Consider the following 53061-nt stretch of genomic DNA (forward strand, 5'->3'; position numbering starts at 1 on the left):
ACCGGCGCGTCTGTCCATCGGGATAAGTTATCGTCAGTTCACCACGACGAAAAAGATGCCGCAGCATCCCGTCCAAGGCCTTGATCCACATGTTTCACCCCCTATTTCCCGCGCCCACACGGCGCACTCAATTTGGCGATGCGAAACCTGCCGATTGTCACGCCGGATACCCCGGCGACTGCTCGTGACGTGTATTTTTGCCGAAAAACCTCATTTCTGTAAATGTTTTTGGTCAATGATGCTGACTTGCGCGGTGCCCCGCCCTTGACTTTACCGCCCTGCCAAGGTGTATCGGCGCGGACCACAAGACATACCCGTAACGGGCCCTGAGAGGACACCATGCACGCATATCGCAGCCACACCTGCGCCGATCTGACGAAATCCAACGTGGGTGACACAGTCCGCCTGTCCGGCTGGGTCCACCGTATCCGCGACCACGGCGGGGTTCTGTTCATCGACCTGCGCGATACATACGGCATGACACAGGTGCTTTGTGATCCCGACAGCCCGGTGTTCGCCGAGGTCGAGGGCGTCCGCTCGGAATGGTGCATTCGCATCGACGGCGAGGTGAAAGCCCGCGACGAAAGCCTCGTGAACCCGAAAATCCCCACCGGCGAGATCGAGGTGTTCATCCGCGACATGGAGGTTCTGGGCAGCTCCGAGGAACTGCCCCTCATCGTCTTCGGCGATCAGGAATACCCCGAGGAAACCCGCCTCAAGTATCGCTACCTCGACCTGCGCCGCGAGGTGATGCAAAACAACATGGCCCTGCGCTCGGACGTGGTGGCCTCGATGCGCCGCCGCATGTGGGATAAGGGCTTCCGCGAATACCAAACGCCGATCATTACGGCCTCAAGCCCCGAAGGCGCGCGCGACTTCCTCGTGCCGTCCCGCCTGCATCCGGGCAAGTTCTATGCCCTGCCGCAGGCCCCGCAGCTGTTCAAGCAGCTGATCATGGTCTCGGGCTTCGACAAGTATTTCCAGATCGCGCCCTGCTTCCGCGATGAAGACCCGCGCGCCGACCGCTCGCCCACCGATTTCTACCAGCTCGACATGGAAATGAGCTTTGTCGAGCAACAGGATGTTTTCGACACGATTTCTCCCGTTATCGCCGGTGTGTTCGAGGAGTTTGGCGGCGGCCGCAAGGTGGACGCGCCACAAGACTGGCCGCAAATCCCCTATAAAGAGGCCGCGCTGAAATACGGCACCGACAAGCCCGACCTGCGCAACCCGATTGAGATGCAGGACGTGTCCGAGCATTTCCGCGGCTCGGGCTTTGCCATCTTCGCCAAACTGCTGGAGCAAGACGGCACCGAGATTCGCGCCATCCCCGCCCCCACCGGCGGCAGCCGCAAATTCTGCGACCGGATGAACAAATTCGCCCAACAAGATGGCCTGCCCGGCATGGGCTATATCTTCTGGCGTGAGGGCGAAAACGGCACCGAGGCCGCAGGCCCCCTTGCCAAGAACATCGGCCCCGAACGCACCGAGGCGATCCGCCAACAACTGGGCCTTGACAAAGGCGACGCCGCCTTCTTCCTTGGCGGCAAGCCCTCGGCCTTCGAACGCGTCGCCGGCAAAGCCCGTGACGTCATCGGCGAGGAGTTGAGCCTCACCGACACCGACCGTTTCGCCTTTGCCTGGATCGTCGATTTCCCGATCTTCGAGAAAGACGACGAAACCGGCGAGATCGACTTTGAACACAACCCCTTCTCCATGCCGCAAGGCGGGATGGAGGCGCTTGAATCCGACCCGCTCAGCGTCAAAGGCTTCCAATACGACCTTGCCTGCAACGGTTACGAACTGGTCTCGGGCGCAATCCGGAACCACAAGCCTGACATGATGCTCAAAGCGTTTGAGATCGCAGGCTACGGCGAGGACGAGGTGAAAAACCGCTTCGGTGCGCTGTTCCAAGCCTTCCACTACGGCGCTCCGCCCCACGGCGGCTGTGCGGCAGGCATCGACCGGATCGTGATGCTGCTGGCGGATGAACAGAACATCCGCGAGGTCATCATGTTCCCGATGAACCAACGCGCCGAAGACCTGATGATGAACGCGCCCTCCGACCCCACCAGCGACCAGTTGATGGAACTCGGCCTGCGCGTCATCCCGCAGGACGACTAAGGCCCATGGACCAAAGCCGCCCCGTTGGCCCCCCGGTGCCCGATTGGACACCACCGCCCGTGCCAACGGGCGAGGGGCTGTCGGGGCGCTACGCGCGGCTTGAGCTGCTCGATGCCGACCGTCACGCGGCGCTGCTGTTCAAAGCCTTCGACGGGCATGACGAGGTCTGGACCTATATGCCCGACGGCCCCTTCGCCTCCGCCGCGCAGTTTCACCGCTGGATGCGCGAGGCCACGGCCCGCGACGATATCCTGTTCTATGCCATCTGCGATGAAACCACCGGGGAGTATGGCGGTTTCGCCTCCTACCTTCGGATGAAACCCGCCGCAGGCTCCATCGAGGTGGGCTTCATCGCCATGGCGCCGCAGCTACAGCGCACCCGCGCCGCCACCGAGGCGATCTACCTGATGATGAAATGGGCCTTCGAGGCGGGGTATCGCCGTTTTGAGTGGAAATGCGACGCGCTCAACGCCGCCTCGCGCCGGGCCGCGCAACGCCTTGGCCTGAGTTACGAGGGAATTTTCCGGCAGGCCACCGTCTATAAAGGACGCAACCGCGATACCGCGTGGTTTGCCGCCATCGACAAGGAATGGCCCGCCCTGAACGAGGCATTCCAGTTCTGGCTGTCCCCGGCCAATTTCGACGAAACCGGCACGCAACGCGAACGCCTGAGCGACCTCACCAGTCTCGTCCGGGCCGCCAGCGATCCGGCCCAGGCCCGCCAGCGCCCATAATCAACTCATCCGCGCCTGCGGTTGATGCAGCCGTTCCTGCACAAGCCCCGCGATCCGCGCCGCCACCTCGCGTGTCCCGCGCCCGGCCTCGCGCAATTGCGCCAGATCGTTCGCGGCACTGGCAAGGGGCCCATCCTCGGCCGATCGCGCGACACCGCCCAGAAACTGCGCCACATAGTCCATCATCGGCCCGTCGCCGTGATCTTCCAGAAGGGTCGCGGCATGGGCCATATCGTCAAGATAGGCCACGGGGTCGGGTTCGATCACCTCGTCGCACAATGCACGCGGCCCGCTAGGCTGGAACTCGTTCGGCATATGATCCAGAAGCGCCTGTTGGAACGTGGCAAGGCTGGCCATGGGTTTGTCGAAAAACCCATCCGCCCCGGCCGCCGCAGCCGCACTCGCCCCGGTGCCATCACCGCTCATTCCCATGATGATACCGACGCGTGGCACCGCCGCATTCAACTCCGCGATCAGTTCAAGCCCCGACCCATCGGGCAACCCGTGGTCAATGATCACCGCCGAAGGGCGGTAGACCTGCAAATGCCGCCGCGCCGAGGCAAGGCAATCGGCCCGCCGGATGCGCGCCCCGCTGCGCAAACACATCAGCCGCAGCGCCTCACAGGCATAAAGGCTGTCTTCTACAACGAGGATCGTCATCCCCAGCAGGGGGCGCCGTGCCGTCGGTGTGCGTTGCGGGCTGAATGCGTCCTCAAGATCTTCCATCGATCCGATCCTCTTTGTTGCGGTCCATGTCCAGAGGCTATCCAAAGAATGGCTAACGACGGGTTAATCATGCGGATGCGGCCCCCTGTCGCTTGTCAGACGCGGGTCGCACCCCCATAACGTGGCGCAAACCATACGAAAGGATTCACCATGATCGGACGTCTCAATCACGTCGCCATCGCCGTGCCCGACCTCGAAGCCGCCGCCGCCCAGTACCGCAGCGCGCTGGGCGCCAATGTGGGAGAGCCGCAGGACGAACCCGATCATGGCGTCACGGTGATCTTCATCGAACTGCCCAACACCAAGATCGAATTGCTGTATCCCTTGGGGGATGACAGCCCGATCAATGGCTTCCTCGAAAAGAACCCGTCAGGCGGTATACATCACGTCTGCTACGAAGTTGACGACATCCTTGCCGCCCGGGACCAGCTCAAGGAAAGCGGCGCCCGCGTGCTGGGCAACGGTGAGCCCAAGATCGGCGCCCATGGCAAGCCGGTGCTGTTCCTGCATCCCAAGGATTTCCAAGGGACCCTCGTGGAGCTGGAGCAAGTCTGATGAGCATCGCATCTGCCATCGTTCTGTTCCTGGTGATCTGGTTCATGACCTTCCTGATCGCCCTGCCGATTCGAATCCAGACGCAGGGTGAGGCGGGTACGACCGTGGAGGGCACGCACGCGGGCTCCCCCGAACAGCATCACCTGCGCAAGAAAATGATCATCACCACCCTGGTCAGCATCGTGCTCTGGATCATCATCGGCGGTACGATCCTGTCGGGTGTGATCTCGGTGCGCGACATCGACATGTTCGACCGGATGGGGCTGCCCTCAAGCGCGACGGAATAACCGGATTGAGCGCGCCTGTGGCGCGCCCTCTATGTCTCGGCCTTTGCCTTCGGCAAAATCCTCGGAGGCCTCCGGCGGGGGTATTTCGGCCAAGAAAAAACCATGCAGGAGAAATGGCTTTTTCTTGGTTCAAAATACCCCGGGGAGTTTGAGGGGCAGCGCCCCTCATTCCGGGAAAGACTGTGCGGCGTCAGCCGCGCCTTTTGAAACGCCGTGCGGTTGACGAACTCAATGTTCCCCGCCGCAAAAGCCATGGTCGGCCAATGAGGCCAGAACGTAGCAGTCGCTGGAGGGCCCATCGCCATCGCAGCCCCCGACAATCCGCTCAAGTTCGCTCTCCAGCTTGCGAAGTCGGCTGATTTTGCCGCGTACGGCCTCCAACTGTGCCTGCGCCATGGCGTTCGCCTCGCCGCACGATCGGTCGGGATGTCCCTGCAACTCGATCAAGGCGCGAATCGCCTCGATGGAAAAGCCCAGGTCGCGGGCGTGCTTGATGAAACCAAGCTGCTCCAACTCCCCCTCGCCATAGCGCCGCTGGTTGCCCTCCGTCCGTCCGGGGGCCGCAATTAGGCCCATCTGCTCGTAATATCGGATGGTGGGCACCTTGACCCCGGTTCGTTTCGACAATTGACCGATTGAAAACATCGCAAAATCCTCTTGAACCTCTAGTTGCTATAGAGATTACATTGCGCCTGAGACAAACGAAAGGGGGGCCATATGGCCGGATGTTGCGGACATGACGCCAAGTTCGAAGGGGTGTCGCAAGATTACAAGCGCAGGCTCTGGATGGTGATCGCCATAAACGCGCTGATGTTCGCCGTGGAAATGGGCGCGGGCCAGATGGCCGGGTCACAGGCCCTCAAGGCCGACGCGCTCGACTTTCTGGGTGATGCGCTGACCTATGGTATCTCGCTGGCCGTGATCGGGGCCTCGATTCGGGTACGCACAACCGCGGCCCTTGCCAAGGGCCTCAGCCTTTTCGCGATGGGCGCCTGGGTGTTCGGCTCCACGCTTTACCGGGTGTTCTACATCGGGGTGCCCGAGGCCCAGATCATGGGTGTGATCGGGGTTATGGCGTTGGCTGCCAATCTGGCCAGTGTCCTGCTGTTGCTGCCTTACAAGGATGGCGATGCCAATGTGCGGTCGGTCTGGTTGTGTTCGCGCAATGATGCCATCGGCAACATCGCCGTGATGATTGCGGCCCTTGGCGTCTGGGGCACCGCCACCGGCTGGCCCGACCTTATCGTTGCCGGGATCATGGCCGGGCTTTTCCTGTCGTCATCTGTCCAGATCATCCGCCAGGCACTCGAAGAACGCAGGCATGAAGAATCCGGGGAAACCTGCGCCTAACCGTGCTTTGCCTTCAGGCGATGGTATAGGTGGGTAAAGGTCGCCGCCCCGATGATCGGCACGATCAGGTTCAGGATCGGCACGATCAGGGGCAGGGCCATCAAAACCCCTGCCGCCCAGATTACCGCGCCATGTTTCCGGCGCATCGCCTTGGCCCCGGTGCGCCCTTCGCGGCGCATGGCCGCCAAGGTGAAATATTCGCGCCCCAGAAGGAATCCGTTGAGCGCGAAAAACACCGGAAGGCCCGCGATGGGCAAAATCATAGTCAGGACAAGCGCCACGATATTGGCCACGATCAACACCCCGAAGGCCGCCAATCCGTCGCGAATCTCGTCGCTCAGAGGCGGGCCCTTGACCTTGGGCAGGGTCGGGTAATGCCGGTCTTCCACCGCATCGGCCACCTCGTCGAGGAACATCGACACGAAGGCCGATGCCACGGGCACCATCAGGAACACCGACAGCCCGATCATCAGCGCGACAAAGGCCCAGCTCAGAACGTTATCCACCCACTGCACTTCGCCCAGCAAGGGAAGCGTCACCGCATCCCCCACCATCCAGCCGACCCCCCAGACCAGCACCGCGGTAATCGCGGCCAGCAACCCAAGGGTCAGCCCAATGCCCCGCCAGAATACCTTGCGGAACCGACGATCGCCGATTTGCCCGAGGGCTTTCAAAAAACTCGTGAAAATCATTCCGATACCCATGTCGTGATCGTGTCCATGTCGGGGCGGGGGCGATCGGGCGGGGTGGTGGTTTCGGTTCCGATATGGATGAACCCGGCCGCCCGCTCATGCGTTTCAAGGCCAAGCCCGGTTTCCAGGAATCCGCGGTCATGGCTCGGCCACCCGCTCAGCCAATTTGCGCCCCAACCGCTGGCTAGGGCGGCATTGAGAAGCGCCAAGCAGACGCCTCCAACGGCATAAGTCTGTTCGATGGGCGGGATTTTCTCGGAGGGTTTTTGTACCTCGATCACCGCAACGGCCAGATGGGCAGAATCGAACTGAACCCGGGCCTTTGAAATATCCGCCTCATCCCGGCCAAGGGATTTGCCGCGCGCCTCTACCACCTCGGCCAGCCGTTTCAGGGCAGCGCGCTCCAGCACGATGAACCGCCAGGGTTCCAGCTTGCCGTGATCGGGGCTGCGCGCCGCGGCGGTCAGCATCGGTTTCAATGCGTCGCGACCCGGTACCGGGGTGGTCAGCGTCTTGGCGGGCCGCGACCGGCGCGACAAAAGAAAATCCATAACTGGCTGGTTCGGTGCAGGCATATGACCCCCTAAAGATTGCTCTGGATATGTCGGGGCAGGGGCCCGCCGGGTCAACCCCCAACCTCTGGCACATCGGGCCATGCCGGGGTATGACCCCCCATGGCCGACACTCCGCTTGCCCATCTTGCCCAATCGGGCACACAGATTGCCGTGCGCGTCACCCCACGCGCCTCGCGCAACCGTATCACGCAGGACGAGGGGCAAATCCGCGTCTACGTCACCACCGTTCCCGAAGACGGCAAGGCCAATGCCGCCGTGCAAAAACTGCTGGCCAAGGCGCTGGGCGTGCCGAAATCGCGCCTCACGCTGATCCGTGGCCAAACCGCCCGCGACAAGACCTTCGTGATCGACTGACGCTATTTGGCCTTGGGCGGCAGGGTATACACCCCCTCGGGCAGGTTCAGAGCCGCCGCAAGGTCCCGCAACTGCGCCATCGACAGGGTGACTTTCTGCATGCTGTCCGTGCGCGCGTCGTATTGTTCGACCGTCACACATTCCTCGAAGGCATTGACGATCACATCCTCCTGCAAGGGCGCCTCGCCATCATCGACCAGCGTCACCACCGTCGCGTCGAATTCATGTTCAATTGAAAACATGAGCTCAGCCTACCGCCTCGGCGGGCCTTTGCAAGCCCCTCTTGGTTTTGCGCAAGGGGCTGGCATGACCCGGAAAGCCTGTTAAATAAGACGGGATATTAAACCAGAGGATGACCATGCGCTGGATCGCTCTTATCGGCCTCGCGGCCCTTGCCGGTTGCGTTTCGACCGTCGAACCACAACAACCCGCCGAACAGCCCCGCAAGGTGCAGGACCAGAAAAAGCCCCAGCCGCCCACCCGCGCCGAGGTGCAGCGGTTTTCGAACGTGGTGAAAACCGTTGAACCCGTGGCCGAGCGCGAATGCCGCGCCCGGACCGGGGCCGGCACCAATTGCGACTTCCGCATCGTGGTGGACGACCGCCCGAACCAGCCGGTCAATGCCTACCAGACGATCGATAAATCCGGCCGCCCGATCATCGCCTTTACCCTCGCGATGATCTCCGAGGTGCGCAATACCGATGAACTGGCCTTCGTCATGAGCCACGAGGCCGCCCACCACATCAAAGGCCACATTCCCCGCCAGCAACAAAATGCCATGGCGGGGGCCGTGCTTCTGGGGGGGCTGGCCGCCCTGACCGGGGCCGGAAGCGATGGCGTGCGCGTGGCGACCGACCTTGGCGCCTCCGTCGGCGCACGCAGCTATTCCAAGGATTTCGAACTTGAGGCCGATAGCCTTGGCACCGTGATCACCCGCAAGGCGGGCTACAATCCGATACGCGGCGCGGAATTCTTTACCCAGATTCCCGATCCCGGCGACCGTTTCCTTGGCACCCACCCGCCCAACGCCAAGCGGATCGAAACCGTCCGCCGCGTGGACGCGCAACTCTGATCCATGCGCCAGCTTACCGGAGTCATCAGCGACCGGGGCTCGAAATACGCGGTCTCGGGTGGCCCCGCGCGGGATCGCGCGGGGGTGGATGCCTTTCTCAAGGATCTGAAGAAAGACAAGAAATTCGCCAAGGCCACCCATAATACATGGGCCATGCTTATGGCCGATGGCACGCCCCTGAAAGGCGACGATGGCGAATCCGGGGCGGGTATGGTGATCGTCCGGATGCTGGAACGCGCAGGGCTCACCGATCACGTGATCGTCGTGACACGCTGGTACGGGGGCAAGCATCTGGGCGGGGATCGCTTCCGCCATGTGCAAGACTGCGTGACGGCCTATCTCGACGACCTCAAGGCTTGATGCACATCAAGGTTGAATGGCCCTCCATCCTATAGCGTCCCTGCGTGCCCGACCGACGGGCAACAGCAGGAAGGCTTTGCCATGACCAGCACTCCGAATTTCAAGAAACACGCCGCCCTTGTGGACCGGATGGCCAGTACCCTTGGTATCGACCTCGAACAAAAGGCCATGGAGGGCCAGATCGATTTCGAACAGATCAGCGACGCCGTGATGGCCTGTACCGGCTGCTCCAACCCCGAGGAATGCACCCATTGGCTCGATGCGCAGGAGGGGAAGGCCGGGACGACACCGGACATCTGCCGCAACGCCAAAATCTTTGCCCGCTTGAAGGCCGGAAAACATGCCTGACGTCACACCCTTGGGCCACCCACGTCATCACTATTGGCTGGTGCAGGGGATGGCTCGCGCTACTGGCCTCGACCTGCCCGGCGCAGTACGTGAGGGGCGGCTGGGCCTGCACGATTGGGCCGATATCGTGCATCATTGCCGGTCCTGCGCCGGGGCTGGATGGTGCGATCAATGGCTTGCGGGCGATCCGCATGTCACCTCGCCGCCGCGCACCTGCCGCAACCGGGCCGCCCTTGCCGCGCTGAAAATCGAACAGGAGCTCGCAAAGGCATGACCGTTCAAATTTCCTATCTCGGCGATCCGAACCTGCATTTCTGGCTGACCCGCTCGGTGGCCCGCACCGTACGCGTCAATCTGTCCGATGCGCTGGCCGTGGGGAGGCTGACGCCGCGGGATTATGCCGACATGGTCACCAATTGCCGCCGTTGCCCACACGTCGAAACATGCACGGCATGGCTTGCCGAAAATGCCGCCGGTGCACAGGAAGTCCCGGCTCATTGCGCCAATGCCGACCTTCTGAATGCCTTGGTCGAAGAACTGGGGGCGACAAGCCTGCACTGAGGGCGAGACACTTTACGTTATATACCGCACGGTAAGCGCACCGCCCCTCCGGCACGTTGCGGAGGGGCGGTACATCGTCGGCGCGTCGAAGCGCGCATTACTTCGCGGTGATCACTTTCATCACAAGGTCACCATCCACGCGGATCGGGCCATCCTCCTTGGCGCCCAAGGTATATTCGAAAATGCCGGTGGCATTGCCACCATCTTCGGCATGCACCATCAGCATCAGCATATCACCGGCGGCCACATCCTCGGTCAGAATGGCGGCGACATCGGTGGTTTCACCCTTTCGAATGGGCGCATGACCCACAACCGGACCGGGGGCCATGTCGGCATCCGTGCGGTGCACGACCAGCCAGCCATTCTTGTCGGCGACGATCTTTTCGGCGCTGACAACGCCGCTCTCAACAGATTGATCCGAGGCCATCACCATCGGCATGGCGTGGTCATCGGCAAAAGCGGTCGTTGCCGCCAGTGCGAAAAGTGCTGTCATGCATGTACGTTTCATATCAAAATCCTTTCTGCATTGCGTGTCTCAATAGACACGCGGGGACCGTTGAAAAGTTTCAAAATATCTGAATTTTTCGGGTGGGCGCGCCGATCAACCCGCGCCGCGCGCGTCCCGCCGTTTGTGCCACGCATAAAGAACCGGCGCGAGGGCGTCGTCATAGATCACGCCCGTCACCTGCCGCACCACCGGCAGCCCCACGACCCACGCCAGCCAGCGATAACGCGGCATCTCGCGCCACAGCACAAGGAAGGCCGGAATGCCCGCGTAAATCTTGCCACCCTGCATCACATGCAACCGCTTGGCGGCCTCGTCGCGGCTGACGCCCCACCGCGCCAGATCGCAATCGCTCAGGTCATCATAAACCAAGGGAAGGGCGCGCGCTTGGCTGTACTTGGCATAGTGATCGATCTCCACGCTGCACACCGGGCAATCGCCATTGTATAAAATGCGGGTGTCATCCTTGGGCATGAAGCACTCCTTTTCTTTCCAGAAACCTAGGGTCAGCCACCTCGCGGACAAAGCCCGCGACGCGCCGTAGGGGGCACATTCACTGCGCACCGCCGCGCCGGGCGAAACCGTACGAAACTCGCGTACGAAACGTACGAAACGCACCGCGCGCTTTGTTAATTTCCGGTGCTACAGACAAAAATACCGACGTGATCCCGACGTTTTGCCGATGCGTTACAGCCTGCGGTTTGGCCTGTTAACCAAGGGGTTTCGGGCGATTCGGCGGAAAGGTTAATCTCCGCCGGTCTCCTCCCGCAGCCAGGCTTCGGCATCCGCCGTGCTGGCCACCTCTTCCCAAGTGATCACCGGCAGGTCATAGGGGTGCTTTTTCGTCAGCATCTCGATGACCTCCGCCCGGTGCGCCTCCCGCGTCTTGAGGGTCAGGGAAACCTCTTCCTCCTCATCGACATGCCCTTGCCAGTGAAAGACGCTCCGCACCCCCGGTATGATATTCCCACAGGCCGCAAGCCGCGCCTTCACAACCGCGCTGGCCAAGGTCCGGGCCGTCTCCAGATCGGGGCATGTGGTGGTGACATGGATCATGAGGGGCCTCCGGTCTTTGTTCAAAACCAGATCAACACGCCTTGGCCCTCTCTGGCAAGCCTTAGCCGGGCAAACGCCCCCAAAGGTCGTACTCGCCCGCTTCGTCCACCTCGACGCTCACGATATCGCCCACGCTAAGGCTTTGAGTTCCCTCATCAATAAACAGGCACCCGTCAATCTCGGGCGCGTCGGCCTTGGTGCGGCAGGTGGCGATGCCATCCTCGTCGATGTCATCGACGATCACTTCTTGCACCGTTCCAACCTTGGCCGCCAGCTTCTCCTCGGAAATCGCCTGCGCCTTTTCCATAAAGCGCTCCCAGCGGTCCTGCTTGACCTCCTCGGGCACATGATCGGGCAGGGCATTCGACCGCGCCCCATCGACGTTCTCGTATTTGAAACAGCCCACCCGATCCAACCGCGCCTCGTCCAGCCAATCCAGCAGGGTCTGGAATTCTTCTTCCGTTTCACCGGGATAGCCCACGATGAACGTGGATCGCAGGGCAATATCCGGGCAGTCCCGCCGCCACGCGGCAATCTCGTCCAGCGTCTTGGCTGCCGCCGCAGGTCGTGCCATCCGCCGCAACGTATCGGGATGCGCGTGCTGAAACGGAATATCCAAGTAAGGCAGGACCAAGCCTTCCGCCATCAGCGGGATCAACTGCCGCACATGCGGGTAGGGATAGACATAATGCAACCGCACCCAAGCCCCCAAACTGCCCAAATCCCGTGCCAAATCAGTGATATGCGCACGATGTCCGCGCTCCTCGGCATGCTTGATATCCACACCATAGGCACTGGTATCCTGGCTGATGACCAGCAGTTCCCGCACGCCGCTTTCAACCAGTTTCTCGGCCTCACGCACCACCGCATGGGCCGGGCGGCTGGCCAGACGCCCCCGCATATCGGGGATGATGCAGAACTTGCACTTGTGGTTACAGCCTTCGGAAATCTTCAGGTAACTGAAGTGCCTCGGCGTCAGCTTCACACCGCTACCGGGTAGCAAATCCACGAAGGGATCCGGCGCAGGCGGCACCGCACCATGCACCGCGTCCAGAACCTGCTCGTATTGATGCGGGCCAGTGACGGCCAGAACCTTGGGATGCGCCCCGGTGATATACTCGGGCTCGGCCCCAAGGCACCCGGTGACGATCACCTTGCCATTGGCATCGATCGCTTCGCCTATCGCCTCCAGCGACTCCGCCTTGGCGCTGTCCAGGAACCCGCAGGTGTTCACGATCACCGCATCGGCGCCTGAATAATCCGGGCTGATGCCATAGCCTTCGGCGCGCAGCCGGGTCAAAATCCGCTCACTGTCGACCAAAGCTTTGGGACAGCCAAGGCTGACCATGCCGATGGTGGGTTGGCCCTTGCGCGGGGCCTCGGTCACGCGGGCGCGGGCCAGATCGGGCCGCAGATCGGGGGGATTGGTGCTCATGCAGGCGCATATAGACATTTGGCCGCCCCTCGGGAAGGGAAAACAGGTTGTTGCATGGCCCGCGCCCGCCTACATCTAAACAAAGCCAAGAAGGGGGTTGCCATGCGGTTGTTGTTGCGTCTTGTGGGTTTGGTCGTCGTGCTGGCCCTCGTTCTCGTAGTCTCGTTGGTGATGCTGCCGGGCGACCGGATCGCGCGCATCGCCGCCGATCAGATTTCATCGCTCACGGGCCGCAAGGTCACCATGGAAGGCGATACCAAGGTCAGCTTCTACCCCGTCCTCGGTATCTCGACCGGGCAGGTCACCGTCGCCAATGCCCCTTGGTCCGAGGCCGGGCCGATGTTCACCGCCCAAAGCCTCAAGATCGGGGTGGAACCGCAGGCGCTTTTCGGCGGCGACATCCGTATTACGGGGCTTGAGGCCGTGGGCCCCAAGATCCTGCTGGAGCGCGCCGCGAATGACGCGGTGAACTGGCAAATAGGGGTCGAAGGTGTGGCCCCCTCCGGTCAGGGCGAAGGCGAGGCCGCCCCCGCCACCTCCAACCCGCTGGCCCTGACACTGGACCGCGCCCTGATCACCGATGCCGACCTGACCTATGTCGATCACGGTACGGGCGAACGGATCGCCATGCCCGGCATGGATTTCGACCTGCGCTGGCCCGAATACGAGGGCACCGCGACATTCGACGCCACCCTGCGCCCCGCCGGAGAGGCCCTGCAAATCTCGGGTCACCTCGACAAGGTCGGCAATTTCATTGCCGGGGGTGTCTCGGCATTGGAGGCGACCGTGACCGCCCCGGGCGGGCGCGTGACATTCTCGGGCCGTGCAGGCGTACAGCCGCAGGTCGCGGGTAAGGTCAGCGCCGATCTGGATAGCACCGCGCGCTTCATGTCTTCGCTGGGACTGGCTGCGCCGGACATTCCCAAGGGGCTCGGTCGCACCTTGGGGGCTGAAACCGATATGACTTTCACCCCGGACATGCGCCTGTCGCTGCGCAAAACCGCGCTGACACTCGATAACAACCGCCTTACGGGGGCGGCCGATGTCATGCTGGGTGGCGCCAAACCCCGCTTCAATGCACAACTCAACGCGGGCGCGCTCGATCTGCGCGGGCTGTCCGCCGACGACGGGGCGGCAGGCACCTCAGGCGGTGGAGGTGGCGGCGGGGCCTCCTCCGGCTGGCCCAAGACGCCCATCGACGCCGGTGCATTGGCCATGGCCGACGGTGAAATCGCGCTTGTTGCAGACAGTGTCGATCTGGGCGATTTCAAGCTGGGCAAGACACGCACACTCATGACGCTCGACCGCGCCCGCATGGTGTTCGAGTTGCGCGAGTTGCAGGCCTACGACGGCACCATCACCGGCCAGTTCGTGATGAATAACCGCTCGGGCCTCTCGGTGGGCGGCGACATGGCCGCACGCGGCATCAACCTCGAAACCTTCCTGTCCGACGCCATCGACGTCTCGCGCTTTGCCGCCAAGGCCGATGGCGATCTGAACTTCCTCGGCGTCGGCAATTCGCTGCACGCCATCATGAACAGCCTCTCGGGCGATGGGGCCATCAAAACCGGGCGCGGCGTGATCTCGGGCATCGACCTTGACCGCCTGATGCGCTCGGGCGATGGCACCGGCGGGACCACGGTTTTCGACAGCCTCGGGGCGACCTTCACCATGAAAAACGGCAACCTGCGCAATGATGACCTGCTGATGACCCTGCCTCTGGCCAAGGCCGAGGGTGAAGGCCGCATCGGCCTTGGCGCGCAGGACATCGATTACCTGATTACGCCGGTGCTTCTGGAAGGCGAAAACCGCCGCGGCCTTGCCATCCCCGTCCGCATTCGCGGCCCATGGGCCAACCCGCGCATCACGCCCGACTTGGAAAAGGCCATCGATCTCAACCTCAAGGAAGAGAAAGAAAAGCTGGAACAGCGCGTGCGCGAAGAACGCAAGGAATTGGAGGCCAAGGCCGAAGAGGAAGTGAACCGCACGCTGGAAAAGGAACTGGGCGTGACCCGCGAAGAGGGCCAGTCCGTTGAAGACGCGGTTAAGGACCGGGCCGAGGAAAAGCTCAAGAAAGAGCTCTTCAAACTCTTCGACTGAGGCCACGAAAAAAGGGGCCGTCCGGCCCCTTTCCCACAAGGCTTTGATGCACGGTTTTACCGCTTGCGGTCGCGCCGGTTGCTCATCGGCTGGAAGGCCACGCCGACATGCGCTTCGCAATAGGGCTTGCCCGATTGTACGGGCAACCCGCAAAACCAGAAGTCCTCGGTCGCCGGGTCACCCACGGGCCATTTGCAGGTTCGTTCGGTCAGCTCCATGAGGCTCAGCTTCTTGGCCTTCTTCTCGATCTCGCTCACCTTGGCCAGGGCCTCGGGATCGATCTCGTTGGCCGAGGGCTGAGGCGGCAGGGGCTGACCTGCCGGAATGATCTGCTTGGCGCGACTCACGGGGGCCGCCGCCGCAGGCTTGTCCTCTTCGGCGGGCTTGGGGGCCTCGGCCTTGGGCGCGGCCGCCGGTTTTGCCGCGGCCTTGGGCTTGGGTTTGGCCGCGGGTTTCGCCGCCGGCTTGGCCTTGGTGCTTTCCGCGGCCGCCCCGCCCGAGCCGTTACGGTTCGACAGCCCGAGACGGTGGACCTTGCCGATCACCGCGTTGCGCGTCACGCCGCCCAGTTCCTTGGCAATCTGGCTGGCGGACTGACCCTCCCCCCACATTTTCTTCAGCAGTTCAACGCGTTCATCGCTCCAGGACATGGCCCGTTTCCTTATCTCAAAAGGCGGCCCCCTCAGGCGCCGCCCCGCAAAATTCATATGACGCCCTATTCTAATCACTCATGGGTAAGTTACAAGGCATCGAATCGGATGTGAAAGGACAGAGCATGAGCGAAACGACCGATATGGGCACACGCCGCTTCGGACGGGTAAACTGGCTTGGCCTCTACACGCTGGCCGGCCGTGAAGTGCAGCGTTTTCTTGCCGTCTGGACACAAACCCTGCTGGCCCCCCTCGTCACCGCCGGGCTTTTCATGCTGATCTTCTCGATCGCCATCGGCCCGCGCCGGGGCGATGTGATGGGCGTCAGTTTCACCACCTTCATCGCGCCGGGTATCCTGATGATGACGGTGATCCAGAATTCCTTTGCCAATACCTCCTCGTCCATCGTGATCTCCAAGGTACAGGGCAATATCGTCGACACCCTCATGCCGCCCCTCAGCGCGGCCGAGATGGTTCTGGGCTACCTTGCCGGCGGTATCGGCCGGGGCCTTTTCGTGGCCGTGGCCATCGCGATCGGGTTCTGGGCCGTGCTGGGCATCACCCCGGCGCACCCGCTTCTGGCGCTGGCCTTCATCACGCTGGGGGCCGCCTTCCTCGGGGGGCTCGGGATCGTCGCGGGGATTTTCGCCAACAAGTTCGACCAGATGGCGGCGATCACCAATTTCATCGTCACGCCGCTGGCGTTCCTGTCGGGGACTTTCTACTCGGTCGAGGCGCTGCCGCCCGTGCTCAACGAGATCACCCACTTCAACCCGATCTTCTACCTGATCGACGGGGCACGCTATGGCCTGATCGGGGTCTCGGACAGCGCCCCCATGCTTGGCCTCATCGTGGGAACCCTCTCGACACTCGTCATTTCATCCATCGCCTGGGCCATGCTCGCCCGGGGCTATCGCCTCAAGGCGTGACCAAAAGGCGCGCGCTGTCGCGCGCACAGGTTATCTCGCCCCTTGTGGGGCTCGGCGCCCGGGGGAGGCGTGACGCGCCGGGGTCAACCGTTTATATGGGGTTGCCTGTCGGATGCCTCCGGCGGGAGTATTTTGGGAAAGATGAAGGCGGTCTTTTTCCCGTGCTTTTTATTGGAGAAATACCCCGGTAAGATTGGATCGGATTGCGTTCACTCGGAAGGGGGGATTGAGGCCCAAACGGAGCCATGCAATTCGAAAACAGCGCGTTAACCGCACAATTGACGGGCGCGTTCGCCATAGTCGCTGTAGGCTTTCCAGAAGCGTTCATTGCCGCCGCGGTCCGATTGGCGAATTTCCTGGGCCGAATGTGGGTCTCGGTAGAACGTCACAGCCCGGCGTTGCTGACTACCGGTCAGCGTTTGGTCCGCCGCCGCTTGAATACATCCGCACAATTGTCGGGACCGCGCCTTGCGATCCGAGGCCATGCAGGCCTTCGAGATCGGGCCAAAGGCCATGGGCGTACCGCGGGGCACCTGTCCGCCGCGAAAACGGTCGCCGCCGCCACAGCCCGCCAGAACAAGAACCAGTCCAATAATTAATGCCTGCCGCATGGGCCAAGCCCCCGTTTTGCCTCGTCTCGTGGCGGCCCGGTTGGCCCGGGGTTGATGCCGCCTGTCACTGCTTTGTCAATGTTTGCAGCAAGTCTGGTGATTTTTCAATTCACAAGATGTGCAGAGGCTGCGACAGTTGGGCGACGACAGCGGAGCATGCCCATGGAGTTCAGTTTTTCAAACCTGATTTTTATCGTTCTCGCGGTGATGTTGCTTCAGCCGCTTTTGTCGGGGCGGCTTTTTGCCATCCGCCGCGAACAGGCCATTCGCGCGATCGAGAAAAAACGCCGCAGCCGGGTGATCACCATGATCCACCGGCAGGAAAAGCGGAGCTTTTTCGGCATGAACGTGTCGCGCCAGATCGATCTTGAGGATGCGCAATCCATCATTTCGGCCATCAAGGCGACGCCGGATGATACGCCCATTGATCTGGTGTTGCACACCCCCGGCGGGCTGGTCATCGCCGCCATGCAGATCGCCCGTGCGGTCGAGGCGCATCCCGCCAAGGTCACGGTGTTCGTGCCGATTTATGCCATGTCAGGTGGTACACTGATTGCCTTGGCGGCTGATGAGATCGTCATGGGAGAATTCTCCATGCTGGGGCCGATTGACCCGCAGATCATGGGCATTTCGGCGGCCTCCATCATCGCCGCGCGCGATGCCAAGCCGGTGGAGCATGTCTCGGATGTTGCTCTGGTTCTGGCGGATGTGAGCGAAAAGGCCATCAGTCAGGTCAAGTCTGGCGCGGTCGAGATCATGACCCCGCGCATGGAGCGCGCCAAGGCCGAGACGCTGGCCGAGACGCTGGCTTCGGGGACCTGGACGCATGATTATGCCCTGACGCCTGTCGAGGCCACGGAACTGGGGGTGCCTGTCACCGTGGGCCTGCCAAAAGAGATCCTTGAATTGATGAAGCTTTATCCCGCCCCGGTGCAGCAATCGGCGGTGGAATTTCTGCCGTTTGATCCGCCGGGAAAACGGATGCACTGATCGCCGTATCGGCCGGTGTGCCCTCTGGCTGACCAGAAGGCTGAAATGTGTTATCCTCCTTCTTGGAGGGAAGTGAAATGGATTTTCAGATACGCAACTCGATTTCGATGGCCCGCCTTGGACATTTCTACGGTGTCATGCAGACTTGCATCTTTGCCTTTGCGGCCATCACCGCGATCATCGTGTTTTCCGGCGGGGCCTATTCGGCACCGCTCGCCATGCTGGTCATCGCCAACACGGCCTATGGCATTCTTGCAGGAAATACAGCGATAAGCGATGTTTCGAACCTGATCAGGGATCTTGATGAAGAATCCGCGAAAACGCATTTCGGCCAGGGTCTTACACGTCGCAACATGCCCATGCTCAGGGTCGCGTCTTCCGGGCTGATCGGGCTGACAGGGTTGGCGGCCTTGGTGGCCATCTTTACGTGAGGCTTCAGCTTGCGCCCCGCGCGGCCTCCGGGTGGGTTTCGAGGAAGTGATGCAACACCCTGTACAGGTCTCGGGCATGGGGCAGGTCATCGCGGTGCAGGGCGTCGCGGATGTCCTCGCAGATCATTTGCTGGACGGTCTGCGGCCCTTTTCGCAGGTGCATGATATAGTCCCCCATGAGCGAGGCATTGAGCTCGGGCAAATGCTCATGCTCGGCCAAGGCTGAAATTTCCTCACGGGTGAGGCATGTCATGTCTTCGATATCATCCAGCGTGATCATCCCCTCATGATAGCACGGGCGAAGGTGCCCTGCCTGACATGGATCAATGCCAAATCTTGCAACCGCACCTAGGTGAGGCAAGACCCACTGGAAAGGTTCGCATATGTCCTGGCTTCTCTTCACCCTGCATCTGTTCATTGGCGCCACCCTGGCCGGGGTGGGGATTGTCGTGGTTCTCGTCGCGGGGCTTACGGGGGCGGCTTGGCTTTGGGCCGCTGTTTTGGCTGGGCTGGTCCTTGCCTTTCCGGTGGCTTGGATCGTGGCGCGCGCCATGCAAGGGGACTGACACAGATCAAGGTCAAATATTCCGAATCTGATATGTACCTTTGCGAACGCGCCTGATTGCATGAGGTTCGAAATGCTTCGTTTGGGTCTGATCCTTTACGTTTTCATTGGCACCACCTTGGCGGGCTCCGCCATGATCGCCGCTCTGGCTGCGGGTTATGACACGACTGTGCCCGTGGTGGCCTCGGCGGCCGCAGGGTTCATCGCGGCGATTCCCGTGGCATGGGCCGTGGCGCGGGCGCTATATTCTGAGTAACGAGTTTCGTACGACTCGTACGCAAGTCGATCATCCCCATATGATTTTAGTACGAAAATCCGGGGTCTTGCGTACGAGTCGTACGATGTTTCAGGTGGTCCAGGTCCGCACAGCAGCCTCGAACTCGCGCGGTTTTTCGGCATGAAGCCAATGACCTGCGCCGGGGATTTTTGCGAATTGCGCCTGCGGGAACAGCGCCTTGATCCCCTCGCGATATTCACGCTTCACATAGTCCGAGTTGGCCCCGGACAAGAAAAGCGTAGGCTTGTCGAACTGTCCTGCCACCTCGGGAAAAGACAGGATTCTCGGCATTTCGCGGGCCAGGACATCCAGGTTCAGGCGCCATTTTTTCTCTTTTACATCAAGGGATTGGGTGAAGAATGTGATCAGGGTGGGGTCGTCCACCACCTGTTTGAGCTGCTCTGCCGCGTCCGAGCGGCGCTCCACCTTGTCCAAATCCACCGCCTTCATCGCCTCGATGAATTGAATTTGCGAGTGGCCATAGGCGACGGGCGCAATATCCGCCACGATCAGGCGGTTGACCAAGTCGGGCCGCGTCAGGGCAAGAACCATCGCCGCCTTGCCGCCCATGGAATGCCCCAGCACATCAAACGGGCCGTCCAAACCCTCCAGAACCTGCGCCAAGTCATCCGCCATGTCAGGATAAGAATGCGTGTCGTGCCAAGGGCTTAGCCCATGGTTGCGCATATCCACCGCCACCACCTGTCGGCTATCCGACAGCCGTTTGGCGATCACGCCCCAATTGCGGGCCGAGCCATAAAGCCCGTGCACGATCAACAGCCCCGGATGGTCGGTGCGCTTGCCATGTTCAATCATGTTCAACATGGGGCAGACATACCTGCCCATGATCCCTGCCGCCACCCCTATTGAGGGCCTTGACCGCACAGGTTAATCTGCGCGCCGGAGGCAAACGCATGATCGACCCCAAGCCGTTTCAGGACAAGACCGAGGAGCTTGCTCATCTGCTGCAAGATCGTCTCGGTATCCGTGGCAAGACCTTCTCGATCAGGCTGCGTCGCGCCGGTCGGCTCTTGCCGCGTTTTCTCCGCCGCGCAGGGGAAGAGGTCGCGCAGGCCGAGACCATGATGATCCATCCACGCCTTGCCGTACATGTCGATGCGGATCGGTTCAATCGTGCCGCTGGTATCCTTGGGGATCATTTGAAAGAGATTGACCCGAAAGAGCGGCGCAAGACCCGCATCTTGCATCTTCTGGCCTCGATCGTTTTCAACCTCGCCCTTCTGGGCATCGCGGTTTATGCGATCCTCTGGGTCGTGGGGCGTGTCTGAGGGGCCGACCGCGGCGCATCCCTTAACAAACCGAAACGCAACCGAAGTCCAGACATGAAAAACCCCGCGCAGCGAAACCGCGCGGGGCCGTCATCAGATACCTACCCGATTACAGGTTGGGATACATCGGGAAGCGGGCACAAAGCGCTTCGACCTCGGCTTTCACCTTGGCCTCGACCTCGCCATTGCCCTCCTCGCCATTGGTGGCCAGACCATCGACAACCTCGACGATCCAATCGGCGATCTGGCGGAACTCGGCCTCGCCAAAGCCACGGGTCGTGCCCGCTGGCGACCCCAAGCGAATACCGCTGGTCACGGTGGGCTTTTCGGGGTCGAACGGCACGCCGTTCTTGTTGCAGGTGATATGCGCCCGGCCAAGGGCCTTCTCGGTGGCATTCCCTTTCACGCCCTTGGGCCGCAGGTCCACCAGTAGAACGTGGGTGTCGGTGCCGTGGGTCACGGTATCCAAGCCGCCCTTGATCAACTGGTCGCTCATCGCTTGCGCGTTGGTGATAACCTGTTGAATGTACTGCTTGAATTCGGGGCGCAGCGCCTCGCCAAAGGCCACGGCCTTGGCCGCGATCACATGCATCAGGGGGCCGCCCTGAATGCCCGGGAAGATGGCCGAGTTGACCTTCTTGGCAATCGCCTCGTCATTGGTCAGGATCATGCCGCCGCGCGGGCCGCGCAGGGTCTTGTGCGTGGTCGTGGTCGCCACATGGGCATGCGGGAAGGGCGAGGGGTGCTCGCCTGCCGCGACGAGGCCGGCAAAGTGCGCCATGTCCACGTGCAGGTAGGCGCCTACCATATCGGCAATCTCGCGCATGCGGGCAAAGTCGATCTGGCGCGGAATGGCGCTGCCGCCCGCGATGATCAGCTTGGGCTGATGCTCTTTCGCCAGCGATTCGATCTGGTCGTAGTCGATCAGGTTGTCTTCCTTGCGCACGCCGTATTGCACGGCGTTGAACCACTTGCCCGATTGGTTGGGCGCGGCACCGTGGGTCAGGTGACCACCGGCATCAAGGCTCATGCCCAGGATCGTGTCACCCGGTTGCAGCAAGGCGGTAAAGACACCCTGGTTAGCCTGAGAACCCGAGTTCGGCTGCACATTGGCAAAGCCGCAATCGAACAGCTTGCAAGCGCGCTTAATGGCAAGGTTCTCAGCAATATCAACAAATTCGCACCCGCCGTAATACCGGCGGCCGGGGTAGCCCTCGGCGTATTTGTTGGTCATCACGCTGCCTTGCGCTTCCATTACGGCGGCGCTGACGATGTTTTCGCTGGCGATCAACTCGATCTCGTCGCGCTGACGGCCCAGTTCCTGGCCAATCGCCTCGGCGATCTCGGGGTCGCGGGACGCGAGGGATTCGGTGAAAAACCCTTCGCTGACAAAGGGTTGGTTTCCGTCATGGGGCATTGGGCCACCTCCATCAAAATCTGCACTTCGCGCGATTTCCTATAGGAAACCCAGCCTTTTTGAAAGGTTGTAAAGCGACAAAAGGCCCGGCGGGACCGGCATTGCTGGTACATGCGGTGGATTTATGTTTCGATCCGACCCACAATACGCCCTTTGGAAACGGACCCGCCCCGCCATGACAGCAAGAATAGCCTTCGTCGCCAGTGATGCCCCCTCGGCCCAAACGGCACGCGGGGCGCTTGTTACACGCTATGGCACTGTCCCCGAGGAGGAGGCCGATGTCATTGTCGCCTTGGGCGGGGATGGTTTCATGCTGCAAACCCTGCACGGATCACAGCACCTTCCGGCCCCTGTCTATGGCATGAACCGTGGCACCGTGGGTTTCCTGATGAACGAATACAGCGAAACCGATCTGCTCGATCGTCTTGCCGCCGCCGAGGAGGCGGTGATCAACCCCTTGAAAATGAAGGCACAAACGGTTGATGGTAAAATGCACGATGCGCTTGCCATCAACGAGGTTTCGCTGCTGCGTGCGGGGCCGCAGGCCGCCAAGCTGAAGATCACCATCGATGGCCACCTGCGGCTTGAGGAACTGGTCTGCGATGGGGCGCTTGTCGCCACGCCTGCTGGATCGACGGCCTATAACTATTCCGCCCACGGCCCGATCCTGCCTATCGGGTCGGATGTTCTGGCGCTCACCGCAGTTGCCGCGTTTCGCCCACGTCGCTGGCGCGGGGCGCTGCTGCCCAAATCGGCGCATGTACGTTTCGACGTGATCAACCCCGATAGACGCCCTGTCATGGCCGATGCCGATAGCATATGGGTGGAAAACGTCCTCTGGGTTGAAATCCAGTCCGAGCCCAGCATCGAACACCGCCTGTTGTTTGATCCCGGCCACGGGCTGGAAGAGCGCCTTTTGCGCGAACAATTCGTCTGATGAAAAATAAGGCCACGGGGGTTTCAGTCCCCTGAACGCCTGCATACCTCTAAAGCATGGCGCAAGACGCAGAGCATATCGTGGCACTGCTGCAAAGCCCTTGGGTCCTATTGGCATGGACGGCGCTATTGCTGCCCTGCCTCGCAATTCTCGTGTTTGACCTACACCGCAACAACAGCCACCTCATGCAACTGATGAAATGGGTCTGGGCGCTGACCGTGGTGTATTCCGGCCCCTTGGGGCTGGCTATCTACTGGTGGTCGGGGCGCAAGGAAATTTCCGCGGATGGCCCGTTCCGCAGGGCCGCGCGCTCGGTCGCGCACTGCTACTCGGGGTGCGGGATGGGCGAAATCATCGGCCTGACCCTTGCAGTGGGCATCCTTGCCCTTGGCGCCACCGGAACGGCGCTACTGACCTTTGCCTTCGCTTATGTCATGGGCTTCGCCCTTACCGTGGGGCCGCTCATGCAAGAAGGTACGGGCCTTGGTGTGGCCATGCGTGACGCGATTTATTCCGAAACGCCCAGCATCGCGGTGATGGAGGTCGTCGCCATCGGGGTCGATCTTACCCTCGCAGGCAATGCTGGACCGGCCCAAGTGCTATTTTGGTCGTCGATGATCGTGTCCCTGACCTGCGGTCTGCTGGCGGCCTATCCGGTGAACCTGGTGTTGATCCGCATGGGCGTCAAAGAAGGGATGATGGACCCGCGCAACACGCGCCACGCTCACGGCTAATCTAATACCCCACTCAAAAGAAAGGAGAGTCTTTCATGGCACGCCTTCTTATGATTCTCACATCCAATGGCACGATGGGGCAGGATGGTGCCCCTACCGGTTTCTACTGGGAAGAAATGGCCGTTCCTTACTGGGCATTTCGCGAAGCGGGTTACACTGTTGATCTGGCCAGCCCGAAAGGCGGTATGCCGCCTGCCGATCCAGCCTCTGACGATGATACAATGGCCCGCCCGCGCGCCGTGCAAAATTTCATGGACGACGAAAAGGCGATGAAGGCCCTCGAAAGCACCATTCCCCTCACGGAAGTAGACGCCAGTAAATACGATGGTATTTTCCTTCCCGGGGGGCATGGCACGATGTGGGATTTCCACCAAACCCCGCAGGTCGCCGCCACCGTGTCAAAAATCCACGAACAAGGCGGCGTTGTCGGTGCGGTCTGTCATGGGCCGGCGGGCCTTCTTGGCACCAAACGCAGCGATGGCACCCCGCTTCTCAAGGGCCGCAAAGTCAACGGCTTCACCAACTCCGAAGAGACCGCCGCTGGCCTTTCAAAGGTGGTGCCATTCCTTCTGGAAGATGAATTGAGGGCTGAAGGCGCTGAATTCGAGCGTAGCGTCGAAGATTTCAGCGGCTTTGCAATCCGCGATGCACGTATCGTCACGGGGCAGAACCCGGATTCTTCAGCTGCCGTGGCCGAACATATGCTCGCCGCCCTCAATGATGCCAGCCGGAAGGCGGCCTAACATATATGCGCGCGCCGGGGCGACCCGACGCGCGCATCGTTTTACTTGGCATAGCCAATGGTTTGCAGCGCGTCCTTGATCTCGTCAAGGATCGCGTGATCGTCGATGGTGGCCGGCATCTTGTACTCGGCCCCATCCGCAATCTTCACCATGATCGCCCGGAGGATCTTGCCCGAGCGTGTCTTTGGCAAACGATCCACCACGACGGCCAGTTTGAAGGCAGCCACCGGGCCGATCTGGTCGCGCACCATCTTCACGCATTCCTGCACGATCTCGGCATGGTCGCGATTGACCCCCTTGGTCAGGCACAGGAAGCCGACCGGCATTTGCCCCTTCAACTGGTCCGACACACCGATCACGGCGCATTCGGCCACATCCGGGTGTGCGGCCAGCACTTCCTCCATGCCGCCGGTCGACAGCCGGTGACCGGCCACGTTGATCACGTCATCGGTCCGGGCCATGATCCACAGGTAGCCGTCTTCGTCCTTCATGCCCGCATCGCCGGTTTCGTAATAACCCGGGAAGGTGTTGAGATAGGATTTGCGGAATCGCTCCTCGGCATTCCATAGCGTTGGCAGGGTGCCCGGGGGCAGGGGCAGTTTAACCGCAATCGCGCCCAATTCACCTGCAGGCATCTCGTGCCCGCCCTCATCCAGAATCTGCACGTCATAGCCCGGCATCGCCACGGTGGGCGACCCGATCTTGACCGGCAGCGCCTCGATCCCCGCAGGGTTGCCCGCGATGGTCCAGCCGGTCTCGGTCTGCCACCAATGGTCATAGACCGGCACGCCCATCACGTCCTGCGCCCATTCGATGGTATCCGGGTCGGCGCGTTCGCCTGCAAGGTACAGCGCCCGCAGGTTCGAGATGTCGTAATTCTTGATCAACTCGCCCTTGGGGTCGTCCCGCTTGATCGCGCGGAAGGCGGTGGGTGCGGTAAAAAAGCTCCGCACGTTATGCTCGGAAATGACGCGCCAGAATGTTCCGGCATCGGGGGTGCCAACGGGCTTGCCCTCGAAGACGATCGTCGTGTTCCCGTGAATGAGCGGCCCATAGCAGATATAGCTGTGCCCAACGACCCAACCCACATCCGACGCGGCCCAGAACACATCGCCCGGATCGACGTTATAGATGTTCTTCATGGTCCAGTTCAGCGCAACCATGTGGCCGGCTGTATGCCGCACAACGCCTTTGGGCGCACCCGTCGTCCCCGAGGTATAAAGGATATAGGCAGGGTGGTTGCCCTCGACCGGGACGCACTCGGCAGGTTCGACACCATACTGGAACCCGTGCCAGTCATAATCCCGGCCTTCTTCCAGGTGGGCCACCTCTTCTTCGCGTTGGAAGATCACGCAGAACTCGGGCTTGTGCTTCGCTTCTTCGATGGCCCCATCCAGAAGCGGCTTGTAATGCACCACGCGGCCCGGCTCGATCCCGCAGGAGGCGGCGATGATGCACTTCGGCGCGCAATCGTCGATCCGTACCGCCAGTTCATGCGCCGCGAAGCCGCCGAACACCACGGAATGCACCGCCCCGATCCGCGCACAGGCCAGCATTGCCTCAAGCGCCTCGGGAACCATCGGCATGTAGATGATGACACGATCGCCCTTTTCCACGCCCTTCGCGCGTAGCGCACCGGCCAGCCGCGCCACGCGCGAACGAAGTTGCGCATAGCTGATCTTGTGCTTGGTGCCGGTCACCGGGCTGTCGTGGATGATCGCCGCCTGCGCGCCGCGCCCGTTTTCCACGTGGCGATCCACGGCGTTCCAGCAGGTGTTTACCATGCCGTCGCTGAACCATTCATAAAGATCATCGCCCAGATCGAACAACGCCTTGCTTGGGGCCTTGTCCCAGTCGATGGCTTGTGCGGCTTCCATCCAGAATCCTTCGGGATTCTGTTTCCAGCTTTCATAGACGTCACTGTATGCCATTGTATTCTCCTCCGGTCCTTTAAAGATGTGTTACGGAGGAGCGGACGTTGCGGCAAGCGGCTTGACAGGTTGCGTGGCAGATTACCGCATAATCTTTGCAGATAAAGGGCTTTTGTGGCTGCAAACTTTTGCAAACCATCCAAAATTCAATGCCGGTACATCAAATTTCACGTAGTTTGCAAATCTGCAAACCTGAGCGGTGCAAAGTTTGGTCGGGCGCGTGGTGCAGATTCGCGTTGCTCTATCCGTAATGCGCCACCGGTGTTCCGGCGATCGCCGCCATGTTCAACAAGCCGCGTGCGGTGATGCCGGGGGTGACCACGTGGGCGCGGTTTCCCATCCCCATCAGGATCGGCCCCACCTCCAGCCCACCAGCCTTCATCTTGAGGATATTGCGCACCCCGCTGGCCGCATCGGCATGGGCGAAAATCAGGATATTCGCCGACCCCTCCATCCGGTTCCCCGGAAGCAGCCGCCCCCGCAGATCGGGATCAAGCGCCGCATCCACGTTCATCTCGCCCTCATAGGCAAAATCACGCGGCTCCGCGTCCAGAAGGTCGATCGCGGCGCGCAGGCGCTTACCCGACCCTTCGGCCTGATTGCCGAACTGCGATTGCGAACAGAGCGCCACATTGGGTGTCAATCCAAAGCGTCGCACATGCCGCGCCGCGCCGATTGCCGTTTCGGCCAGTTGTTCGGGGGTGGGCAGGGAATGCACATGCGTATCGGCAATGAACAAGGGCCCATCCTCAAGGATCATCATCGACAGTGCCCCGTGCGGGCGATGCTCGGCCGTGCCCAGAACCTGCGTGACATAGTTCAGATGCCAACGATACTCGCCGAAGGTGCCGCATATCAGGCTGTCGGCCTCATCGCGATGCACCATCACGGCACCGATGGCGGTGGAGTTCGTGCGCATGATCGCCTTGGCCAGGTCGGGTGTCACGCCCCGGCGCTTCATGATGTCATGATAGCTGCCCCAGTAATCGCGATAGCGGGGGTCGTCCTCGGGGTTGACGATGTTGAAATCCCGTCCGGGGCGAATTTCCAGACCCATCCGTTCACACCGCCGGTCGATGACCGAGGGTCGCCCGATCAGGATGGGCGTCTCGGTGGTTTCCTCCAGAATCGCCTGTGCGGCCCGCAAAACGCGTTCGTCCTCGCCCTCGGCAAAGACGATCCGGCGCGAGGCTGTCGCCGCCGCCTCGAACACCGGGCGCATCAACAGGGCGGATTTGAACACGCTGGCATCCAGATCCTCCTTGTAGGCTTTCAAATCCTCAACGGGCCGGGTGGCCACGCCGGTTTCCATCGCGGCCTTGGCCACGGCGCTTGAAACAACGCCCGAAAGCCGCGGGTCAAAGGGTTTGGGGATCAGGTAATCCGCCCCGAAGGTCAGTTGTTCCCCCTTATAGGCTGCCGCCGCCTCGGCGCTCGTGGTGGCGCGGGCCAGTTCGGCAATCCCCTCGACACAGGCAATCTGCATCTGGTCGTTGATCTCGGTCGCGCCGACATCCAAAGCGCCCCGGAAGATGAAAGGGAAGCATAGGACGTTATTGACCTGATTGGGAAAATCGCTGCGCCCGGTGGCGATGATCGCCTCGGGGGCCACGCTGCGCGCCTCGTCCGGCATGATCTCGGGTGTGGGGTTGGCAAGGGCAAAGACAATCGGGCGGTCCGTCATCTTCTCCACATGCCCGGGCTTCAGGACATTCGGCCCCGACAGCCCAAGGAACATGTCGGCCCCGTCGATCACCTCGTCCAGCGTGCGCAAATCGCTATCCTGCGCAAAGGCGGCCTTTTGCGGGTTCATATCCTCTTCGCGGCCCTTGTAGACCAGCCCGTGAATATCGCACAGCCAGACATTCTCGCGTTTCACCCCCAGCTTCAGCAGCAGGTTGAGGCAGGCAATCCCCGCGGCGCCGCCGCCGGTGCTGACGATCTTGATATCCTCGAACCGTTTGCCCGCCACATGCAGGGCATTGGTGGCCGCCGCCCCCACGACGATCGCCGTGCCGTGCTGATCGTCGTGAAAGACGGGGATGTTCATCCGCTCTCGGCAGAGTTTTTCAACGATGAAGCAATCGGGCGCCTTGATGTCTTCAAGGTTGATCGCGCCGAAGGTCGGCCCGAGCGCGCAGACGATATCGGCCAGTTTTTCAGGATCCGTTTCATCCACCTCGATATCGAAACAGTCGATATCGGCGAATTTCTTGAACAGAACGGCCTTGCCTTCCATCACCGGTTTGCTGGCAAGCGCGCCAATATTGCCAAGGCCAAGGACCGCGCTGCCGTTGGTGACAACCGCCACAAGGTTGCCGCGCGCGGTGTAGCGGCTGGCGTTTTTCTCATCCTCCTTGATTTCAAGGCAGGCTTCGGCCACCCCGGGGCTATAGGCGCGGCTCAGGTCGCGACCATTGGCAAGGGGCTTGGTGGCGCGGATTTCCAGTTTCCCGGGCTTCGGATACTCATGATAGGCCAGCGCCGCCTGGCGCAGGGTTTCCTTGTGGCTGTCAGTCATGGCATCCTCCCTGTATCGCGATAGTTTAATATTAAACTAATTGATATGCGGCGCAACCGGCCCTTATTGGCAGCTTGCATCGCGCGGCGCAGCGGCGCAATCTTAATCTGAAATGCCGCATGAAACGGAGTCACCTGATGGAGCTTATGAACGCCGCACGTAGCGTACGCGACAATGCTCATGCCCCCTATTCGGGTTTCCGTGTCGGGGCCGCCTTGCGCGCGGGCTCGGGGCGTATCTATACCGGGTGCAATGTTGAAAACGCCTCGTACCCCGAAGGCACATGCGCCGAGACAGGGGCACTTGCCGCCCTTGTCGCGGCGGGAGAGACAGAGATTATCGAGGCTGCAATCATCGCCGATAGTCCCACCCCAATCACACCCTGCGGCGGTTGCCGGCAAAGACTGGCCGAGTTCGGGGCAGGGGAGATACGCGTTCATATGGGAACACTCGATGGACGGTCTGAAACCATGACCCTTGCTGCGCTCCTGCCAGGGGCCTTTTCGTCACAGCAGTTCAAGAAAGACTAAGCCCATGGATGCGCGACAGATTATCGCCAAGGCGCGCGACGGTCAGCCCCTCGGCCACGACGCCCTCAATTGGATGGCGCAAGGTTTGGCCGATCACCGCGTCAGCGATGCACAGGCCGCTGCCTTTGCCATGGCGGTTTTGCTCAAGGGGCTTTCCGCCGAAGATCGCACGGCCCTGACGCTTGCCATGCGCGATAGTGGCAAGGTTTTGTCGTGGCCGACCGACCGCCCGGTGATCGACAAGCATTCCACCGGCGGCCTTGGGGATTGCGTCAGCCTCGTGTTGGCCCCGGCGCTTGCGGCTTGCGGGGCGATCGTTCCGATGGTGTCCGGTCGCGGCCTTGGTCACACCGGCGGCACGCTGGATAAGCTTGAAGCCATCCCCGGCCTCACCACCACGCTGACCGAGGGCCAGTTCCGCCGAGCTATCGACCACGCGGGCTGCGCCATTGTTTCGGCCACAGCTGATATCGCCCCCGCCGACCGGCGGCTTTATGCCATCCGCGATGTCACCGCCACGGTCGAAAGCCTTGACCTGATCACTGCCTCGATCCTGTCCAAGAAGCTCGCCGCAGGGCTTGAGGGGCTGGTCTTGGATGTCAAACTCGGCTCTGGCGCGTTCATGAAAACACCCGAGGACGCGACGGCCCTTGCCGCCGCCCTTGTCGATACCGCCAATGCCGCAGGTTGCAAGACAAGCGCCCTGATTACCGATATGAACCAGCCGCTGGCCCCCGCCTTGGGCAACGCCCTTGAAGTGTCCGAGGTGATGAAGGTGCTCACCGGACAGGCGAAAGGGCGGCTTCATGATCTTAACTGCGCACTGGGTGGTGTGGCGCTGTCCAATGCCGATCTGGCCGCCGATCCCAACACCGGGGCCGCGCAAATCGCTGATGCGATTGGAAATGGCCACGCCGCCGAGCATTTCGGCCACATGGTTGCCGCTATGGGCGGGCCGGTGCATTTCACCGATCAATGGCAACGCTTTCTGCCCGAAGCGACCGTGATCATGGAGGTTGAGGCCCCTCGCGCGGGCTATATCGCCGCGATGGAAGGCGAGGCGATGGGCCTTGCCGCCATCATCCTTGGCGCGGGCCGACAGGTGGAAACCGATCTTGTCGATCCCGCCGTGGGTATTGATCAGGTCCTGCCGCTGGGAGCGAAAATCGCCAAGGGGCAACCCTTGTGCCGCATCCATGCCGCCCGCACCGATCAAGCCGACCGCGCCGCCGAGATGCTATTGAACGCCATCACCATCAGCGACAGCGCCCCCGAGGTGCCGCCGCTGATCCATGACAGGTTGGGCTGACTCATGCCGCGCGCCTTCCTCGTCGTCATGGACTCCGTCGGTATCGGCGGCGCGCCCGATGCGGCGCAGTTCTTCAACGGCGATACGCCCGACACCGGCGCCAATACCATCGCCCATATCGCCAAGGCGCATCCCGGCGGGTTGCAGTTGCCCGCTCTGGATGCGCTTGGCCTTGGCGCGTCGCTACATCTGGCCTCGGGCGCCATGGCCCCCGGCCTTTCGGCCAAACCCACCGGGCTTTGGGGCTGCGCGACCGAGGTTTCGCCGGGCAAGGATACGCCCACCGGCCATTGGGAACTGGCGGGCGTTCCCGTGCCGTGGCAATGGCATACCTTCCCCGATGAAACCCCGGCCTTCCCGCCGGATGTGGTCGAAGCCGTCAAGCGGGCCGCTGGTACCGACGGCATCCTCGGCAATTGCCATGCCTCCGGCCTCAGGATCATGCGTGATCTGGGGGGCGAGCACCTGCGCACCGGCTGGCCCATCTGCTACACCTCTGCCGACAGCGTCTTTCAGATTGCCGCGCATGAGCAGGCCTTCGGCCTTGACCGCCTGCTGGATCTCTGCCGCACCGTGGCCCCCATGCTGCACGATATGCGCGTGGGCCGCGTGATTGCCCGCCCCTTCGTGGGCGACGAAGACTCCGGCTTCCGCCGCACCCCCAACCGCCGCGATTTCGCCATCCCGCCCCCCGCGCCCACGCTCTGCGATTGGGTGCAAGGGGCCGGGGGCAAGGTCCATGCCATCGGCAAAATCGGCGACATATTCTCGATGCAGGGCATCGATGACGTGGCCAAAGGCACCGATGCGCAGCTCATGTCGCACCTGTTCGATGCGGTTGACAACGCCGGGGATCACAGCCTCACCTTAGCCAATTTCGTCGAATTCGACAGCCTCTATGGCCATCCCCGCGACCCGTCGGGATATGCCCAGGCCCTCGAATGGTTCGACAGCCGCATCGCCGCCCTGCTGCCGCGCCTGCGGGATGGCGATATGCTCCTGCTCACCGCCGATCACGGCAATGACCCAACGTGGCATGGCACCGACCACACCCGCGAACGCGTGCCGGTCCTGATTGCCGGTCTGGGGCCGGGGGAGTTGGGCCAGATCGCTTTCACAGACATAGCCGCCAGCATCGCCGCCCACCTTGGCGTGCCCGCCCAAGGGCCGGGCCAAAACCGCCTGCCGCCCCATCTGACCCGAACCCCATAACCCGGAGGCCCCATGCCTGATCACCTGACCATCGTCGATCACCCCCTCGTGCAGCACAAACTGACCGTGATGCGCGAGGTGGCGACCCCGACCGCCACCTTCCGCCAACTCCTGCGTGAAATCAGCCAGCTTTTGGCCTTCGAGGTCACCCGCGACCTCGACCTCACCACGCGCCAGATCGAAACGCCGCTTTGCGAGATGCAGGCCCCAACACTGGCCGGGCGTGATCCGGCCCTCATTTCGATCCTGCGGGCGGGGAATGGCTTTCTTGACGGTATGCTTGATCTCATTCCTTTTGCGCGTGTGGGCTTTGTGGGGCTCCAGCGTGACGAAGAAACGCTTGAACCCATGCAGTACTACTTCAAGGTCCCCGACCGACTGGACGAGCGTGCCGTGATCGTGGTCGATCCGATGCTGGCGACGGGCCATTCCTCGGCGGCTGCCATCGACCTTCTGAAGCAAAATGGCGCAAAGAATATCCGCCTGATGTGCCTTGTCGCCGCCCCCGAAGGCGTGGCGCACATGCACGAGAAACACCCCGATGTGCCACTCGTCATTGCCGCCCTCGACGATCACCTGAATGAGAAAGGCTATATCGTGCCGGGGCTAGGGGATGCGGGTGACCGCATGTTTGGCACAAAATAAGCTATCTGCTGTTTACTCAGCGGAACAAATCAGGCAAGATTCCCCAATCTGTCTTGGGGGACAAAATGCAGGTGAAACGTTTACTGGCGTGTGCTGTCATCGCCGCTTCCATGGGTATCGGGGTCTTGCAGGCACAGGATATGGCCGACGTGCAGGTCCCGGCGGAATTTCCGCCCGCCTCCTACAAGGCGCGGCAATACGTCGATAGCCGCGGCTGTGTCTATGTCCGGGCCGGGATCGACGGAAATGTCAATTGGGTGCCGCGTGTCTCGCGCAGTCGTAAGCCGATCTGCGGCTTCAAACCCAGTCTGGCAGGACAATCGGCCAAGACCACGCAAACCGCCGCCGCGCCCAAATCCGAGCCGAAGCAAATCAAGATCGAGGCCACACCGAAACCCAAGGCGAAACCGGCCCCGACGCGCACGGCGAAGGGTGTCAAACGTCCGGCCCGCACAGCCAAGCCCACGCAGGTTCGCAAGGTTCCTGCGGCCACCACCGCAACCGCCCCCAAGACGGTCAAGGTGATCAAGCGCACCGCGCAGGCGCCCAAGCCTGCCCCCAAGGCACAGCCCAAGCGCATGGTCAAGAAAGTGGCCGCCCCCCAAGGGCAACCGGCCTGTCAGGGGGCAAGCGCCATTTCGCGGCAATACTACCGCACCGCGCCGGGGACCAGCGTTCGTTGCGGTCCGCAAAACACGCCACATGCCTTCGTCGTGGAAAGCCGCACCGCCCGCGCCAACGCGATGCGCGCCCCGCGCGGCGCGCAGGTCACGACCTACCAAAGCGCCCAGCCCGCGATCCGGCGAGCCGCGCCGCAACCGCGCCGGACAGTCTCCAATGCACAGGTTCGCGTTGTGCCCAAGCATGTCTATGACAAGCAGAAAAACAGTACGGCGGGTATCTCGGTGCCGGACGGTTACAAACCCGTCTGGGAGGATGATCGCCTGAATCGCCGTCGCGCGCATCAGACCTTTGAAGGCATGGCACAGATGGAGGTGGCGTGGTCCAACACCGTGCCCCGCTACCTGGTCAACCGTAAAACGGGCCGCGACATCAGCTATATGTATCCCGGTCTGCAATACCCCTACACCAGCTTCGAGGATCAGCGCGCCGCAGGTGTCACGATCGCGACCCGGGGCCGCGTCGTGCAACCGCCGCAGCGGGTGACAGATGCCACAGCGCGCCGCGCCACCGTATCAACCCGCTCGGTCGCGCCCAAGGCCAAGCCGCAACAGAAAACGGTGCGCAAGGCCAGTCGCCCTTACGTTCAGGTCGGCGCCTTCCGCGATGCCGGGCAGGCACAACGCGCGGCGCAACGTCTGGCCAATGCAGGTCTGCCCACCCGAATGGGCCGCGTGACCCGTGGGGGTCAGGACTATTCCATGGTCAAGGTCGGCCCCTTCCGTACGCAGCCACAGCTTGAACGTGCCTTGCGCAAGGTCCGTGGCAAAGGCTACGGGCAGGCGCGGCCCGGCAACTGATCTCGATGTCATGCGACTGAAAAGCGCCCCTCGGGGCGCTTTTTCATGTTACCCGCCGCAAATCCCCTGAAGGCGCAACCAATTGGCATCGCTCAGTACCGGCTCGGGCGTGGCCGTGGCATAGGGGTCGGCCTCGATCAGGGGCAGGGTCGTTTCCCCCGAAATATCGCGCGCATAGGCATAGGGGGTGGACCGTACACGCCATGCTTCGAACCCCTTGAGCAGAACATCTTCGTCCAGATCGGGGCGCTCGCCGGTCAAAAGATACTCGGCATAGGCATTGAGCGTTTCCTCGTCCAATGCCCCGGTGGTCAGAAGCCGGATACTCGACCACAGCCCGCCATGCGCCAGCAAGTCGTCTAGTGGGTCATTCACCTGCGCACGCAGACGCTCGGCCACGATATAGCCAGCCACGACATCGGGGTCTTCGTAGTCTTCGACCAATCCGCGATTGAGAAGGATGGTGCCTCCGGGCAAGGCGACCGCATCCTTTACCCCGCCGCGCACCACCGCCAACTGCCCCGCACCGCCCGGCGCAGGCAGGCGGCGGGCCAGACGCATTAGCGCATCGCGCCCGCCCGCCTCGCGACAGGCCGGGCCGGTGACGTTCTGAATGCGCTCGAACAGGGCATTGCCGATTTCGGTCCGTTTGACGTCCGGTACGACCGAAACCGCATGGCGCCGTGTTGCATCCGGCAGCCAGAACACCGCCAGACCCGCCACTGCGGCCATCGAGGCCAATAACATGACCAGTCGAAGACGCCCGGGGTGCGGGCGTTGCCGTGCGATCGCGGCGCGCAGCTTTTCGATGGCCTCGACCATCTGGTCCTCGTTTTCGGCCAGTTCAAGGGTTTCGCCGGGGTCGCCGTCGGGATGATAGATTGCCGGGGTCACGCCCGGATTGGCGCGGTCCACCGCTGCCAGTGACCAATGTGCCAGCGCCCGATCCTGCATGTCCGTGATCACAAGGGTCGCATCGCCAATCGAGACAATCACCTCACTGCGCTGTTCCTCGAGGGAGGCGCGCCACAGGCCCGAGGCCTCAAGCCGGTGATATTCACTCAATGCGGTCATACGGTTTGTGTGGGCCTGCTCTGCCTCTTTGACAGTACGATAGCACGGGCCAGTGTGGGGCGTCTATCGCCTATGGGCCTTTCGGGGCGGGGGCGTCACGGCCACTCCATGTTAAGATGCCCGCGGGGACGGATGAGCGACCCATGGAAACGTACGAAACTCGCGTGCGTTTCGTACGTTTCTCACCGTTCGCCCTGTTAATTCCGGGGGTGCCGGGGAAAAATACCGACGCGATACCGACGTCTTGCCGACGCGGTGCAGAAAGGGGTTTTCCTTGTTAACCAAGGGGTTGTACCCGATTCGGACCGCGTCGGGGCTACATCTCCCGCGCCATCGTCCGCAGTTCGAATTTCTGGATCTTGCCGGTCGATGTTTTCGGAAGCTCCTGAAAGACAACAGCCTTGGGCGTCTTGAATCCGGCCAGCCGTTCACGGGCAAAGGCGATCAGGTCCGCCTCATTGGTCTCGGCCCCGTCCTTGACCTCGACAAAGGCGCAAGGAACCTCGCCCCACTTCTCATCCGGCTTGGCCACGACGGCACATAGCAGCACCGCCTGATGCATCATCAGGACACCTTCCACCTCGACCGAGCTGATGTTCTCCCCGCCCGAGATGATGATATCCTTGGCCCGATCCGCGATTTGCAGGTAGCCATCCGGGTGCTGAATGGCGATGTCACCGGAATGGAAATACCCCCCGGCAAAGCTTTTTGCCGTGGCCCTGGGATTCTTCAGATACCCCTTCATCACCGTGTTGCCGCGGATCATGATCTCGCCTTGCTGGGTGCTGTCCATGGGCGTTTGCTCCATGGTTTCAGGGTCCATCGCGGTGATGTCACCGGCCATGGGCATACTGACACCAGTGCGTGCCTTGATGGTGTAGCGTTCCTCGTCCGGCAGGTCATCCCATTGCGCTTGCCAGATGCACTCGGTCACGTGGCCATAGGTCTCGGTCAGGCCATAGACTTGCGTGACATGGAACCCCAAGGGTTCGATCGCGCGCAGGGTGGCCGCGGGCGGCGGAGCCCCGGCGGTGAAGACTTCGACGATATGATCGAAGGCCCGCCGCTCGTCGTCCTTGGCGTTGACGATGGTGTTCAGAACAATGGGCGCGGCACCGAAATGGGTGACGCCCTCATCGGCAATGGCATCGTAAATCGCCTTTGCGGTGATGTCCCGGCAGCAGATGATCGTGCCGCCCAGCATGGGCATCATCCATGTGTGGTTCCAGTTGTTGCAGTGAAAAAGAGGGACGATTGTCAGGTACTTGGCATAACGCGGCATCGGCCATGTCACCGCTGTCCCCATGGTCATTAGGTACGCGCCGCGATGGTGATACACCACGCCCTTGGGCCGCCCCGTCGTGCCAGAGGTATAGTTCAATGCAAGGCTTTCCCACTCGTCTTCCGGCATGATCCATTCAAAATCGGGATCGCCCGAGGCCAGCAGGTTTTCGTACTCGGTGTAATGCCCATGGGCATGGACACCGGCCTCGTCATCGGCGACCTCGATCACCGTGGGGGGCGGGCCCTCCATCTGTTCGATGGCGTCCGCGACAACCGGCAGGAACTGCGGATCGACCAACACGACCTTGGCCTCACCATGATCGAGGATATAGGAAATCGTATCGGCCTCCAGCCGCGTGTTGATGGCATTCAGAACGGCCCCACAGGCGGGCACACCGAAATGCGCCTCGGCATGGGCGGGCAGATTGGGCAGAACCGTCGCCACCACGTCACCCGGTGCAACGCCCAGTTTCATCAGCCCCGAGGCCAGACGGGTGCAGCGTTCATGGTATTCCGAATAGGTGCGACGGATGGAGCGATAAACAATGGCCTCTTGATCAGGGTAAAGCCGCACGGCGCGTTGCAGATGTGACAGCGGAGTCAACGGCACGAAATTCGCCGCGTTCTTCTCCAGTCCGGTCTCGTCCCGCATCCAACCCATGGTAATCCCTCCCTGATTCCCCGCGTTTAAGGTGCAGGAAAGCTTATTGAGTTTGGTGGTGTAAGCAATTGTTAATGGTCTTCCCGATAGGGTTCCCAAAGCCTTGTCCAATCGCGGCCTTGGTTCTAGCGTGCCTGACATGATTATTTCGCCCGGGCGCAATTATATCTTCGTGCATATCCCCAAGACCGGGGGCACATCCATGGCGCTCGCGCTTGAGGGACGGGCGATGAAGGATGATATCCTGATCGGCGATACCCCGAAGGCCAGGCGCCGCCGCAAGCGCCTCAAGGGGGTCGAAACCGCCGGGCGGCTTTGGAAACACTCGACGCTGGCCGACATCGATGGGCTGGTTTCACCCGATGTAATCGACCGCGCCTTCGTGTTTACCCTTGTGCGCAACCCTTGGAATCGGATGGTCAGCTATTATCACTGGCTTCAGGATCAGGCGTTTGAACACCCCGCCGTGAGCCTTGCGAAGGCGGTCGATTTTTCGACCTTCCTAAACACGCCTGAAACACAAGCCGCCATGCGTGCGGCACCCTATGGGCACTACGTGACCGACGCCAAGGGCCGCGAGCGATGCGATGCCTTCATCCGTTTGGAGCATCTCGAAACCGATGGCGCGCCTTTGTGGGAGCATCTTGGCTTCTGCCTCGATCTTCCTGTTAATAATCGGTCAACTCGGGACAGGGATTATCGGCGTTATTATTCGCAGGATGATTCGACCTTGGTAAAATCGCTCTTTCATCATGATGTTGACAGATTTGGCTATGCATACTGACCGCTGGCTGTCGTGCCGCTGACGATGATTGCCATTTTTTCATCTCATTGATGCTCAACTGCGAACAGTGCCCCAATTCCGCCCTTTTCCCGACCAAGGAGCGGCAAGAGAATCGCGCTTTGTGGTCTCATCAAAACAAGGCTCGCTGCTACGGGTCGCGAATGAGGGGATAGAAGATGCTTGGTTGGATGTCTGCATCATACATGGGGACCAAACGCACCGCAGAAGTCACTGCCGCCTACGACGGTGCGGCTACAGGGGTTATGACCGGGTTGCTGGCCGGAACCTGTGTCGCCACTGCCATGGGATGGCGCAGGGTCGATGCTATGGCCGAAGGTGACCAGGTTCTGACCTTCGACAATGGCCTTCAGGAGGTAACCAAGGTTACCCGCATCCGGTTATGGGATGGGGAAGGCCAATGCCCTCGTCGTTTCTGGCCACTTGAGGTGCAAGCGGGTGCCTTGGGCAATCGTTCCACCCTGAAAATACTGCCGAGCCAACCGGTGATGTTGGAAAGCGATGCCGCCGAGACGCTTTACGATGATCCTTTCGCGCTTGTCCGGGCTCGTGTTCTCGAAGGAATCCGAGGGATCGACCGCACACCGCCTGCCAATGACGCCGAAGTCATATTGCTGTACTTCGCCGACGAGCAAGTGGTTTTCGGCAAAGATGGTGCCTTGATCTTCTGCCCCTCGTCGCGTGACCTGATCGAACGTTCGCTGGATGGTGATGACTCTCAGTATTCCATCCTGCCCATGCACGAGGCCATTCGACTTGTTGACAAGATCGAAGGTGACAGTTGGTGCCGTGGTCCGGCCGCGCCGTATCAAACGAATGACGCAACCGCTGCCTGAAACAAACGGCTTCCAATGCCAAGGGCCCAGGATTTTCCGGCCGACCTTACAGGTTTAAGATCGGGCGAATTTCACGATACCGGAGACGAGGCAATCCAAGCTGTCAGTCCATGGCATATCATCCGGTAAGTTGTTGGTAAGAAGGGATAACTCCGTGCAAGCCACAAGCAGGTGGTCCGCGCCATGATCGCGCAATTGCAGGGCGATCCGTTTCAGTTCCGGACCGGTCTGACTGGCGTATTGTCCAGCTTTCACCGCCCGGATCACCTCAAGAAGCGCGCCGTCATCCGGTAAGGTCAACGGAGTCAGGCCGCGTTCCGCGAATGGTGCATCGAAGACACCTGTCAGCCGCGTCGCGGGTGAGGCCAGCATACCCACCGTCTTGGCCCCGGCCCGCGCCAGATGGTCGGCTGTCAGATCCAGCATGTTGAGGAACGGCAGGGGGCTGGCCGCCTGTACGACCGGAGCATAGTGGTGCGCCGTGTTGCAGGGCATCGCCAAGGCGGAAACCCCTGCCTTTTCAAGATCTTGGGCCATATGCGCCAAGATCGGCGCCGGGTCGGCGCCGGTGCCCTCGATCAAGGCCTTGATCCGGCTGGGCACCTGTGGGTTCTGATGTACGATCAATGGGATGTGATCGGCGTCGTCGCGCGCGTCCGGTACCGCTTTGAAGACCTTTTGCATCAAAAGAATCGTGGCCTCGGGGCCCATTCCGCCAAGGATGCCGATGGTTTTCATGGGTCACGTCCCTTCGTGCGCAGATTACCCGTTCTGATTGGCGCTAAGTTTGCTGGTATTGGCTAGCTGATCAAGTCGAATATCTGCACTTCGGGCGTGTCCTTCCATGCGCTCCTCGCGGCTGATCCGGGCGCTGACGCGGGCGAGGTCGGGCAAGGCGCGCTCGTCCACTTGCTGCCAAGTCACTGTTTTCAGGAACTTATGCACTGATAAACCCCCGGTATAGCGCGCGGCACCGGATGTGGGCAGCACGTGGTTCGGCCCGGCGGCCTTGTCACCGAAGCTGACGGTGGTGTTCTCTCCCAGGAACAGCGAGCCATAGGCACGTAGCCGATCGCGCCAGAAGCCAAGGTCGCGGGCCTGCACATGCAGGTGCTCGGGGGCTTTTTGGTCGGCGTATTGCGCCATCTCTTCGTCATCGTCGCACAGGACGATCTCGGCCATGTCACGCCATGCAATGTCCGCCGCGGTCCGGTTTGGTTCGGGCAGGTCGGCAATAAGGCGCGGCACTTCGGTCATGACCGCCTCGGCCAAGGGGCGGTGCGTGGTGGCCAACCACACAGGGCTGTTGACACCGTGTTCGGCCTGACTCACCAGGTCGACGGCCACGGTCAGCGGGTCGGCGCTTTCGTCGGCAAGGATCAGGCTATCGGTCGGACCTGCGAACATGTCGATCCCTATGGGGCCGAATAATTGTCGCTTTGCTTCGGCCACATAGGCGTTGCCGGGGCCGACCAGAATATCCGAAGGCGGCGCGCCAAACAGGCCAAAGGCCATGGCCGCTATGCCCTGTACGCCACCTATGCACAGGATACGGCTCGCCCCGGCGAGGTGCATCGCATAAAGCATTGGCGCAGGGATGCCCTCGGACCCATTTGGCGGTGAGCATGCCGTTATGTCACCCACACCGGCCTCACGCGCCGTCGCAATGGACATCAGGGCAGAGGCGATATGTGTATATCGGCCACCAGGTACATAACAACCTGCCGCCGACAGCGGGATTTGCTTCTGTCCGGCGATCAGCCCGGGGCGCAGTTCGATTTCCATATCCTGCGCTGTTGCACGTTGTGCGGCCGCAAAGCGGCTGATGTTGTCATGTGCCCATCTGATATCATCCTTGAGATCCTGCGGAACCTTGGCCACGGCTTTTTCGATTGCATCAGTTGAGACGGTGATCTCGCCCTGCCAGTTGTCCAGTGTCCGGGCATATTCAAGTGCGACCTGTCCGCCGCCTTGGCGCAATCGAGCCAGCATGACCTGCACAGTGTCAATGATGTCAGCGGCTGCTTGCGGCGTCTCTCCGGGGGCGGTTTTCAACGGGGTTACAGGCATTGGGCATCTCCTTGTTCTGTCCTGAATGGGGGTGCTTGAGGCGGCAGGACAAGGGAAAGGATGCAATGCCTGGTGTGTTTTTTCAGGCGCTTAAAGTCATGTTCGGAAAAGCCGAAGCCCTCTGGTCGGGGCTTACAGGCTATCGCGCAGGCCTTTGGCCGCGGCTTCTATCAAATCCAGAACACCGTTGAAATCACGGGTATAGTAAGGGTCGGGCACATGGGTCATCCCAGTTGCTGGGGCATAATCCGTCAGGCGTTTCACAGGTGTGGCACTGCCCGCGGGGCGCAAGCGTTCAATCGCCTCAATATTGGCGTCGTCCATACCGATGATCAGGTCGAACGCTGTAAAGTCACCTGCGTGAAATTGACGTGCACGCAGATCGGAAAGGTCATGCCCTCGCGTCTGTGCCGCGGATTGCATCGGTCCGTAAGGTGGCTCTCCGATATGCCAGCCGCCGGTGCCTGCGCTATCGGTTTCGACATCGGGGGCAAGGCTGCGGAAGACACCCTCGGCAGCGGGGGAGCGGCAGATATTGCCAAGGCAAACGAACAGGATTCGGGTGGTCATCGCGGTCTCCTTTGGGCACATATGCATAAGCCAAGGAGGGAGCATGGAAAAGATCGTCATTCTGACCGGCGCCGGGATTTCTGCGGAAAGTGGTCTTGGAACATTCCGGGACGAAGGCGGCCTTTGGGCGCAGCACCGGATCGAGGATGTGGCCACGCCTGAAGGGTTCGTGCGCGATCCGCAATTGGTGCATGATTTCTATAACGCTCGCCGCGCTCAAGCCGCAGAGGCAAAGCCGAACCCGGCGCATGAGGCCCTTGCCCGTTTGCAACGCGAGGCCAAGGGCGAGGTCGTGATCGTCACCCAGAACGTGGATGGCCTGCACGAGGCGGCGGGGGCGACAAGAGTTTTGCATATGCATGGCGCTTTGGACGGCGCGCTTTGTGCAGCTTGTGATCATCGGTGGGGTGCACCGTTGACCATGGCGCCCGATGATCTGTGTCCGGCATGCCAAAAGGCGACAACGCGCCCTGATATCGTCTGGTTCGGGGAGATGCCGTATTATATGGATGGCATCTGGCAACATCTTGAAGAGGCGGATGTTTTCGCGGCTATCGGAACCTCGCGGCAGGTCTATCCGGCGGCGGCTTTCGGGCAGCATGCGGGCCGGGCCGGGGCGCATACGGTTGAGTTGAACCTGGAGCCATCGGCCAATACCCGGGATTTTGCCGAAGCGCGGCACGGACCGGCGTCCGCGGTTGTGCCACTCTGGGTCGAGGATGTGTTGTCACTCTAGGGTGCGCGGAGACATGCCGGGCTCAATTGAGCCCGGCACATCAATGATATCATTCGGACATTTTGCCGTGGCCACCACCCTGCATCGGTTGGCGTTCAAGGTCGACGGGGACTTCGACCTCGATCTCCCCTGCTTTCTCAAAGGTCAGGGTCAGGGGGATCATTATGCCTTGTTCGAAGGGTTCAGAGATGCCCATGAACATGACGTGATGGCCGCCACGCTGCATCTTGATCATGCCTTCGGCGGGCAGGGCAAAGCCTTCTTCCACGTGCATCATCTTCATGACGCCGTTGGCGTCTTCCTTGTGGGTGTGCAGTTGTACGACCTTGGCGGCGGGGGACGAAACGCCGATCAGGCGGTCGTCTGTGTCGCCTTGGTTATGGATCATCATGAAGGCCGCGCCTGTCTTGGCGGACATGGCCGAGGAGCGCGCATAGGCATCGTCCACCATGATATCGGCGGCCATGGCGGGCAGGGCGGTTGCAAGGGTGGTGAGGGTCGCGAATGCGATGGATTTGAAGGACATTGGTCTCTCCTGAACATATGGTGTCTGGTCGATGATAATGGACTAGATCGCGAAAGGAGGCGCGCGGGCAGCGAAGGCGCAAGACAGTGTTGGCCGAAATTCCAGCGTCAAATCAATGGCTTCTGCCTCAGACTTGCCTGTGTCGTGTGTCAAGTCAGGCTGCGTTGGCGTCAGGGCGTTGAAAAGGCCAAGGGCGCAGTCGGGGCAAATGTGAACCTGGCCCGTCGGTTGTCCGTCGGCATCGACCAGAACCGTGACCGGCCCCGTTCCGGTACAGAGCACGGCCTGCCCTACAGGGGCGGGCGCACCACGGGCGACGGCCATTGTCTGGCTGGTCAGGGCCAGTAACAGGGCGAGGGCAAAACCCAGGTATGTCCGCAAGGGGCGAGTCATGCGGATAGATATAGGCCCTCGGTCGCCGGGAAGAAAAGCGACAAAACGCAACAGCCCCGACCGATTGGACGGGGCTGTAAAATCACATCGTTAAGATCGTGCTGATCAGGCGTTCGCGGCCTGAGCCTTGGCGATTTCTTTCTTCACTTTCAAAGCGTTGGCCGACAGCTCGGTGTCTTTTGCCTTGGCAAGATAGCCGTCCAGACCACCGCGGTGATCGACGCTGCGCAGGGCAGACGCAGAGATTCGCAGCTTGATCGCGCGGCCCAGGGTTTCGGACTGCAACGACACGTCCTGCAGGTTGGGCAGGTAGCGGCGCTTGGTTTTGTTGTTGGCGTGGCTGGAGTTATTGCCAACCATCGGGCCTTTTCCGGTCAGTTCGCAGCGGCGCGACATGGGCTTTTCCTCGTGTTTGCTGGGGCTTGACGAAGCCCTGCTCAATACAAACGGGCACCGCCATAGGCAGCGCCCCGAATTCATCACAGGGTCTTTAGGGGGAAACTATGGGGGCGTCAAGGGATTCGGGGCGGCCTTTGTCAAGGGCACGTCGCATTTCGTACGAGTCGTACGTTCAAGGGGGGAGTTTCGTACGAAAATCCGGGATGTGTAAAATTATTTCGTACGAGTCGTACGATCTGGCATTAGTTTCGGGGCATGCGGCGGTGACAAGGGAGGCGCGACAATGAAGATCATGCGAGCGGGGGAACGCCCCAGCAAGCTGGCCAATCCGGAGTGGTTTACCGGGCGGGTCTGGCAGGAGCCGGTGGTGGAGGCCGAGGCGCCGGCGCGGCTGCACGCCTTGCGGGTGACCTTCGATCCCGAAGCGCGGACGGCCTGGCACACCCATCCCTTGGGGCAAACCCTGCATGTGCTGTCGGGGGTCGGACTGGTGGGGCTGCGCGGCGAGCCGCCAAAGGTGATCCGGCCGGGTGATACAGTGTGGATCCCGCCCGGGGTGGAGCATTGGCATGGTGCCGCGCCCGACAGCCAGATGTGCCATCTAGCGATGCAGGAAGCCGACGACACGGGCCGGGTGGCCGAGTGGCTGGACCAGGTGAGCGATGCGGAGTATCGGCGGACGACGCGATAGCGCGGGCGGTTTACCCATTGGTAAGCCTTCTGTGGCGCAATACGATGTGTCGCGTGAGGTGATTTGACTGTGCATCTTGGGGGCGTTGCCCCCGTCGCCCTGCGGGCGTCTCCCCCAGGGTATTTGGCCCAAGAAAAAACCGCCCCTGCTTTTTCTTGGCAAAAATACCCATGGAGCCACGCCTGATCCGGACGGCAGGGTTTGTTATTTCAAGCGATCACGCCCGTGGTTCGACATCAGGTCCAGGTCGGGCCCGATGGGCACGATGCGATGTGGATTGATGGTGTCGTGGCTGTAGTAATAGTGCCGTGTGATGTGGTCGAAATTCACCGTCTCGGCCACGCCGGGCCATTGGTAAAGTTCGCGCAGGTAGCCCCAGAGGTTGGGGTAATCGACGATCCGGGCGCGGTTGCATTTGAAATGCCCGTGGTAGACGGCATCGAAACGGATAAGGGTTGTGAAAAGCCGCCAGTCGGCCTCGGTCAGGCGGTCGCCCATGAGATAACGGTTGGTCGAGAGCCGCTCTTCCAGCCAGTCGAGGCTGTCGAAGAGGGGTTTGACGGCCTCTTCATAGGCCTCTTGCGTGGTGGCGAAGCCGGATTTGTAAACGCCGTTGTTGACGGTGTCGTAGATGCGGGCATTCACCGGCTCAATCGCTGCGCGCAGGTCTTGCGGCCAGTAGTCATCGGTGTTGCCGGTAATGTCGTCAAAGGCCGAATTGAACATGCGGATGATCTCGGCGGATTCATTGGAGACAATGGTTTCGCGGGTCTTGTCCCAGAGGATCGGCACGGTGACGCGGCCCGAGGCATCGGGCTTGGCCTTGGTATAAAGGTCGCGGGCGAAGGGCAGGTCGTAAAGTTGGTCTCCGGTGGCGCCGGGGTAGTCTGGGCGAAACTCCCACCCGTCCGATAGCATGTCGGGGTGTACGACGGAGACGCCGATGTGTGGCTCAAGGCCCTTGAGGGCGCGGAAGATCAGCGTGCGGTGCGCCCAGGGGCAGGCGAGCGAGACATAAAGGTGATACCGATCTGATTCCGCTGGAAAGCCGCCCTCGCCGCTGGGGCCCGCCGCGCCATCGGTCGTGATCCAGTTGCGGAATTTCGAGGTGTCGCGCTGAAATTTCCCGCCGGTGCTGTCGGTATCGTACCAGCAGTCGTGCCATTCGCCGTCGATCAAGAGACCCATTGTGCCATCCTCCTTTACGGCCAATCTAGGGGCGTCCGCGAGGGCCAGACAGGCCCGCCGCCGCGCAGGGGGCGTGCGGGGCTGCACATGTCGCTGGTTGGTGGTCGGGGGGCGTTTCCCGGTTTGCGCGTAGGCCGTGGGAGGGCTATACCTGAAGTGACGATGCCCCGAGGGGCCGGAAAGGTGTGCAGGCGGGATCGACCCAATCCGGGGGTCTTGTGTCTGGAATCGTCAAGGCGGCGGATGTGCCGTGACCCTCCTTTCCGGGGCCTTTCGGGGTGAAACGGCAAAAGGGGATATCCCATGAAACACGCAATCCTTCTGGTGGCGCTTTTGGCGGCAAACGGGGCACAGGCGCATCCCGGCCATTTGGCCGAAGTGGCGGGCCATGGTCATTGGCTGGGGGCCGCGGCCTTGGGCGCGGCGATTGCCATCGGGCTTTGGGCCGGTCTTAAGGGCCGCAAGGACGAGGCGGCGGATGAGGCCGAGGGCGAAGAGCCTGCCGACGAAGAGTTGCAGGAGGCCTGAGCGCATGGTCAAGACCGGTGTGATGATCTGCGGGCATGGTTCGCGCAGCCAGTCGGCGGTGGATGAATTCGCGACGCTGGCCGAGAGCTTGCCCGCTTACCTGCCCGCGGATTGGGAAATGGAGTATGGCTATCTGGAATTTGCCAACCCGGTCATTCGCGACGGTCTGGACAAGCTGCGCGCGGCGGGGTGTGAGCGGATCCTGGCGGTGCCGGGGATGCTTTTTGCCGCGATGCATTCCAAGAACGACATTCCCACGGTTCTGAACACCTATGCCACCAAGCACGGGATCGACCTGCGTTATGGCCGGGAGTTGGGGGTGGACCCCAAGATGATCTCCGCCGCAGGTGGGCGTATCCAGGAGGCCGTGGAGCGCGCCAATGCCGAGGCCGGTGAGGTGTCGTTGCATGATACCTGCCTTGTGGTGATCGGGCGCGGCGCGTCCGATCCGGATGCCAATGGCAATGTATCCAAGATTGCCCGGATGTTGCAGGAGGGTATGGGCTTTGGCTGGTGCGAGGTGGGCTATTCCGGCGTGACCTTCCCGCTGGTGGAACCCTGCCTGCAGCATGTGGCGAAGCTGGGCTACAAGCGGGTGATCGTGTTCCCGTATTTCCTGTTTTCCGGCATCCTGATCGACCGGATTTATGGGTTCACCGACCAGGTGGCCGCCGAGCATCCGCATATCCAGTTTTTCAAGGCGGGGTATCTGGGTGATCACTCGAAGGTTCTGGAAACCTTCGCTGAGCGGGTGATGGAACAGACCAGTGCGACGCCGCCGCCCAACTGCGGTACCTGCCAGTACCGCACGCAGGTTCTGGCCCTTGAAGGCGAGGGCGCGACGGAAATCACGCCCGAGCAGCGCCGCGCCCTGGCCGAGGCCAAGGGGGCGGGGCATGCGGCCTTTGGCGATGTGCCGCCGCCGACCTGTGTGCTGTGCAAGTACCGTACCACCATTCTGGGCTTCGAGGCCGAGGTGGGCGCGGTGCAGGAAAGCCATCACCACCATGTGGAAGGGCAAGGGGCCAGTGCGCCGGGGTCGAACGTGGCCGATTGCAGCCTCTGCGACAATTTCTGCACCGGGCTTTGCCGTTTGGAAGGGCAGGGGCATCACCATCATCATGATCACCATGATCATGGGCATGGTCACGATCATCACCACCACCATGATCACAATCACGACCACCATCATCATCACCATGCCGAGTATCCGCATGCCGACCATCCGCATGGGCCGGAGAGTGCGCGGAAAACCCGGGCCTGACCCTTTCTTCTTTTTCCAAATATCCCCGCCGGAGGCATCCGACGGGGCCACCCAGTGAAAGGCCGTGGCTGTGCGTCCCTACGAAAAGAACCCCAAAGCCATCTATGCCGAGAGCTTTGCCACCGTGCGCCGCGAGGCGCGGCTTGACCGCTTCGGGCCGGGGATGGAAGCCCTTGTCATTCGCCTGATCCATGCCTGCGGCATGGTGGAGGTGGCCGACCGCTTGGCCTTTTCGCCCGGGGCCTACGAGGCGGGCCATGCGGCCTTGCGGGCCGGTGCGCCGGTACTGTGTGATTGCGAGATGGTCGGCGCGGGAATCATCCGCCGCTACTTGCCGCAGGACAACGAGGTGATCGTCACGTTGAACGATCCGAAGGTGCCGGGCATCGCGGCGGGGATTGGCAACACGCGCTCGGCGGCGGCGGTGGAGCTTTGGGCCGAGCATCTGGAAGGCGCCGTGGTGGCCATCGGCAATGCACCGACGGCGCTGTTCCACCTGTTGGAACTGTTGGAGGAGGGCGCGCCGAAACCGGCGGTGATCCTTGGGTTCCCGGTGGGTTTCGTGGGGGCAGCGGAAAGCAAGGCGGAACTGGCCGACAACCCGCGTGGCTGTGATTTTGTCGCCCTGCGCGGGCGGCGGGGAGGATCGGCCATAGCCTCGGCGGCGGTCAATGCCTTGGCCGCTGGATTGCCGGAGATTGCAAAATGAGCGTGAATGAGATGAGAGAACCTTGGCTGCATATCGTTGGGATTGGCGAGGATGGGATGGCGGGGCTGATGCCCGCCACCCGTGCCGTGGTGGAGGCCGCCGAGGTGATCGTCGGCGGGGACCGGCACCACAAGCTGTCGGATAATGTCACCGCCGAGCGCGTGGCCTGGCCCAGCCCCTTCAATGCGTTGATCGAGATGTTGCAGGGGTTCAAGGGCCGCCGGGTCGTGGTGTTGGCGACGGGGGACCCCTTGTGGTTCTCGGTGGGGGCCCGGATCGGGCGGGCGATCGACCCGTCAGAGATCACCTATCACCCGCAGTTGTCGGCCTTCCAGTTGGCGGCGGCGCGCATGGGGTGGTCTTTGCCGGACGTGGAAACCCTCACGGTACACGGGCGGCCCGTGGAGCAGATGATCGCCTTTATCCAGCCCGATGCGCGGTTGTTGATCCTGACCACCGGGGCCGAAACCCCGGCGCAGATTGCCGGGTTCCTGAGTGAGCGGGGCTTCGGCCGGTCGAAACTGACGGTGCTGGCCAATATGGGCGGCGCGGAGGAAGAGCGGTTTGACGGGGTGGCCGAGGAGTGGGATCACGAGGTGCCCGCCTTCAACACCATGGCGGTGGAGTGTATCGCCGCACCCGATGCCGCGCTTTTACCGCGGGTGCCGGGGCTGGCCGACGAGCTTTTTCAGAATGACGGGACCATGACCAAGCAGGAGGTGCGTGCCGCCACGCTGGCAAAGCTGATGCCGATGCGCGGGGCTTTGTTGTGGGATATCGGCACCGGCTGTGGCTCGGTCGCGGTAGAATGGATGCGGGGTGCGCGGTATGCGCGGGCCATCGGGATTGAGCCGCGTGCCGACAGGCGGGCCATGGCGGCGGCCAATGCGCTGGCGCTTGGGGTGCCGAAGCTGGAATTGGTGGAGGGCCGGGTGCCCGAAGCCTTGGACGGGTTGGCCGCGCCCGATGCGGTGTTCATCGGTGGCGGTTTGAGCCGTGAGACATTCGAGGCGGCATGGGATGCGCTGCGCCCGCTGGGGCGGATGGTGTGCAATGCGGTGACGCTTGAGAGTGAGGCGCTGTTGCTGGAGTTGCATAAGGAGCGCGGTGGACAGCTTGTGAAACTGATGGTCAACCGGGCCGAGCCTGTCGGGGGCTTGACCGGCTGGCGGCCCTTGATGCCGGTCACCCAGTGGAGCCTTGTGAAACGATGATCGGGCGGGTGTGCACGTGGCAGGCTTGGGATGCCTCCGGCGGGAGTATTTCGGGAAAGATGAAGCCGGGAGTTTCGCTGTGAGTGGCGTCTTGTACGGGGTCGGGCTTGGCCCCGGGGACCCGGAGTTGATGACGCTGCGGGCGCATCGGCTGATTGCCGGGGCGCAAGTGGTGGCCTATCCCAGCCTTGCAGGCGGCGAGAGTTTCGCGCGGTCGATCGCGGCAGGGGCGATCCCGGCGGGCGCGCGTGAGATTGTCATGGATGTGCCGATGACCACCGAACGCGCCCCTGCGCAGGCGGCCTATGACGCGGGTGCGGCGGAGATTGCCGGCGAACTGGCGGCGGGCCGCGACGTGGTGTGCCTGTGCGAGGGGGACCCGTTTTTCTATGGCTCCTTTATGTATATTTTCGCGCGGCTGTCCGGGCGGTTCGAGGTGGAGGTGGTGCCCGGTGTCACCTCGATTACCACTTGTGCCGCGCGGGCGGGGATGCCCTTGGCCGCGCGCAACGAGCGTTTGACGGTGTTGCCGGGGCCCTTGCCCGAGGCGGAGTTGCGCGCCCGGATCGAAGGGGCCGAGAGTGTCGCCATCATGAAGGTGGGACGGCACCTGGAGAAACTTCGCGGGGTGATCGGCGATTTGGGTCTGGCCGAGCGGGCCGTGTATATCGAGCGTGCGAGCCTGCCCGATGAGGTGGTTTGCCCGCTGTCCGAGGCGCCGGGGACGGCACCGTATTTTTCGATGATCTTGCTGATGAAAGGGGCCGATCCATGGCTGTGAAACCTGTTGTTCTGGCGCTGAGCCGGTCGGGTGAGGCGGTGGCGCACCGCGTGGCGGCCCTGTTGGGGGCGCGGGTGCATGGGCGCGAAGGGCGTGTGGACAAGGCCGATGCCTTTTTCCCCAATGCGCTGGACCATGCGCGGGATTTGTTTGCTGCCGGTGTGCCGGTGGTGGGCGTTTGTGCCAGCGGGATCCTGATCCGGGCGGTGGCACCTTTGTTGGCCGACAAGATGGGCGAGCCGCCGGTGGTTTCGGTCAGTGATGACGGGGCCGTGGTGGTGCCGCTTTTGGGGGGACATCGCGGGGCCAATCGCTTGGCCAGTGAGATCGCCGCCGGGTTGGAGGCGGTTTCGGCGGTGACCACGGCAGGCGACGTGGCGATGGGGGTGGCCTTGGATGCGCCGCCCTTGGGGTATCGCTTGGCGAACCCCGGTGATGCCAAGGGGGCCATGGCGGCGATGCTGTCGGGGGTCGGTGTGTCGATTTCCGGCGAGAATATCTTTGGCATCGCGGATACGGGCGGGGCGGTTGAGCTTTGTGTCAGCGAGGCCCCGGTTGAGGGGTCCGAGGCGCGGCTTGTCTATCATCCGCAGCGGTTCGCGCTGGGCTTGGGCTGTGCGCGCAATGCCGACCCGGAGGAGCTTTGGGCCTTGGTGCAGGAGGTTCTGGCCGAGGCCGGTGTTGCGCCCGGTGCGGTGGGCTGTGTGTCCTCGATTGACCTCAAGGCGGATGAACCGGCGATGAACGTGGTGGCGGCGCGGTTGGGTGTGCCGCTGCGCTTGTTCACGGCGGCAGAGCTGGAGGCGCAGGCGGTGCCGAACCCTTCCGACGTGGTGTTCTCGGAAGTGGGGTGCCATGGGGTGAGCGAGGGGGCCGCGCTGGCCTGTGGCGATACCTTGGTCACCGAGAAGCGCAAGACGGCAAATACCACCTGTGCGCTGAGCCGTTCGGCGGCGCCGATCACTGACCTGCCGGGCCGGGCGCGTGGGCGTTTGTCGGTCGTCGGCATCGGGCCGGGGCAGGCCAGTTGGCGCACACCGGAGGTGAGCCGCCTTGTGGCCGAGGCCGAGGAATTGGTGGGCTATGGGCTTTATATCGACCTGCTGGGGCCGCTGGCGGCGGGCAAGCAGCGCAGCGATTTTCCGCTGGGCGGGGAAGAGGCGCGGTGCCGATATGCCTTGGAGCGGGCGGCCGAGGGGCGCAACGTGGCGCTGGTTTGTTCCGGTGATGCCGGGATTTACGCCATGGGGGCGCTTGTGTTCGAACTCTTGGATCGGGGGCCCGAGAACGAGGGTGTGAGCGATGCGGCGCATCGGGTTGACGTGGTGTGCAGTCCCGGGGTTTCGGCCTTGCAGGGGGCGGCGGCCCGGGCCGGGGCGCCTTTGGGGCACGATTTCTGCACGATTTCCCTGTCGGACCTGCTGACCCCGCGCGAGGATATTCTGCGGCGGCTGCGGGCGGCGGCGGAGGGCGATTTCGTGATCGCCTTCTACAACCCGGTGAGCAAAACGCGGCGGACGCTTCTGGCCGAGGCGCGTGATATTCTTTTGCAGCATCGCCCGGCTGACACGCCGGTGATGCTGGCCAGCAATCTGGGCCGCCCGGAGGAGCATGTGCGGTACCGGCGGTTGGAGGATTTGCAGGTAGACGAGGTGGATATGCTGACCGTGGTGTTGATCGGGTCGAGCAACTCGCGGCTGGCGCATTTGGGCGAGGGGCCGCGGATGTTCACGCCGCGCGGCTATGCCCGCAAGATCGATGGGGATTTGGCCCAAGGCCGGGGATGACGCGCGGCCCGCAGGAGGAATGACATGACGGTGTATTTTATCGGTGCGGGTCCGGGAGACCCGGAGCTTTTGACCAAGAAGGCCGAACGGGTGATCGGGGAATGCCCGGTGTGCCTTTATGCGGGCAGCCTTGTGCCGGAGGAGGTCGTGGGCTGTGCGCCCGAAGGGGCGCTGGTGATGGATACCGCGCCGATGACGCTGGACGACACCCACGCGGTGATCAAGGAGGCCCACGCCAATGGGCAGGACGTGGCGCGGGTGCATTCGGGCGATCCGTCGCTTTACGGGGCGATTGCCGAGCAGATCCGCCGCCTTCGCGCGGATGGGATCGATTACCAGATCATTCCCGGCGTGCCGGCCTATGCCGCCGCCGCCGCCGCATTGGGCCAAGAATTGACGGTGCCGGAGATCGGGCAATCCATCGTGCTGACGCGGGTGAGCATGAAATCCACCTCGATGCCCGCAGGTGAGACTCTTGAGAATTTCGCGCGGACCGGAACAACGTTGGCCATCCATTTGGGCGTGCGCGCCCTGCGCGAGATCGAACGGGTTCTGACGCCTTACTATGGGGCCGATTGCCCCGTGGTGGTGGCCTATCGGGTGGGCTGGCCCGATCAGATGTTCATTCGCGGGACGCTGAGCGATATTCGCCTGAAGGTGCGGGATGAAAAGATCACCCGCACGGCGCTTATCCTGGTGGGGCCGGTTCTGGGGCAGATCAGCGAATTTACCGAGAGTGCGCTTTACGATCCCGAAATGCCGCATGTCTTGCGCCCGAAAGCCACAGAACGCGCTTAATTTCCGGCAAGGTGACAATCGTCATTGGCCGTTCATAGTTATGGCCTATCTTGATTGTCCAAGCGAAGGGGACGGGCGTCATGACAACGATATTGCCGAACGAGGTGCAGGCGGGATTGGATTTGGCGCGCAAGCGTGCCTTGAAGGCATCCAGCCGATTGGCGATCGAAGCCGGGGATCGCCGCCTGAAGGTCTTGCGCCGTTGGGACGGTGGCTTTGCCGTGGAGGCCGAAGAGGTTCCGCATCTGCGGGGCTTGGTGGATTTGTATGACGGGCCGCGGCACCTGTCGCGGTGCCTGATCGTGGCCTCGGAAGAAGAGGGCGGCGAGATTCGCTATGACGTGAAGCAGATGACCGCCGCCGCCGACGAGCAGCCGTTGGATTATGTGCGGGCCGAGGATGCGCCGGTGGGCTTGATCGAACAATATGCAGGAAACTAGTTTGCCTGTCCCATTACGTCGCGGTTGATGCGGTTGTGGGTCTTCACCACGCGGCGGGGCCATGTGGACTTGATATAGGCCAGTACTTCGAGAATTTCCTGATCTGTCAGGACGTCACCAAATCCCGTCATGTTGCTTTTGTAGCCATTGCCGACGACCGCCTCGGTGCCATGCTTGGTGAGGTTGAAAAGCTGGCTGTCGGGGTGGTGCCATGTATGGCCCGTTTCGTCATGTGGCGGGGCGGGAAGGTAGCCTTCGGCATCGCGGTCGCGCC

At 62.0% G+C, this 53061-nt stretch carries 65 protein-coding genes (2 of these 65 cut by a window edge); 38 read left to right on the forward strand and 27 right to left on the reverse strand.

Annotated elements, in window-relative coordinates; translation table 11 throughout:
• Nucleotides 1–91 carry the beginning of an SAM-dependent methyltransferase gene (locus FDP25_RS12395; protein ID WP_154152157.1) on the reverse strand. Its footprint begins 1139 nt before the window's first position, so 91 of the gene's 1230 nt are visible here — the first part of the coding sequence; it begins with the start codon at nucleotides 89–91; its stop codon lies beyond the left edge, outside the window.
• Nucleotides 92–339: 248 nt separating this feature from the next.
• Between FDP25_RS12395 and aspS the strand changes: the two genes are divergently transcribed.
• Together aspS and FDP25_RS12405 are read left to right on the forward strand one after the other, a co-directional pair.
• Nucleotides 340–2124: an aspartate--tRNA ligase gene (gene aspS / locus FDP25_RS12400; protein ID WP_154152159.1), complete on the forward strand. Its 1785-nt coding sequence runs from the start codon at nucleotides 340–342 to the stop codon at nucleotides 2122–2124.
• Between the two features lie 5 nt (nucleotides 2125–2129).
• The gene (locus FDP25_RS12405) at nucleotides 2130–2858 is read left to right on the forward strand and encodes a GNAT family N-acetyltransferase (protein ID WP_154152162.1); all 729 of its coding nucleotides are present in this window, start codon (nucleotides 2130–2132) and stop codon (nucleotides 2856–2858) included.
• On the opposite strand, the gene FDP25_RS12410 is transcribed toward FDP25_RS12405, so the two are convergent.
• Nucleotides 2859–3584, reverse strand: coding sequence for a response regulator (locus tag FDP25_RS12410; RefSeq protein WP_154152164.1), 726 nt, complete (start codon nucleotides 3582–3584; stop codon nucleotides 2859–2861). It lies immediately after the preceding gene.
• 150 nt (nucleotides 3585–3734) lie between these two features.
• On the opposite strand from FDP25_RS12410, the gene mce reads away from it, so the two are divergent.
• The gene (gene mce / locus FDP25_RS12415) at nucleotides 3735–4139 is read left to right on the forward strand and encodes a methylmalonyl-CoA epimerase (RefSeq protein ID WP_154152166.1); all 405 of its coding nucleotides are present in this window, start codon (nucleotides 3735–3737) and stop codon (nucleotides 4137–4139) included.
• Complete coding sequence (locus tag FDP25_RS12420) at nucleotides 4139–4426, forward strand: DUF1467 family protein (RefSeq protein ID WP_154152168.1); 288 nt, start codon at nucleotides 4139–4141, stop codon at nucleotides 4424–4426. The genes mce and FDP25_RS12420 overlap by 1 nt, the downstream gene beginning before the upstream one ends.
• Before the next feature lie 228 nt (nucleotides 4427–4654).
• On the opposite strand, the gene FDP25_RS12425 is transcribed toward FDP25_RS12420, so the two are convergent.
• Complete coding sequence (locus FDP25_RS12425) at nucleotides 4655–5071, reverse strand: MerR family transcriptional regulator (protein WP_154152170.1); 417 nt, start codon at nucleotides 5069–5071, stop codon at nucleotides 4655–4657.
• 72 nt (nucleotides 5072–5143) lie between these two features.
• Between FDP25_RS12425 and FDP25_RS12430 the strand changes: the two genes are divergently transcribed.
• The gene (locus FDP25_RS12430) at nucleotides 5144–5776 is read left to right on the forward strand and encodes a cation efflux transmembrane domain-containing protein (RefSeq protein ID WP_154152172.1); all 633 of its coding nucleotides are present in this window, start codon (nucleotides 5144–5146) and stop codon (nucleotides 5774–5776) included.
• On the opposite strand, the gene FDP25_RS12435 is transcribed toward FDP25_RS12430, so the two are convergent.
• On the reverse strand, nucleotides 5773–6468 hold the full coding sequence (locus FDP25_RS12435) for an EI24 domain-containing protein (RefSeq protein WP_172982796.1): 696 nt from the start codon (nucleotides 6466–6468) through the stop codon (nucleotides 5773–5775). The two genes, FDP25_RS12430 and FDP25_RS12435, sit on opposite strands and share 4 nt — an antisense overlap.
• The gene (locus FDP25_RS12440) at nucleotides 6465–7043 is read right to left on the reverse strand and encodes a nitroreductase family protein (protein ID WP_154152176.1); all 579 of its coding nucleotides are present in this window, start codon (nucleotides 7041–7043) and stop codon (nucleotides 6465–6467) included. The genes FDP25_RS12435 and FDP25_RS12440 overlap by 4 nt, the downstream gene beginning before the upstream one ends.
• A gap of 99 nt (nucleotides 7044–7142) precedes the next feature.
• Between FDP25_RS12440 and FDP25_RS12445 the strand changes: the two genes are divergently transcribed.
• Nucleotides 7143–7397, forward strand: a complete 255-nt coding sequence (locus FDP25_RS12445; protein ID WP_154152177.1) for a DUF167 domain-containing protein — start codon at nucleotides 7143–7145, stop codon at nucleotides 7395–7397.
• Between the two features lie 2 nt (nucleotides 7398–7399).
• On the opposite strand, the gene FDP25_RS12450 is transcribed toward FDP25_RS12445, so the two are convergent.
• Nucleotides 7400–7639: a hypothetical protein gene (locus FDP25_RS12450; protein WP_154152179.1), complete on the reverse strand. Its 240-nt coding sequence runs from the start codon at nucleotides 7637–7639 to the stop codon at nucleotides 7400–7402.
• Nucleotides 7640–7755: 116 nt separating this feature from the next.
• Between FDP25_RS12450 and FDP25_RS12455 the strand changes: the two genes are divergently transcribed.
• From FDP25_RS12455 to FDP25_RS12475, 5 genes are all read left to right on the forward strand, one after another.
• The gene (locus FDP25_RS12455) at nucleotides 7756–8469 is read left to right on the forward strand and encodes a M48 family metallopeptidase (RefSeq protein WP_154152181.1); all 714 of its coding nucleotides are present in this window, start codon (nucleotides 7756–7758) and stop codon (nucleotides 8467–8469) included.
• Nucleotides 8470–8472: 3 nt separating this feature from the next.
• Complete coding sequence (locus FDP25_RS12460; protein ID WP_154152184.1) at nucleotides 8473–8829, forward strand: YigZ family protein; 357 nt, start codon at nucleotides 8473–8475, stop codon at nucleotides 8827–8829.
• A gap of 81 nt (nucleotides 8830–8910) precedes the next feature.
• Entirely contained in the window at nucleotides 8911–9177 is a 267-nt protein-coding gene (locus tag FDP25_RS12465; RefSeq protein ID WP_154152186.1) for a DUF6455 family protein, read from the forward strand.
• Nucleotides 9170–9451, forward strand: coding sequence for a DUF6455 family protein (locus FDP25_RS12470; protein ID WP_154152188.1), 282 nt, complete (start codon nucleotides 9170–9172; stop codon nucleotides 9449–9451). The genes FDP25_RS12465 and FDP25_RS12470 overlap by 8 nt, the downstream gene beginning before the upstream one ends.
• The gene (locus FDP25_RS12475; RefSeq protein WP_154152190.1) at nucleotides 9448–9738 is read left to right on the forward strand and encodes a DUF6455 family protein; all 291 of its coding nucleotides are present in this window, start codon (nucleotides 9448–9450) and stop codon (nucleotides 9736–9738) included. The genes FDP25_RS12470 and FDP25_RS12475 overlap by 4 nt, the downstream gene beginning before the upstream one ends.
• A 97-nt stretch (nucleotides 9739–9835) precedes the next feature.
• Here FDP25_RS12475 and FDP25_RS12480 read toward each other — a convergent pair whose 3' ends face one another.
• From FDP25_RS12480 to rimO, 4 genes are all read right to left on the reverse strand, one after another.
• Entirely contained in the window at nucleotides 9836–10231 is a 396-nt protein-coding gene (locus tag FDP25_RS12480) for a DUF7282 domain-containing protein (protein ID WP_246175832.1), read from the reverse strand.
• A gap of 108 nt (nucleotides 10232–10339) precedes the next feature.
• The gene (locus FDP25_RS12485) at nucleotides 10340–10717 is read right to left on the reverse strand and encodes a thiol-disulfide oxidoreductase DCC family protein (RefSeq protein ID WP_154152194.1); all 378 of its coding nucleotides are present in this window, start codon (nucleotides 10715–10717) and stop codon (nucleotides 10340–10342) included.
• 270 nt (nucleotides 10718–10987) lie between these two features.
• The gene (cutA, locus tag FDP25_RS12490) at nucleotides 10988–11299 is read right to left on the reverse strand and encodes a divalent-cation tolerance protein CutA (RefSeq protein WP_154152196.1); all 312 of its coding nucleotides are present in this window, start codon (nucleotides 11297–11299) and stop codon (nucleotides 10988–10990) included.
• 61 nt (nucleotides 11300–11360) lie between these two features.
• Complete coding sequence (rimO, locus tag FDP25_RS12495) at nucleotides 11361–12734, reverse strand: 30S ribosomal protein S12 methylthiotransferase RimO (protein WP_154152198.1); 1374 nt, start codon at nucleotides 12732–12734, stop codon at nucleotides 11361–11363.
• Between the two features lie 102 nt (nucleotides 12735–12836).
• Between rimO and FDP25_RS12500 the strand changes: the two genes are divergently transcribed.
• Nucleotides 12837–14834: an AsmA family protein gene (locus FDP25_RS12500; RefSeq protein WP_154152200.1), complete on the forward strand. Its 1998-nt coding sequence runs from the start codon at nucleotides 12837–12839 to the stop codon at nucleotides 14832–14834.
• Nucleotides 14835–14890: 56 nt separating this feature from the next.
• On the opposite strand, the gene FDP25_RS12505 is transcribed toward FDP25_RS12500, so the two are convergent.
• Nucleotides 14891–15484 (reverse strand): GcrA family cell cycle regulator, encoded by a 594-nt coding sequence (locus tag FDP25_RS12505; RefSeq protein WP_154152202.1) that lies wholly within the window; start codon nucleotides 15482–15484, stop codon nucleotides 14891–14893.
• 125 nt (nucleotides 15485–15609) lie between these two features.
• On the opposite strand from FDP25_RS12505, the gene FDP25_RS12510 reads away from it, so the two are divergent.
• The gene (locus FDP25_RS12510; RefSeq protein ID WP_154152204.1) at nucleotides 15610–16413 is read left to right on the forward strand and encodes an ABC transporter permease; all 804 of its coding nucleotides are present in this window, start codon (nucleotides 15610–15612) and stop codon (nucleotides 16411–16413) included.
• 266 nt (nucleotides 16414–16679) lie between these two features.
• Here the strand turns inward: FDP25_RS12510 and FDP25_RS12515 are convergent, their stop codons facing one another.
• Nucleotides 16680–17024, reverse strand: coding sequence for a hypothetical protein (locus tag FDP25_RS12515; protein WP_246175833.1), 345 nt, complete (start codon nucleotides 17022–17024; stop codon nucleotides 16680–16682).
• Nucleotides 17025–17186: 162 nt separating this feature from the next.
• Here FDP25_RS12515 and FDP25_RS12520 point away from each other — a divergent pair, with 162 nt between their 5' ends.
• On the forward strand, nucleotides 17187–18014 hold the full coding sequence (locus FDP25_RS12520) for an SDH family Clp fold serine proteinase (RefSeq protein ID WP_154152205.1): 828 nt from the start codon (nucleotides 17187–17189) through the stop codon (nucleotides 18012–18014).
• Between the two features lie 77 nt (nucleotides 18015–18091).
• Nucleotides 18092–18445, forward strand: coding sequence for a hypothetical protein (locus FDP25_RS12525; protein WP_154152206.1), 354 nt, complete (start codon nucleotides 18092–18094; stop codon nucleotides 18443–18445).
• A gap of 4 nt (nucleotides 18446–18449) precedes the next feature.
• Here FDP25_RS12525 and FDP25_RS12530 read toward each other — a convergent pair whose 3' ends face one another.
• Nucleotides 18450–18725: a hypothetical protein gene (locus FDP25_RS12530; protein WP_154152207.1), complete on the reverse strand. Its 276-nt coding sequence runs from the start codon at nucleotides 18723–18725 to the stop codon at nucleotides 18450–18452.
• Nucleotides 18726–18828: 103 nt separating this feature from the next.
• Here FDP25_RS12530 and FDP25_RS12535 point away from each other — a divergent pair, with 103 nt between their 5' ends.
• Both FDP25_RS12535 and FDP25_RS12540 read left to right on the forward strand, forming a co-directional pair.
• Nucleotides 18829–19011 carry a hypothetical protein gene (locus tag FDP25_RS12535; RefSeq protein WP_154152208.1) on the forward strand — a complete coding sequence of 61 codons (183 nt, stop codon included), beginning with the start codon at nucleotides 18829–18831 and terminating at the stop codon, nucleotides 19009–19011.
• Nucleotides 19012–19083: 72 nt separating this feature from the next.
• The gene (locus tag FDP25_RS12540) at nucleotides 19084–19266 is read left to right on the forward strand and encodes a CTP synthetase (protein ID WP_154152209.1); all 183 of its coding nucleotides are present in this window, start codon (nucleotides 19084–19086) and stop codon (nucleotides 19264–19266) included.
• 90 nt (nucleotides 19267–19356) lie between these two features.
• On the opposite strand, the gene FDP25_RS12545 is transcribed toward FDP25_RS12540, so the two are convergent.
• Nucleotides 19357–20112 (reverse strand): alpha/beta fold hydrolase, encoded by a 756-nt coding sequence (locus FDP25_RS12545; RefSeq protein ID WP_154152210.1) that lies wholly within the window; start codon nucleotides 20110–20112, stop codon nucleotides 19357–19359.
• Nucleotides 20113–20201: 89 nt separating this feature from the next.
• On the opposite strand from FDP25_RS12545, the gene FDP25_RS12550 reads away from it, so the two are divergent.
• On the forward strand, nucleotides 20202–20576 hold the full coding sequence (locus tag FDP25_RS12550; RefSeq protein WP_154152211.1) for a hypothetical protein: 375 nt from the start codon (nucleotides 20202–20204) through the stop codon (nucleotides 20574–20576).
• A gap of 109 nt (nucleotides 20577–20685) precedes the next feature.
• Here FDP25_RS12550 and glyA read toward each other — a convergent pair whose 3' ends face one another.
• Nucleotides 20686–21993: a serine hydroxymethyltransferase gene (gene glyA / locus FDP25_RS12555; protein WP_154152212.1), complete on the reverse strand. Its 1308-nt coding sequence runs from the start codon at nucleotides 21991–21993 to the stop codon at nucleotides 20686–20688.
• A gap of 175 nt (nucleotides 21994–22168) precedes the next feature.
• Between glyA and FDP25_RS12560 the strand changes: the two genes are divergently transcribed.
• Genes FDP25_RS12560 through FDP25_RS12570 form a run of 3 tightly spaced genes read left to right on the forward strand, consistent with a single transcriptional unit; the run spans nucleotide 22169 to nucleotide 24407 of the window.
• Entirely contained in the window at nucleotides 22169–22930 is a 762-nt protein-coding gene (locus tag FDP25_RS12560) for an NAD kinase (RefSeq protein WP_154152214.1), read from the forward strand.
• A 56-nt stretch (nucleotides 22931–22986) separates the two neighbouring features.
• A complete protein-coding gene (locus FDP25_RS12565; RefSeq protein ID WP_154152216.1) occupies nucleotides 22987–23664 on the forward strand; it encodes a DUF4396 domain-containing protein in 678 nt (225 codons plus the stop codon).
• A gap of 35 nt (nucleotides 23665–23699) precedes the next feature.
• Nucleotides 23700–24407 carry a type 1 glutamine amidotransferase domain-containing protein gene (locus tag FDP25_RS12570; RefSeq protein WP_154152218.1) on the forward strand — a complete coding sequence of 236 codons (708 nt, stop codon included), beginning with the start codon at nucleotides 23700–23702 and terminating at the stop codon, nucleotides 24405–24407.
• 41 nt (nucleotides 24408–24448) lie between these two features.
• On the opposite strand, the gene prpE is transcribed toward FDP25_RS12570, so the two are convergent.
• Together prpE and FDP25_RS12580 are read right to left on the reverse strand one after the other, a co-directional pair.
• The gene (gene prpE / locus FDP25_RS12575) at nucleotides 24449–26338 is read right to left on the reverse strand and encodes a propionate-CoA ligase PrpE (RefSeq protein ID WP_154152220.1); all 1890 of its coding nucleotides are present in this window, start codon (nucleotides 26336–26338) and stop codon (nucleotides 24449–24451) included.
• Between the two features lie 241 nt (nucleotides 26339–26579).
• Entirely contained in the window at nucleotides 26580–28859 is a 2280-nt protein-coding gene (locus tag FDP25_RS12580; RefSeq protein ID WP_154152222.1) for an NADP-dependent malic enzyme, read from the reverse strand.
• Nucleotides 28860–28978: 119 nt separating this feature from the next.
• Between FDP25_RS12580 and FDP25_RS12585 the strand changes: the two genes are divergently transcribed.
• The 5 genes from FDP25_RS12585 (at nucleotide 28979) to FDP25_RS12605 (ending at nucleotide 34036) form a co-directional block, all read left to right on the forward strand.
• Nucleotides 28979–29389: a cytidine deaminase gene (locus FDP25_RS12585; protein WP_154152224.1), complete on the forward strand. Its 411-nt coding sequence runs from the start codon at nucleotides 28979–28981 to the stop codon at nucleotides 29387–29389.
• Between the two features lie 4 nt (nucleotides 29390–29393).
• Nucleotides 29394–30698, forward strand: coding sequence for a thymidine phosphorylase (locus tag FDP25_RS12590; RefSeq protein WP_154152226.1), 1305 nt, complete (start codon nucleotides 29394–29396; stop codon nucleotides 30696–30698).
• Nucleotides 30699–30701: 3 nt separating this feature from the next.
• The gene (locus FDP25_RS12595) at nucleotides 30702–31910 is read left to right on the forward strand and encodes a phosphopentomutase (protein WP_154152228.1); all 1209 of its coding nucleotides are present in this window, start codon (nucleotides 30702–30704) and stop codon (nucleotides 31908–31910) included.
• Between the two features lie 12 nt (nucleotides 31911–31922).
• Entirely contained in the window at nucleotides 31923–32555 is a 633-nt protein-coding gene (gene upp / locus FDP25_RS12600; protein WP_154152230.1) for a uracil phosphoribosyltransferase, read from the forward strand.
• A gap of 65 nt (nucleotides 32556–32620) precedes the next feature.
• Nucleotides 32621–34036: an SPOR domain-containing protein gene (locus FDP25_RS12605; RefSeq protein ID WP_154152231.1), complete on the forward strand. Its 1416-nt coding sequence runs from the start codon at nucleotides 32621–32623 to the stop codon at nucleotides 34034–34036.
• Nucleotides 34037–34084: 48 nt separating this feature from the next.
• Here the strand turns inward: FDP25_RS12605 and FDP25_RS12610 are convergent, their stop codons facing one another.
• Entirely contained in the window at nucleotides 34085–35110 is a 1026-nt protein-coding gene (locus FDP25_RS12610) for a M48 family metalloprotease (RefSeq protein WP_154152232.1), read from the reverse strand.
• Nucleotides 35111–35426: 316 nt separating this feature from the next.
• Nucleotides 35427–37055, reverse strand: a complete 1629-nt coding sequence (locus FDP25_RS12615; protein WP_154152233.1) for an AMP-binding protein — start codon at nucleotides 37053–37055, stop codon at nucleotides 35427–35429.
• Between the two features lie 139 nt (nucleotides 37056–37194).
• Here FDP25_RS12615 and FDP25_RS12620 point away from each other — a divergent pair, with 139 nt between their 5' ends.
• Together FDP25_RS12620 and FDP25_RS12625 are read left to right on the forward strand one after the other, a co-directional pair.
• A complete protein-coding gene (locus tag FDP25_RS12620) occupies nucleotides 37195–37839 on the forward strand; it encodes a sulfotransferase family 2 domain-containing protein (protein WP_154152234.1) in 645 nt (214 codons plus the stop codon).
• A gap of 188 nt (nucleotides 37840–38027) precedes the next feature.
• Nucleotides 38028–38693, forward strand: a complete 666-nt coding sequence (locus FDP25_RS12625; protein WP_172982797.1) for a Hint domain-containing protein — start codon at nucleotides 38028–38030, stop codon at nucleotides 38691–38693.
• 54 nt (nucleotides 38694–38747) lie between these two features.
• Here the strand turns inward: FDP25_RS12625 and cuyB are convergent, their stop codons facing one another.
• The 3 genes from cuyB to FDP25_RS12640 form a co-directional block, all read right to left on the reverse strand.
• Nucleotides 38748–39431: a cysteate racemase gene (gene cuyB / locus FDP25_RS12630; RefSeq protein WP_154152237.1), complete on the reverse strand. Its 684-nt coding sequence runs from the start codon at nucleotides 39429–39431 to the stop codon at nucleotides 38748–38750.
• 24 nt (nucleotides 39432–39455) lie between these two features.
• Nucleotides 39456–40763, reverse strand: a complete 1308-nt coding sequence (gene hisD / locus FDP25_RS12635) for a histidinol dehydrogenase (protein ID WP_154152238.1) — start codon at nucleotides 40761–40763, stop codon at nucleotides 39456–39458.
• A 132-nt stretch (nucleotides 40764–40895) separates the two neighbouring features.
• Nucleotides 40896–41333, reverse strand: a complete 438-nt coding sequence (locus FDP25_RS12640; RefSeq protein WP_154152240.1) for a low molecular weight protein-tyrosine-phosphatase — start codon at nucleotides 41331–41333, stop codon at nucleotides 40896–40898.
• A 43-nt stretch (nucleotides 41334–41376) separates the two neighbouring features.
• On the opposite strand from FDP25_RS12640, the gene FDP25_RS12645 reads away from it, so the two are divergent.
• Nucleotides 41377–42069: an NAD-dependent deacylase gene (locus FDP25_RS12645; RefSeq protein WP_154152242.1), complete on the forward strand. Its 693-nt coding sequence runs from the start codon at nucleotides 41377–41379 to the stop codon at nucleotides 42067–42069.
• Between the two features lie 49 nt (nucleotides 42070–42118).
• Here the strand turns inward: FDP25_RS12645 and FDP25_RS12650 are convergent, their stop codons facing one another.
• From FDP25_RS12650 to rpmB, 3 genes are all read right to left on the reverse strand, one after another.
• Nucleotides 42119–42595: a copper chaperone PCu(A)C gene (locus FDP25_RS12650; RefSeq protein ID WP_154152244.1), complete on the reverse strand. Its 477-nt coding sequence runs from the start codon at nucleotides 42593–42595 to the stop codon at nucleotides 42119–42121.
• A gap of 42 nt (nucleotides 42596–42637) precedes the next feature.
• Nucleotides 42638–42988, reverse strand: coding sequence for a hypothetical protein (locus FDP25_RS12655; protein WP_172982798.1), 351 nt, complete (start codon nucleotides 42986–42988; stop codon nucleotides 42638–42640).
• A gap of 105 nt (nucleotides 42989–43093) precedes the next feature.
• The gene (gene rpmB / locus FDP25_RS12660) at nucleotides 43094–43384 is read right to left on the reverse strand and encodes a 50S ribosomal protein L28 (protein WP_154152249.1); all 291 of its coding nucleotides are present in this window, start codon (nucleotides 43382–43384) and stop codon (nucleotides 43094–43096) included.
• A gap of 286 nt (nucleotides 43385–43670) precedes the next feature.
• On the opposite strand from rpmB, the gene FDP25_RS12665 reads away from it, so the two are divergent.
• The gene (locus FDP25_RS12665) at nucleotides 43671–44078 is read left to right on the forward strand and encodes a (R)-mandelonitrile lyase (RefSeq protein WP_154152252.1); all 408 of its coding nucleotides are present in this window, start codon (nucleotides 43671–43673) and stop codon (nucleotides 44076–44078) included.
• 204 nt (nucleotides 44079–44282) lie between these two features.
• On the opposite strand, the gene FDP25_RS12670 is transcribed toward FDP25_RS12665, so the two are convergent.
• The gene (locus tag FDP25_RS12670) at nucleotides 44283–45266 is read right to left on the reverse strand and encodes a glutathione S-transferase family protein (RefSeq protein ID WP_154152255.1); all 984 of its coding nucleotides are present in this window, start codon (nucleotides 45264–45266) and stop codon (nucleotides 44283–44285) included.
• Nucleotides 45267–45569: 303 nt separating this feature from the next.
• Here FDP25_RS12670 and FDP25_RS12675 point away from each other — a divergent pair, with 303 nt between their 5' ends.
• The 8 genes from FDP25_RS12675 (at nucleotide 45570) to FDP25_RS12710 (ending at nucleotide 52787) form a co-directional block, all read left to right on the forward strand.
• Entirely contained in the window at nucleotides 45570–45794 is a 225-nt protein-coding gene (locus FDP25_RS12675; RefSeq protein ID WP_154152257.1) for a DUF6732 family protein, read from the forward strand.
• A 4-nt stretch (nucleotides 45795–45798) separates the two neighbouring features.
• On the forward strand, nucleotides 45799–47058 hold the full coding sequence (locus FDP25_RS12680) for a sirohydrochlorin chelatase (RefSeq protein WP_154152260.1): 1260 nt from the start codon (nucleotides 45799–45801) through the stop codon (nucleotides 47056–47058).
• A gap of 70 nt (nucleotides 47059–47128) precedes the next feature.
• Complete coding sequence (locus tag FDP25_RS12685) at nucleotides 47129–47767, forward strand: precorrin-8X methylmutase (protein WP_343032040.1); 639 nt, start codon at nucleotides 47129–47131, stop codon at nucleotides 47765–47767.
• A gap of 11 nt (nucleotides 47768–47778) precedes the next feature.
• A complete protein-coding gene (gene cbiE / locus FDP25_RS12690) occupies nucleotides 47779–48981 on the forward strand; it encodes a precorrin-6y C5,15-methyltransferase (decarboxylating) subunit CbiE (protein ID WP_154153462.1) in 1203 nt (400 codons plus the stop codon).
• Nucleotides 48982–49060: 79 nt separating this feature from the next.
• The gene (gene cobI, locus FDP25_RS12695) at nucleotides 49061–49762 is read left to right on the forward strand and encodes a precorrin-2 C(20)-methyltransferase (RefSeq protein WP_343032041.1); all 702 of its coding nucleotides are present in this window, start codon (nucleotides 49061–49063) and stop codon (nucleotides 49760–49762) included.
• Nucleotides 49753–51549, forward strand: coding sequence for a precorrin-3B C(17)-methyltransferase (gene cobJ, locus FDP25_RS12700; protein WP_154152263.1), 1797 nt, complete (start codon nucleotides 49753–49755; stop codon nucleotides 51547–51549). Before cobI ends, cobJ begins: the two co-directional genes overlap by 10 nt.
• A 24-nt stretch (nucleotides 51550–51573) precedes the next feature.
• Nucleotides 51574–52347, forward strand: coding sequence for a precorrin-4 C(11)-methyltransferase (gene cobM, locus FDP25_RS12705; RefSeq protein ID WP_154152265.1), 774 nt, complete (start codon nucleotides 51574–51576; stop codon nucleotides 52345–52347).
• 80 nt (nucleotides 52348–52427) lie between these two features.
• Nucleotides 52428–52787 carry a hypothetical protein gene (locus FDP25_RS12710; RefSeq protein WP_154152268.1) on the forward strand — a complete coding sequence of 120 codons (360 nt, stop codon included), beginning with the start codon at nucleotides 52428–52430 and terminating at the stop codon, nucleotides 52785–52787.
• Here FDP25_RS12710 and FDP25_RS12715 read toward each other — a convergent pair.
• A protein-coding gene (locus tag FDP25_RS12715; protein ID WP_154152271.1) for a c-type cytochrome crosses the window boundary here: on the reverse strand, nucleotides 52784–53061 show its 3' portion. Its footprint extends 169 nt past the window's final position; the window shows 278 of its 447 coding nt (coding positions 170–447); its start codon lies beyond the right edge, outside the window — the gene reads right to left on this strand; it ends in the stop codon at nucleotides 52784–52786. The two genes, FDP25_RS12710 and FDP25_RS12715, sit on opposite strands and share 4 nt — an antisense overlap.

This window comes from Roseovarius bejariae (assembly GCF_009669325.1).
Classification (GTDB): domain Bacteria; phylum Pseudomonadota; class Alphaproteobacteria; order Rhodobacterales; family Rhodobacteraceae; genus Roseovarius; species Roseovarius bejariae.

Coding starts and splice junctions, on each gene's coding strand:
- glyA (WP_154152212.1), bottom strand. CDS start 21,993: ATGCCCCATGACGGAAACCAACCCTTTGTCAGCGAAGGGTTTTTCACC.
- FDP25_RS12675 (WP_154152257.1), top strand. CDS start 45,570: ATGAAACACGCAATCCTTCTGGTGGCGCTTTTGGCGGCAAACGGGGCA.
- FDP25_RS12485 (WP_154152194.1), bottom strand. CDS start 10,717: ATGCCCAAGGATGACACCCGCATTTTATACAATGGCGATTGCCCGGTG.
- FDP25_RS12470 (WP_154152188.1), top strand. CDS start 9,170: ATGCCTGACGTCACACCCTTGGGCCACCCACGTCATCACTATTGGCTG.
- FDP25_RS12625 (WP_172982797.1), top strand. CDS start 38,028: ATGTCTGCATCATACATGGGGACCAAACGCACCGCAGAAGTCACTGCC.
- FDP25_RS12430 (WP_154152172.1), top strand. CDS start 5,144: ATGGCCGGATGTTGCGGACATGACGCCAAGTTCGAAGGGGTGTCGCAA.
- FDP25_RS12515 (WP_246175833.1), bottom strand. CDS start 17,024: ATGCGGCAGGCATTAATTATTGGACTGGTTCTTGTTCTGGCGGGCTGT.
- FDP25_RS12620 (WP_154152234.1), top strand. CDS start 37,195: ATGATTATTTCGCCCGGGCGCAATTATATCTTCGTGCATATCCCCAAG.
- cbiE (WP_154153462.1), top strand. CDS start 47,779: ATGAGAGAACCTTGGCTGCATATCGTTGGGATTGGCGAGGATGGGATG.
- mce (WP_154152166.1), top strand. CDS start 3,735: ATGATCGGACGTCTCAATCACGTCGCCATCGCCGTGCCCGACCTCGAA.
- FDP25_RS12510 (WP_154152204.1), top strand. CDS start 15,610: ATGAGCGAAACGACCGATATGGGCACACGCCGCTTCGGACGGGTAAAC.
- FDP25_RS12595 (WP_154152228.1), top strand. CDS start 30,702: ATGCCGCGCGCCTTCCTCGTCGTCATGGACTCCGTCGGTATCGGCGGC.
- cutA (WP_154152196.1), bottom strand. CDS start 11,299: ATGATCCATGTCACCACCACATGCCCCGATCTGGAGACGGCCCGGACC.
- FDP25_RS12550 (WP_154152211.1), top strand. CDS start 20,202: ATGATCGACCCCAAGCCGTTTCAGGACAAGACCGAGGAGCTTGCTCAT.
- rimO (WP_154152198.1), bottom strand. CDS start 12,734: ATGAGCACCAATCCCCCCGATCTGCGGCCCGATCTGGCCCGCGCCCGC.
- FDP25_RS12450 (WP_154152179.1), bottom strand. CDS start 7,639: ATGTTTTCAATTGAACATGAATTCGACGCGACGGTGGTGACGCTGGTC.
- FDP25_RS12405 (WP_154152162.1), top strand. CDS start 2,130: ATGGACCAAAGCCGCCCCGTTGGCCCCCCGGTGCCCGATTGGACACCA.
- FDP25_RS12465 (WP_154152186.1), top strand. CDS start 8,911: ATGACCAGCACTCCGAATTTCAAGAAACACGCCGCCCTTGTGGACCGG.
- cobM (WP_154152265.1), top strand. CDS start 51,574: ATGACGGTGTATTTTATCGGTGCGGGTCCGGGAGACCCGGAGCTTTTG.
- FDP25_RS12475 (WP_154152190.1), top strand. CDS start 9,448: ATGACCGTTCAAATTTCCTATCTCGGCGATCCGAACCTGCATTTCTGG.
- FDP25_RS12640 (WP_154152240.1), bottom strand. CDS start 41,333: ATGACCACCCGAATCCTGTTCGTTTGCCTTGGCAATATCTGCCGCTCC.
- FDP25_RS12650 (WP_154152244.1), bottom strand. CDS start 42,595: ATGTCCTTCAAATCCATCGCATTCGCGACCCTCACCACCCTTGCAACC.
- FDP25_RS12565 (WP_154152216.1), top strand. CDS start 22,987: ATGGCGCAAGACGCAGAGCATATCGTGGCACTGCTGCAAAGCCCTTGG.
- FDP25_RS12440 (WP_154152176.1), bottom strand. CDS start 7,043: ATGCCTGCACCGAACCAGCCAGTTATGGATTTTCTTTTGTCGCGCCGG.
- FDP25_RS12480 (WP_246175832.1), bottom strand. CDS start 10,231: ATGACAGCACTTTTCGCACTGGCGGCAACGACCGCTTTTGCCGATGAC.
- prpE (WP_154152220.1), bottom strand. CDS start 26,338: ATGGCATACAGTGACGTCTATGAAAGCTGGAAACAGAATCCCGAAGGA.
- FDP25_RS12425 (WP_154152170.1), bottom strand. CDS start 5,071: ATGTTTTCAATCGGTCAATTGTCGAAACGAACCGGGGTCAAGGTGCCC.
- FDP25_RS12710 (WP_154152268.1), top strand. CDS start 52,428: ATGACAACGATATTGCCGAACGAGGTGCAGGCGGGATTGGATTTGGCG.
- FDP25_RS12420 (WP_154152168.1), top strand. CDS start 4,139: ATGAGCATCGCATCTGCCATCGTTCTGTTCCTGGTGATCTGGTTCATG.
- hisD (WP_154152238.1), bottom strand. CDS start 40,763: ATGCCTGTAACCCCGTTGAAAACCGCCCCCGGAGAGACGCCGCAAGCA.
- FDP25_RS12560 (WP_154152214.1), top strand. CDS start 22,169: ATGACAGCAAGAATAGCCTTCGTCGCCAGTGATGCCCCCTCGGCCCAA.
- FDP25_RS12455 (WP_154152181.1), top strand. CDS start 7,756: ATGCGCTGGATCGCTCTTATCGGCCTCGCGGCCCTTGCCGGTTGCGTT.
- FDP25_RS12530 (WP_154152207.1), bottom strand. CDS start 18,725: ATGATCACGCTGGATGATATCGAAGACATGACATGCCTCACCCGTGAG.
- FDP25_RS12585 (WP_154152224.1), top strand. CDS start 28,979: ATGAAACGGAGTCACCTGATGGAGCTTATGAACGCCGCACGTAGCGTA.
- rpmB (WP_154152249.1), bottom strand. CDS start 43,384: ATGTCGCGCCGCTGCGAACTGACCGGAAAAGGCCCGATGGTTGGCAAT.
- FDP25_RS12410 (WP_154152164.1), bottom strand. CDS start 3,584: ATGGAAGATCTTGAGGACGCATTCAGCCCGCAACGCACACCGACGGCA.
- FDP25_RS12570 (WP_154152218.1), top strand. CDS start 23,700: ATGGCACGCCTTCTTATGATTCTCACATCCAATGGCACGATGGGGCAG.
- FDP25_RS12655 (WP_172982798.1), bottom strand. CDS start 42,988: ATGACTCGCCCCTTGCGGACATACCTGGGTTTTGCCCTCGCCCTGTTA.
- cuyB (WP_154152237.1), bottom strand. CDS start 39,431: ATGAAAACCATCGGCATCCTTGGCGGAATGGGCCCCGAGGCCACGATT.
- FDP25_RS12610 (WP_154152232.1), bottom strand. CDS start 35,110: ATGACCGCATTGAGTGAATATCACCGGCTTGAGGCCTCGGGCCTGTGG.
- FDP25_RS12535 (WP_154152208.1), top strand. CDS start 18,829: ATGTCCTGGCTTCTCTTCACCCTGCATCTGTTCATTGGCGCCACCCTG.
- FDP25_RS12460 (WP_154152184.1), top strand. CDS start 8,473: ATGCGCCAGCTTACCGGAGTCATCAGCGACCGGGGCTCGAAATACGCG.
- cobJ (WP_154152263.1), top strand. CDS start 49,753: ATGGCTGTGAAACCTGTTGTTCTGGCGCTGAGCCGGTCGGGTGAGGCG.
- FDP25_RS12435 (WP_172982796.1), bottom strand. CDS start 6,468: ATGATTTTCACGAGTTTTTTGAAAGCCCTCGGGCAAATCGGCGATCGT.
- FDP25_RS12580 (WP_154152222.1), bottom strand. CDS start 28,859: ATGACTGACAGCCACAAGGAAACCCTGCGCCAGGCGGCGCTGGCCTAT.
- FDP25_RS12525 (WP_154152206.1), top strand. CDS start 18,092: ATGGATTTTCAGATACGCAACTCGATTTCGATGGCCCGCCTTGGACAT.
- FDP25_RS12605 (WP_154152231.1), top strand. CDS start 32,621: ATGCAGGTGAAACGTTTACTGGCGTGTGCTGTCATCGCCGCTTCCATG.
- FDP25_RS12615 (WP_154152233.1), bottom strand. CDS start 37,055: ATGGGTTGGATGCGGGACGAGACCGGACTGGAGAAGAACGCGGCGAAT.
- aspS (WP_154152159.1), top strand. CDS start 340: ATGCACGCATATCGCAGCCACACCTGCGCCGATCTGACGAAATCCAAC.
- FDP25_RS12540 (WP_154152209.1), top strand. CDS start 19,084: ATGCTTCGTTTGGGTCTGATCCTTTACGTTTTCATTGGCACCACCTTG.
- FDP25_RS12445 (WP_154152177.1), top strand. CDS start 7,143: ATGGCCGACACTCCGCTTGCCCATCTTGCCCAATCGGGCACACAGATT.
- FDP25_RS12545 (WP_154152210.1), bottom strand. CDS start 20,112: ATGTTGAACATGATTGAACATGGCAAGCGCACCGACCATCCGGGGCTG.
- FDP25_RS12680 (WP_154152260.1), top strand. CDS start 45,799: ATGGTCAAGACCGGTGTGATGATCTGCGGGCATGGTTCGCGCAGCCAG.
- FDP25_RS12520 (WP_154152205.1), top strand. CDS start 17,187: ATGGAGTTCAGTTTTTCAAACCTGATTTTTATCGTTCTCGCGGTGATG.
- FDP25_RS12500 (WP_154152200.1), top strand. CDS start 12,837: ATGCGGTTGTTGTTGCGTCTTGTGGGTTTGGTCGTCGTGCTGGCCCTC.
- FDP25_RS12590 (WP_154152226.1), top strand. CDS start 29,394: ATGGATGCGCGACAGATTATCGCCAAGGCGCGCGACGGTCAGCCCCTC.
- FDP25_RS12505 (WP_154152202.1), bottom strand. CDS start 15,484: ATGTCCTGGAGCGATGAACGCGTTGAACTGCTGAAGAAAATGTGGGGG.
- FDP25_RS12645 (WP_154152242.1), top strand. CDS start 41,377: ATGGAAAAGATCGTCATTCTGACCGGCGCCGGGATTTCTGCGGAAAGT.
- FDP25_RS12665 (WP_154152252.1), top strand. CDS start 43,671: ATGAAGATCATGCGAGCGGGGGAACGCCCCAGCAAGCTGGCCAATCCG.
- upp (WP_154152230.1), top strand. CDS start 31,923: ATGCCTGATCACCTGACCATCGTCGATCACCCCCTCGTGCAGCACAAA.
- FDP25_RS12670 (WP_154152255.1), bottom strand. CDS start 45,266: ATGGGTCTCTTGATCGACGGCGAATGGCACGACTGCTGGTACGATACC.